This window comes from Cryobacterium arcticum (genome assembly GCF_003185895.1).
GTDB classification, from domain to species: Bacteria; Actinomycetota; Actinomycetes; order Actinomycetales; family Microbacteriaceae; genus Cryobacterium; species Cryobacterium arcticum.
Genome location: NZ_QHLY01000012.1, coordinates 1,133,899 through 1,188,137, shown reverse-complemented (window position 1 = coordinate 1,188,137; position 54,239 = coordinate 1,133,899). Strand labels below are relative to the sequence as shown.

The 54,239-nt window shown below is 64.3% G+C and carries 62 protein-coding genes and 1 tRNA gene (2 of these 63 only partly in view); 42 read left to right on the top strand and 21 right to left on the bottom strand.

The features are described from left to right. Window positions 1–232, bottom strand: partial view of a DUF6458 family protein gene (locus CTB96_RS15275; RefSeq protein ID WP_110127686.1) — the 5' portion only. It extends 20 nt beyond the left edge of the window; only the first 232 of its 252 coding nucleotides appear in the window; the start codon lies at window positions 230–232; the stop codon falls past the left edge of the window. Between the two features lie 162 nt (window positions 233–394). Here CTB96_RS15275 and CTB96_RS15270 point away from each other — a divergent pair, with 162 nt between their 5' ends. From CTB96_RS15270 to CTB96_RS15260, 3 genes are read left to right on the top strand one after another with little or no spacing between them, the layout of a single operon-like run. Beyond that, window positions 395–1,477, top strand: a complete 1,083-nt coding sequence (locus CTB96_RS15270; RefSeq protein ID WP_110127685.1) for a 3-isopropylmalate dehydrogenase — start codon at window positions 395–397, stop codon at window positions 1,475–1,477. A gap of 15 nt (window positions 1,478–1,492) precedes the next feature. Next, the gene (locus tag CTB96_RS15265) at window positions 1,493–2,626 is read left to right on the top strand and encodes a branched-chain amino acid aminotransferase (protein ID WP_110127684.1); all 1,134 of its coding nucleotides are present in this window, start codon (window positions 1,493–1,495) and stop codon (window positions 2,624–2,626) included. Continuing rightward, window positions 2,623–3,402 carry a fumarylacetoacetate hydrolase family protein gene (locus CTB96_RS15260; RefSeq protein WP_110127683.1) on the top strand — a complete coding sequence of 260 codons (780 nt, stop codon included), beginning with the start codon at window positions 2,623–2,625 and terminating at the stop codon, window positions 3,400–3,402. Before CTB96_RS15265 ends, CTB96_RS15260 begins: the two co-directional genes overlap by 4 nt. A 99-nt stretch (window positions 3,403–3,501) precedes the next feature. On the opposite strand, the gene CTB96_RS15255 is transcribed toward CTB96_RS15260, so the two are convergent. Beyond that, complete coding sequence (locus tag CTB96_RS15255) at window positions 3,502–4,083, bottom strand: TetR/AcrR family transcriptional regulator (protein WP_110127682.1); 582 nt, start codon at window positions 4,081–4,083, stop codon at window positions 3,502–3,504. 168 nt (window positions 4,084–4,251) lie between these two features. On the opposite strand from CTB96_RS15255, the gene CTB96_RS15250 reads away from it, so the two are divergent. Beyond that, on the top strand, window positions 4,252–5,265 hold the full coding sequence (locus CTB96_RS15250) for an NADP-dependent oxidoreductase (RefSeq protein ID WP_110127681.1): 1,014 nt from the start codon (window positions 4,252–4,254) through the stop codon (window positions 5,263–5,265). Window positions 5,266–5,317: 52 nt separating this feature from the next. Beyond that, window positions 5,318–6,022, top strand: coding sequence for a type 1 glutamine amidotransferase domain-containing protein (locus CTB96_RS15245; RefSeq protein ID WP_110127680.1), 705 nt, complete (start codon window positions 5,318–5,320; stop codon window positions 6,020–6,022). Between the two features lie 166 nt (window positions 6,023–6,188). On the opposite strand, the gene CTB96_RS15240 is transcribed toward CTB96_RS15245, so the two are convergent. Beyond that, complete coding sequence (locus tag CTB96_RS15240) at window positions 6,189–7,277, bottom strand: aminotransferase class V-fold PLP-dependent enzyme (protein ID WP_219993267.1); 1,089 nt, start codon at window positions 7,275–7,277, stop codon at window positions 6,189–6,191. 81 nt (window positions 7,278–7,358) lie between these two features. On the opposite strand from CTB96_RS15240, the gene CTB96_RS15235 reads away from it, so the two are divergent. The 6 genes from CTB96_RS15235 (at window position 7,359) to CTB96_RS20390 (ending at window position 12,541) form a co-directional block, all read left to right on the top strand. After that, a complete protein-coding gene (locus tag CTB96_RS15235; RefSeq protein ID WP_110127678.1) occupies window positions 7,359–8,375 on the top strand; it encodes a LysR family transcriptional regulator in 1,017 nt (338 codons plus the stop codon). A gap of 12 nt (window positions 8,376–8,387) precedes the next feature. Further along, window positions 8,388–9,908 carry a glutamate--tRNA ligase gene (gene gltX, locus CTB96_RS15230; RefSeq protein ID WP_110127677.1) on the top strand — a complete coding sequence of 507 codons (1,521 nt, stop codon included), beginning with the start codon at window positions 8,388–8,390 and terminating at the stop codon, window positions 9,906–9,908. Then, window positions 9,905–10,930 (top strand): NAD(P)/FAD-dependent oxidoreductase, encoded by a 1,026-nt coding sequence (locus CTB96_RS15225; protein WP_110127676.1) that lies wholly within the window; start codon window positions 9,905–9,907, stop codon window positions 10,928–10,930. The genes gltX and CTB96_RS15225 overlap by 4 nt, the downstream gene beginning before the upstream one ends. Window positions 10,931–10,965: 35 nt before the next feature. Beyond that, a tRNA-Gln gene (locus tag CTB96_RS15220) sits at window positions 10,966–11,037 on the top strand. A 185-nt stretch (window positions 11,038–11,222) separates the two neighbouring features. Further along, on the top strand, window positions 11,223–11,936 hold the full coding sequence (locus CTB96_RS15215; RefSeq protein ID WP_110127675.1) for a GAF and ANTAR domain-containing protein: 714 nt from the start codon (window positions 11,223–11,225) through the stop codon (window positions 11,934–11,936). A 245-nt stretch (window positions 11,937–12,181) separates the two neighbouring features. Beyond that, complete coding sequence (locus tag CTB96_RS20390) at window positions 12,182–12,541, top strand: hypothetical protein (RefSeq protein WP_146215833.1); 360 nt, start codon at window positions 12,182–12,184, stop codon at window positions 12,539–12,541. 417 nt (window positions 12,542–12,958) lie between these two features. Here the strand turns inward: CTB96_RS20390 and CTB96_RS15205 are convergent, their stop codons facing one another. Continuing rightward, on the bottom strand, window positions 12,959–13,366 hold the full coding sequence (locus CTB96_RS15205; protein ID WP_110127673.1) for a RidA family protein: 408 nt from the start codon (window positions 13,364–13,366) through the stop codon (window positions 12,959–12,961). Window positions 13,367–13,713: 347 nt separating this feature from the next. Between CTB96_RS15205 and CTB96_RS20560 the strand changes: the two genes are divergently transcribed. After that, window positions 13,714–13,890 (top strand): hypothetical protein, encoded by a 177-nt coding sequence (locus CTB96_RS20560; protein WP_181397280.1) that lies wholly within the window; start codon window positions 13,714–13,716, stop codon window positions 13,888–13,890. Between the two features lie 148 nt (window positions 13,891–14,038). On the opposite strand, the gene CTB96_RS15200 is transcribed toward CTB96_RS20560, so the two are convergent. From CTB96_RS15200 to CTB96_RS15190, 3 genes are read right to left on the bottom strand one after another with little or no spacing between them, the layout of a single operon-like run. Continuing rightward, entirely contained in the window at window positions 14,039–14,986 is a 948-nt protein-coding gene (locus CTB96_RS15200) for an ABC transporter substrate-binding protein (protein WP_181397279.1), read from the bottom strand. Further along, window positions 14,983–15,813, bottom strand: a complete 831-nt coding sequence (locus CTB96_RS15195) for an ABC transporter ATP-binding protein (protein WP_110127672.1) — start codon at window positions 15,811–15,813, stop codon at window positions 14,983–14,985. The genes CTB96_RS15200 and CTB96_RS15195 overlap by 4 nt, the downstream gene beginning before the upstream one ends. A 20-nt stretch (window positions 15,814–15,833) precedes the next feature. Continuing rightward, window positions 15,834–16,874, bottom strand: a complete 1,041-nt coding sequence (locus CTB96_RS15190) for an ABC transporter substrate-binding protein (protein WP_219993266.1) — start codon at window positions 16,872–16,874, stop codon at window positions 15,834–15,836. A 23-nt stretch (window positions 16,875–16,897) separates the two neighbouring features. Between CTB96_RS15190 and CTB96_RS15185 the strand changes: the two genes are divergently transcribed. Genes CTB96_RS15185 through CTB96_RS15170 form a run of 4 tightly spaced genes read left to right on the top strand, consistent with a single transcriptional unit; the run spans window position 16,898 to window position 20,225 of the window. After that, a complete protein-coding gene (locus tag CTB96_RS15185; RefSeq protein ID WP_248283396.1) occupies window positions 16,898–17,977 on the top strand; it encodes a FecCD family ABC transporter permease in 1,080 nt (359 codons plus the stop codon). Then, a complete protein-coding gene (locus CTB96_RS15180; protein WP_110127671.1) occupies window positions 17,974–19,080 on the top strand; it encodes a FecCD family ABC transporter permease in 1,107 nt (368 codons plus the stop codon). Before CTB96_RS15185 ends, CTB96_RS15180 begins: the two co-directional genes overlap by 4 nt. Continuing rightward, entirely contained in the window at window positions 19,077–19,886 is an 810-nt protein-coding gene (locus CTB96_RS15175; protein ID WP_110127670.1) for a class I SAM-dependent methyltransferase, read from the top strand. Before CTB96_RS15180 ends, CTB96_RS15175 begins: the two co-directional genes overlap by 4 nt. 21 nt (window positions 19,887–19,907) lie before the next feature. After that, complete coding sequence (locus tag CTB96_RS15170; protein WP_110127669.1) at window positions 19,908–20,225, top strand: ABC transporter permease; 318 nt, start codon at window positions 19,908–19,910, stop codon at window positions 20,223–20,225. A 763-nt stretch (window positions 20,226–20,988) separates the two neighbouring features. On the opposite strand, the gene CTB96_RS15165 is transcribed toward CTB96_RS15170, so the two are convergent. Both CTB96_RS15165 and CTB96_RS15160 read right to left on the bottom strand, forming a co-directional pair. Then, the gene (locus CTB96_RS15165; RefSeq protein WP_110127668.1) at window positions 20,989–21,306 is read right to left on the bottom strand and encodes a DUF7882 family protein; all 318 of its coding nucleotides are present in this window, start codon (window positions 21,304–21,306) and stop codon (window positions 20,989–20,991) included. Between the two features lie 31 nt (window positions 21,307–21,337). Beyond that, window positions 21,338–21,907: an RNA polymerase sigma factor gene (locus CTB96_RS15160; protein ID WP_181397277.1), complete on the bottom strand. Its 570-nt coding sequence runs from the start codon at window positions 21,905–21,907 to the stop codon at window positions 21,338–21,340. 128 nt (window positions 21,908–22,035) lie between these two features. Here CTB96_RS15160 and CTB96_RS15155 point away from each other — a divergent pair, with 128 nt between their 5' ends. The 7 genes from CTB96_RS15155 (at window position 22,036) to CTB96_RS15125 (ending at window position 26,453) form a co-directional block, all read left to right on the top strand. Beyond that, window positions 22,036–22,191 (top strand): hypothetical protein, encoded by a 156-nt coding sequence (locus CTB96_RS15155; protein WP_345788784.1) that lies wholly within the window; start codon window positions 22,036–22,038, stop codon window positions 22,189–22,191. Continuing rightward, window positions 22,143–22,367, top strand: coding sequence for a DUF3105 domain-containing protein (locus tag CTB96_RS21035; RefSeq protein ID WP_110127665.1), 225 nt, complete (start codon window positions 22,143–22,145; stop codon window positions 22,365–22,367). The genes CTB96_RS15155 and CTB96_RS21035 overlap by 49 nt, the downstream gene beginning before the upstream one ends. Window positions 22,368–22,524: 157 nt before the next feature. Next, the gene (locus CTB96_RS20385; protein WP_146215831.1) at window positions 22,525–22,953 is read left to right on the top strand and encodes a hypothetical protein; all 429 of its coding nucleotides are present in this window, start codon (window positions 22,525–22,527) and stop codon (window positions 22,951–22,953) included. A 66-nt stretch (window positions 22,954–23,019) separates the two neighbouring features. Next, window positions 23,020–23,967: a cytochrome c biogenesis CcdA family protein gene (locus CTB96_RS15140; protein WP_110127663.1), complete on the top strand. Its 948-nt coding sequence runs from the start codon at window positions 23,020–23,022 to the stop codon at window positions 23,965–23,967. Beyond that, the gene (locus CTB96_RS15135) at window positions 23,967–24,662 is read left to right on the top strand and encodes a peroxiredoxin family protein (protein WP_110127662.1); all 696 of its coding nucleotides are present in this window, start codon (window positions 23,967–23,969) and stop codon (window positions 24,660–24,662) included. Before CTB96_RS15140 ends, CTB96_RS15135 begins: the two co-directional genes overlap by 1 nt. Next, a complete protein-coding gene (locus tag CTB96_RS15130) occupies window positions 24,659–24,940 on the top strand; it encodes a glutaredoxin family protein (RefSeq protein WP_110127661.1) in 282 nt (93 codons plus the stop codon). The genes CTB96_RS15135 and CTB96_RS15130 overlap by 4 nt, the downstream gene beginning before the upstream one ends. A gap of 10 nt (window positions 24,941–24,950) precedes the next feature. After that, complete coding sequence (locus tag CTB96_RS15125) at window positions 24,951–26,453, top strand: multicopper oxidase family protein (RefSeq protein WP_110127660.1); 1,503 nt, start codon at window positions 24,951–24,953, stop codon at window positions 26,451–26,453. A gap of 33 nt (window positions 26,454–26,486) precedes the next feature. On the opposite strand, the gene CTB96_RS15120 is transcribed toward CTB96_RS15125, so the two are convergent. The 4 genes from CTB96_RS15120 to CTB96_RS15105 all read right to left on the bottom strand — a co-directional run bounded on the left by CTB96_RS15120 (window position 26,487) and on the right by CTB96_RS15105 (window position 29,189). Next, window positions 26,487–27,086 carry a recombinase family protein gene (locus CTB96_RS15120; RefSeq protein ID WP_110127659.1) on the bottom strand — a complete coding sequence of 200 codons (600 nt, stop codon included), beginning with the start codon at window positions 27,084–27,086 and terminating at the stop codon, window positions 26,487–26,489. A 13-nt stretch (window positions 27,087–27,099) separates the two neighbouring features. Next, entirely contained in the window at window positions 27,100–27,876 is a 777-nt protein-coding gene (locus tag CTB96_RS15115; RefSeq protein WP_110127658.1) for a M23 family metallopeptidase, read from the bottom strand. 129 nt (window positions 27,877–28,005) lie between these two features. Further along, a complete protein-coding gene (locus CTB96_RS15110; RefSeq protein ID WP_110127657.1) occupies window positions 28,006–28,617 on the bottom strand; it encodes a DUF305 domain-containing protein in 612 nt (203 codons plus the stop codon). Window positions 28,618–28,709: 92 nt separating this feature from the next. Beyond that, the gene (locus CTB96_RS15105; RefSeq protein ID WP_146215830.1) at window positions 28,710–29,189 is read right to left on the bottom strand and encodes a hypothetical protein; all 480 of its coding nucleotides are present in this window, start codon (window positions 29,187–29,189) and stop codon (window positions 28,710–28,712) included. A gap of 339 nt (window positions 29,190–29,528) precedes the next feature. Between CTB96_RS15105 and CTB96_RS15100 the strand changes: the two genes are divergently transcribed. The 7 genes from CTB96_RS15100 (at window position 29,529) to CTB96_RS15065 (ending at window position 34,933) form a co-directional block, all read left to right on the top strand. Beyond that, window positions 29,529–30,209 carry a response regulator gene (locus CTB96_RS15100; RefSeq protein WP_345788783.1) on the top strand — a complete coding sequence of 227 codons (681 nt, stop codon included), beginning with the start codon at window positions 29,529–29,531 and terminating at the stop codon, window positions 30,207–30,209. 140 nt (window positions 30,210–30,349) lie between these two features. After that, a complete protein-coding gene (locus CTB96_RS15095; protein WP_248283395.1) occupies window positions 30,350–31,339 on the top strand; it encodes a HAMP domain-containing sensor histidine kinase in 990 nt (329 codons plus the stop codon). A 54-nt stretch (window positions 31,340–31,393) separates the two neighbouring features. Further along, window positions 31,394–31,849: an ArsR/SmtB family transcription factor gene (locus CTB96_RS15090; RefSeq protein WP_110127653.1), complete on the top strand. Its 456-nt coding sequence runs from the start codon at window positions 31,394–31,396 to the stop codon at window positions 31,847–31,849. Then, the gene (locus tag CTB96_RS15085) at window positions 31,750–32,778 is read left to right on the top strand and encodes a cation diffusion facilitator family transporter (protein WP_110127652.1); all 1,029 of its coding nucleotides are present in this window, start codon (window positions 31,750–31,752) and stop codon (window positions 32,776–32,778) included. Before CTB96_RS15090 ends, CTB96_RS15085 begins: the two co-directional genes overlap by 100 nt. Window positions 32,779–33,116: 338 nt before the next feature. Then, window positions 33,117–33,533 (top strand): arsenate-mycothiol transferase ArsC, encoded by a 417-nt coding sequence (locus CTB96_RS15075; RefSeq protein ID WP_110127650.1) that lies wholly within the window; start codon window positions 33,117–33,119, stop codon window positions 33,531–33,533. Window positions 33,534–33,931: 398 nt separating this feature from the next. Continuing rightward, window positions 33,932–34,339 carry an SRPBCC family protein gene (locus CTB96_RS15070; RefSeq protein ID WP_110127649.1) on the top strand — a complete coding sequence of 136 codons (408 nt, stop codon included), beginning with the start codon at window positions 33,932–33,934 and terminating at the stop codon, window positions 34,337–34,339. A gap of 108 nt (window positions 34,340–34,447) precedes the next feature. Continuing rightward, the gene (locus CTB96_RS15065) at window positions 34,448–34,933 is read left to right on the top strand and encodes a YdeI/OmpD-associated family protein (RefSeq protein WP_248283394.1); all 486 of its coding nucleotides are present in this window, start codon (window positions 34,448–34,450) and stop codon (window positions 34,931–34,933) included. Between the two features lie 74 nt (window positions 34,934–35,007). Here CTB96_RS15065 and CTB96_RS20380 read toward each other — a convergent pair whose 3' ends face one another. Further along, complete coding sequence (locus tag CTB96_RS20380) at window positions 35,008–35,241, bottom strand: hypothetical protein (protein WP_146215829.1); 234 nt, start codon at window positions 35,239–35,241, stop codon at window positions 35,008–35,010. 356 nt (window positions 35,242–35,597) lie between these two features. Between CTB96_RS20380 and CTB96_RS15060 the strand changes: the two genes are divergently transcribed. Then, entirely contained in the window at window positions 35,598–37,412 is a 1,815-nt protein-coding gene (locus CTB96_RS15060) for an APC family permease (RefSeq protein ID WP_248283490.1), read from the top strand. Between the two features lie 94 nt (window positions 37,413–37,506). Next, window positions 37,507–38,091 (top strand): DUF6611 family protein, encoded by a 585-nt coding sequence (locus tag CTB96_RS20375; RefSeq protein ID WP_146215828.1) that lies wholly within the window; start codon window positions 37,507–37,509, stop codon window positions 38,089–38,091. A gap of 39 nt (window positions 38,092–38,130) precedes the next feature. On the opposite strand, the gene CTB96_RS15050 is transcribed toward CTB96_RS20375, so the two are convergent. The 3 genes from CTB96_RS15050 to CTB96_RS15040 form a co-directional block, all read right to left on the bottom strand. Beyond that, a complete protein-coding gene (locus tag CTB96_RS15050) occupies window positions 38,131–38,697 on the bottom strand; it encodes a hypothetical protein (RefSeq protein ID WP_110127645.1) in 567 nt (188 codons plus the stop codon). Beyond that, window positions 38,694–39,176 (bottom strand): hypothetical protein, encoded by a 483-nt coding sequence (locus CTB96_RS15045; protein ID WP_146215827.1) that lies wholly within the window; start codon window positions 39,174–39,176, stop codon window positions 38,694–38,696. The genes CTB96_RS15050 and CTB96_RS15045 overlap by 4 nt, the downstream gene beginning before the upstream one ends. Before the next feature lie 130 nt (window positions 39,177–39,306). Beyond that, the gene (locus CTB96_RS15040; protein ID WP_110127643.1) at window positions 39,307–39,888 is read right to left on the bottom strand and encodes a hypothetical protein; all 582 of its coding nucleotides are present in this window, start codon (window positions 39,886–39,888) and stop codon (window positions 39,307–39,309) included. A 466-nt stretch (window positions 39,889–40,354) separates the two neighbouring features. Between CTB96_RS15040 and CTB96_RS15035 the strand changes: the two genes are divergently transcribed. The 9 genes from CTB96_RS15035 to CTB96_RS15000 all read left to right on the top strand — a co-directional run bounded on the left by CTB96_RS15035 (window position 40,355) and on the right by CTB96_RS15000 (window position 50,285). Next, window positions 40,355–40,444: a potassium-transporting ATPase subunit F gene (locus tag CTB96_RS15035; RefSeq protein ID WP_110127642.1), complete on the top strand. Its 90-nt coding sequence runs from the start codon at window positions 40,355–40,357 to the stop codon at window positions 40,442–40,444. Next, window positions 40,445–42,118, top strand: a complete 1,674-nt coding sequence (gene kdpA / locus CTB96_RS15030) for a potassium-transporting ATPase subunit KdpA (protein WP_110127641.1) — start codon at window positions 40,445–40,447, stop codon at window positions 42,116–42,118. Window positions 42,119–42,120: 2 nt separating this feature from the next. Further along, on the top strand, window positions 42,121–44,280 hold the full coding sequence (gene kdpB / locus CTB96_RS15025; protein WP_110127640.1) for a potassium-transporting ATPase subunit KdpB: 2,160 nt from the start codon (window positions 42,121–42,123) through the stop codon (window positions 44,278–44,280). A 33-nt stretch (window positions 44,281–44,313) separates the two neighbouring features. Further along, on the top strand, window positions 44,314–44,922 hold the full coding sequence (kdpC, locus tag CTB96_RS15020) for a potassium-transporting ATPase subunit KdpC (protein ID WP_110127639.1): 609 nt from the start codon (window positions 44,314–44,316) through the stop codon (window positions 44,920–44,922). Between the two features lie 2 nt (window positions 44,923–44,924). Continuing rightward, entirely contained in the window at window positions 44,925–47,483 is a 2,559-nt protein-coding gene (locus tag CTB96_RS15015) for a sensor histidine kinase (protein WP_110127638.1), read from the top strand. After that, on the top strand, window positions 47,480–48,178 hold the full coding sequence (locus CTB96_RS15010; protein WP_110127637.1) for a response regulator: 699 nt from the start codon (window positions 47,480–47,482) through the stop codon (window positions 48,176–48,178). Before CTB96_RS15015 ends, CTB96_RS15010 begins: the two co-directional genes overlap by 4 nt. A gap of 441 nt (window positions 48,179–48,619) precedes the next feature. Beyond that, window positions 48,620–48,829, top strand: coding sequence for a methyltransferase domain-containing protein (locus CTB96_RS20835; protein ID WP_345788791.1), 210 nt, complete (start codon window positions 48,620–48,622; stop codon window positions 48,827–48,829). A 133-nt stretch (window positions 48,830–48,962) separates the two neighbouring features. Then, window positions 48,963–49,121: a hypothetical protein gene (locus CTB96_RS20555; RefSeq protein ID WP_181397276.1), complete on the top strand. Its 159-nt coding sequence runs from the start codon at window positions 48,963–48,965 to the stop codon at window positions 49,119–49,121. Window positions 49,122–50,000: 879 nt separating this feature from the next. Continuing rightward, entirely contained in the window at window positions 50,001–50,285 is a 285-nt protein-coding gene (locus tag CTB96_RS15000) for a hypothetical protein (protein WP_146215826.1), read from the top strand. A gap of 291 nt (window positions 50,286–50,576) precedes the next feature. On the opposite strand, the gene CTB96_RS14995 is transcribed toward CTB96_RS15000, so the two are convergent. The 4 genes from CTB96_RS14995 to CTB96_RS14980 form a co-directional block, all read right to left on the bottom strand. Beyond that, window positions 50,577–50,951 (bottom strand): hypothetical protein, encoded by a 375-nt coding sequence (locus CTB96_RS14995; protein ID WP_110127635.1) that lies wholly within the window; start codon window positions 50,949–50,951, stop codon window positions 50,577–50,579. 73 nt (window positions 50,952–51,024) lie between these two features. Continuing rightward, a complete protein-coding gene (locus CTB96_RS14990; RefSeq protein WP_110127634.1) occupies window positions 51,025–52,224 on the bottom strand; it encodes an MFS transporter in 1,200 nt (399 codons plus the stop codon). Continuing rightward, window positions 52,221–52,568, bottom strand: a complete 348-nt coding sequence (locus CTB96_RS14985) for a carboxymuconolactone decarboxylase family protein (RefSeq protein ID WP_110127633.1) — start codon at window positions 52,566–52,568, stop codon at window positions 52,221–52,223. Before CTB96_RS14985 ends, CTB96_RS14990 begins: the two co-directional genes overlap by 4 nt. Before the next feature lie 48 nt (window positions 52,569–52,616). Continuing rightward, entirely contained in the window at window positions 52,617–52,973 is a 357-nt protein-coding gene (locus CTB96_RS14980; protein ID WP_110127632.1) for a cyclophilin-like fold protein, read from the bottom strand. Between the two features lie 409 nt (window positions 52,974–53,382). On the opposite strand from CTB96_RS14980, the gene CTB96_RS14975 reads away from it, so the two are divergent. Then, on the top strand, window positions 53,383–54,239 hold the 5' portion of the coding sequence (locus CTB96_RS14975) for a helix-turn-helix transcriptional regulator (RefSeq protein WP_110127631.1). Its footprint extends 46 nt past the window's final position; the window shows 857 of its 903 coding nt (coding positions 1–857); the start codon lies at window positions 53,383–53,385; the stop codon falls past the right edge of the window.

Below are 54,239 nucleotides of genomic sequence, written 5' to 3'. Positions count from 1 at the left end.
GTTCCTGTTGCACGGTGCGCTCTCCGCTGACGGGGTCGACCGCGCTGCGGGTGGTGCTGATGCTGTTGCGGCGACGGGTGAGCAGCACCAGGCCGAGTACGAAGATGAGCGCTCCGGCGCCCATCAGGATGTAGCCGACCAGGTCGAGGTCGATCCAGTCGACCTGGATATTCAGGGCCCACACCAGGATGGCGCCGACGACGAACAGGAAGATTCCCAATCCGATACTCATGATGAACTGCTTTCTTCGGGGAGTGGCATGTGCACGCCGGCGACGCGCACCGTCAAGGGTTACCCAGCATAGACACCTGATGGCGAACGATAGGGTTGATTTGCAGGGTATCTCTACGTCAATTTCGCCAGCCCACCGCTGCCTCACCGTAATCGGAGCCGCATGTCCCGCTCAGTCAAGCTCGCTGTCATCGCCGGAGACGGCATCGGCCCCGAAGTCGTCACCGAAGCGCTCAAGGTGCTGGAGGCTGCTACCCAGACCGAGCCGGTGACCTTCGATCTCACCCACTTCTCGCTCGGCGCCACCCGGTTCCTCGAAACCGGTGACGTTCTCACCGACGACGACCTGGCCGCGATCATCGAGCACGACGCGATCCTGCTCGGCGCCGTCGGCGGCGTACCCGGCGACCCCCGGCTCAAGAACGCCAATATCGAGCGCGGGCTGCTGCTCAAACTGCGCTTCTCGCTCGACCACTACGTGAACCTGCGCCCGAGCGTGCTGTACCCCGGTGTGCCCAGCCCGCTCGCCGAGCCCGGCGAGGTGGACTTCGTGGTCGTGCGCGAGGGCACCGAAGGCCCGTATGTCGGTAACGGCGGCGCCATCCGCCAGGGCAGCCCGCACGAGGTGGCCAACGAGGTGTCGGTCAACACCGCCTACGGGGTGGAACGGGTGGTGCGCTACGCCTTCGACGTCGCCCAGAACCGCGCCCGCAAGCGCCTCACCCTCGTGCACAAGACCAACGTGCTGGTCTTCTCCGGCAGCCTGTGGCAGCGCATCGTGACCGAGGTGGCCGCCGAATACCCCGATGTGGCCGTCGATTACCTGCACGTAGACGCCGCGACGATTTTTCTCGTCACAAATCCGAGTAGATTTGACGTCATCGTCACGGATAACCTCTTCGGCGATATTCTCACTGACCTGGCAGCGGCAATCAGCGGCGGCATCGGCCTCGCGGCATCCGGAAATATAAATCCGGACCGTCGTTTTCCCAGCATGTTCGAACCGGTACACGGTTCGGCACCAGACATCGCGGGCCGGCAGTTGGCCGATCCCACGGCAGCGATCCTCTCCGTTGCGCTCCTGCTCGATCACCTCGGGCTCTCGGATGCGTCGGCTCGAGTGAGCGCCGCCGTCACGGCCGACATCTCGGCCCGCACCACATCCGGCACCGGCGCCGCGGAACCACGATCCACCAGCGCCGTCGGCGATGCCATCGTGACCCGCCTCACCGACTCTCTCTCCTAACCGAACGGGACTCCAATGAGCCAGCAGAGCACCACCTTCCCCCTCGAATTCGAACTGACCCCGTCTGAGACGGCGCGCTCCAACGCCGAGCGAGAGACGATCCTCGCCGACCCGGGCTTCGGCAAGCACTTCACCGACCACATGGTCACCATCGACTGGACCGTCGAGGAGGGCTGGCATGACGCCCGCGTCACCCCGTACGGCCCGTTGCTGCTCGACCCGGCCTCGTCGGTGCTGCACTACGGCCAGGAGATCTTCGAGGGCATGAAGGCGTACCGGCACGCCGACGGCTCCATCTGGACCTTCCGGCCGGAGAAGAACGCCGAACGCCTGCAGAGCTCGGCTCGCCGGCTCGCGCTGCCCGAACTGCCGGTGGCCGACTTCATCGAATCGGTCAAGCAGATCATCGCCGTGGACGGCCAATGGGTGCCGGATGCCCCGGAGACCAGCCTGTACCTGCGCCCGTTCATGATCGCCAACGAGAGCTTCCTCGGCGTGCGCGCCGCGCACAAGGTGGGCTACTACGTGATCGCGAGCCCGGCCGGCGCCTACTTCACCGACGGCGTCGCCCCGGTGAGCATCTGGCTCTCCACCGAGTACTCCCGCGCGGGTCGCGGTGGAACCGGTGCGGCCAAGTGCGGCGGCAACTACGCCGCCTCGCTGCTGCCCCAGCGTGAGGCCTACGACAACGGCTGCGCCCAGGTGCTCTTTCTCGACGGCGAGACCGGAACGCACATCGACGAGCTCGGTGGCATGAACGTGTTCTTCGTGCACGGCACCGACACCCTCGTGACACCGCGCCTCACCGGCACCATCCTCGAGGGTGTCACCCGCGACAGCATCATGCAGCTCGCCCGCGACCGCGGCATGACCGTGGTCGAGCGCGACGTGACCGTGGACGAGTGGCGCGACGGTGTCGCATCCGGTGAGATCACCGAGGTGTTCGCCTGCGGAACTGCCGCCGTGGTCACACCGATCGCCCAGCTCAAGGGTGCCGGCTTCGAGATCGGCTCCGCCGACGCTCCCGCCGGCGAGATCACCATGGCCCTGCGCCAGGAACTCACCGACATCCAGTACGGCCGCCTGCCCGACCGGCACGGCTGGTTGCTGCGCCTGGACGAGCCCGCCCAGGCCGAGGTGACCGCGTGAAGATCGCCCGGTTCAGCCACGCCGGCACGATAGCGTTCGGCATCGTCGACGACGACGAACTCGTCGTGCTCACCGGCGACCCGATGTTCGCCGGCTACAACCCCACCGGGCAGCGCCTGCCGCTGGTCGACGTGGCACTTTTGGCCCCGGTCATCCCGCGCTCCAAGGTGGTCGGCCTCGGCGGTGCCTTCTACCCGGATGCCGCCGCTCAGGAGACTGCCGAGAACGCCGGCACACCGCCCGAGCTGAGCTTCTTCCTCAAGCCCAATACCTCGGTGGTGGGCCCGAACGACCCCATCGTGCTGCCCGCGCAGTCCGCGGACGTGCGGGTGGAGGGCGAGTTGGCCATCGTGATCGGCCGGATCGCCAAGAACGTGAGCCTGGCCGATGCGCCCGGCGCGATCTTCGGCTACACGATCGCCAACGACGTGACCGCCGCCGACCTGCAGGAGCAGGCCGGCCAGGCGGCCCGGTCGAAGAGCTTCGACTCCTTCTGCCCGCTCGGCCCGGTCATCGACACCGAGTTCGACCCGCAGAGCACGCACATTCAGGGCCGGGTCGGCGAAACCGAATTCGTCGACGGCGACCTGTCGTTACTGGCCTTCTCGATGGCCGAGATCGTCTCGTTCGTCTCGCACGCCTTCACTCTGCTGCCCGGCGACGTGATCCTCACCGGGTCACCGAGCGCCGCGGCCCCGGTGACCGACGGCGACATCGCCAGCATCGAGATCGCCGGCCTGGGCGTGCTCACCAACCCGGTGCGTCGCGCCGCCTAGCCACCCACGCACCGCCGGTAACTAACTGTTCCCGATGCGGACGATTGCGCCCCCGGCACACCGGGCGCAATCGTCCGCACGGGCAACAGTTGCCCGCGGTTAGGACGTGGGGAACCAGGCGCGAACCTGCAGGACAGCCGTGGAGAGCAAGGCCAGAGACTCGTCGCGGTTGACCCGGGCGAGCAACATCGCGCTCATCGACAGCGAGGCCAGGGTGCGCACGCGCTCCTGGGCCGCCGCCTCATCCACACCGGCGAAGGCATGGCTGAGCGCAGCGGACAATTCGGCACGGTAGGCATCCACCACGGCCCGGGCCGGTTCGTCGTGGGCTGCGAGCCCGGCGGCCGCGTTCACGAGCAGGCATCCCCGGCGCGGTGAGTCGTCCGGCAGGGTGGCGACGGCGTGACTGAGACCGTCGAAGTAGGCGATCAGGGCATCTCGGCCCGCGCCATCCGCCAGCAGGCCGCGGAGTCGGGGCCGGATGACGGTGTCGAGGTAGTCGGTGACCGCGGCATCGAACAGACCGCGTTTGCTGCCGAACGCGTGGTACAGGCTGGAGCGGTTGACCCCGGTGGCCGACTCGAGGTCGGCCAGCGAGGCGCCGTCGAAGCCGACGTCCCAGAAGACGTCGCGGGCGGATTGCACGACTGCCGTGCTGTCGAACGTCTGGAGCCGTCCCATTCCCTGCCCTACCTCTCCGAAAGCGGGAAGCCGACGCGAACGCGCGTCTGGTTTCTGTACCGCTCGTTTCACTATATCGCGGTCGGTGGCTATAGTGAAACGATCGGTGCAGAAAACGAGGGACGCCACGAGCGGCCCGGCACCACCACGATCAGTAAGGAATTTCGCATGTCGACAGCCATCAGCACCCAGATTCAGCTCGCAGCCCGGCCCATCGGCTGGCCGACCGCGGCGGACTTCAGCACGGCGGTCGTCGAGCTACCCGAGTTGACCGCCGGCCAGGTGCGCGTCGTCAACGACTTCATCTCGGTTGACCCCTACATGCGCGGACGCATGAACGACGTCAGGTCCTACATCCCTCCGTTCGTGCTGGGGGAGACCATGGGCGGCGGCGCTGTGGGCCGCGTGGTCGAGTCCGCTGCGGACTCCGTGCCGGTCGGCAGTCTCGTCGTGCACCAGTACGGCTGGCGCGACGTGGTGCAGGAAGACGCCGCTGGTTTCCGCGTGGTGCCGGCGATCCCCGGTGTTCCCGCCTCCGCCTACCTCGGTGTGCTCGGCATGACCGCTCTGACCGCCTACGTCGGCCTGCTCGAGGTCGCGCAGTTCAAGGCCGGCGACACGGTCTTCGTCTCCGGCGCCGCCGGTGCCGTGGGCAGCATGGTCGGTCAGATCGCTCGCCTCAAGGGTGCCGCGCGGGTGATCGGCTCCGCCGGCACCGACGAGAAGGTGACCCTGCTCACCGAGAAGTACGGCTTCGACGCCGCCTTCAACTACAAGACCGGCGACCTCGCCACCCAGCTGGCCGAGGCCGCACCCGACGGCATCGACGTGTACTTCGACAACGTGGGCGGCGACCACCTCAGTGCCGCACTCGGGGCGTTCAACGACGGCGGTCGGGCCGCCCTGTGCGGCGCGATCTCGCAGATGAACCGCACGGATGGCCCGACCGGCGTGCAGAACATGGTCAACATCGTCACCCGCGGTCTCACCCTCACCGGCTTCACCGTGGGCAACTACCTGCAGCACTTCCCGGCCTTCTCCGCCCAGATGGGCGAGTGGTTCACGGCCGGCGACATCGTGTTTGATGAGACCGTCGTCGAAGGACTCGACAACGCGGTGGATGCGTTCCTCGGGATGCTGCGCGGAGAGAACACCGGCAAGATGGTCGTGAAGACCTCGTAGTCCCGTTGCTCACACAGATTCAGGCATCACCGATTCAGACACTGGAGAACCCATGACCTCCGTACTTTTCGTCGTCAGCGCCGCTGACCACTGGACCCTCAACGACGGCAGCCTGCACCCCACCGGATACTGGGCCGAAGAACTCGCCGAGCCGCACCGGCTGTTCAGTGAGGCCGGCTGGTCGATCACCATTGCCACGCCGAAGGGCATGGCACCCACGGTGGACGAGGGCAGCCTGGCTGCCGGAGCCACCGGCAGCGAAGAGCGCTCCGCGGAACTGCATAGCTACCTTGAGGCGATTCCCACGCTGACGACGCCGGTCTCGCTCGACGAAGTCAGCGTGGCCGACTACGACGTGGTGTTCTACCCGGGCGGGCACGGCCCGATGGAAGACCTGGCCACCGACCCGACCAGCGGGCAGATCATGACCGACGCCCTCACCTCCGGGCGAATTCTCGGTGTGCTCTGCCACGCCCCGGCCGCAATGCTGGCGGCCGAAGCCGCGGACGGCACCTGGCCGTTCCTGGCCTACCGCATGACCGGTTTCACCGACGCCGAGGAGGCGCTCGGCGGACTCGCCCCGAAGGCCAAGTGGCTCGTGCAGGCGCGCCTGACCGAGCTGGGCGCCGCCTTCGTTGAAGGACCCTCCTTCGGTGAGCACATCGAGATCGACCGCAACCTCTACACCGGCCAGAACCCGGCCTCCTCGGTGAAGCTCGCCACGGCGATCATCGACGCGGTAGCCACGCAGAAGTAGCGGCGCGCCTCTCGCGCCGCCACGCAGTCTCGCGAAAGCGGTCCTCCGGTCACCTCACCATCCCGAGGTGACCACAGGGCCGCTTTCGCGCATCTACCCATCCGCGAACCGTGAGGTAAGCACCCAAAAACGCGAGATTCTGGGGCTTAGGTCACAGCTCGCGAGGCTAGGAGCGGGAGAGAGCGGCTAGGACGGCGTCCACGTCGTCGGGGGTGTTCCAGAGATGGAAGGCGACCCGGGCGCGGCCGGCGCGTCCAGAGGCGGTAATGCCCGCGGCGGCGAGACGGGTGAGGTCGGTGCCGGCCGGGTCGGCCCAGGTGACGATGGCCTGGTCCCGTTGCGGGAGACCGAGCCCGGCGCAGAGTGCGTTGCCCAGGCCGGTGTCGTGTGCGTACACCACGGCGGGGTCCAGCCGCGCGAAGAACTCCAGTGCCGTCCGTGTGCCCACCCAGGCCGGCCATGCCGGCGACACATCGAAGCGTCGGGCATCCGTCGCCAGGGTCATGGTGGGGCCGTAGCAGGATGCCCACGGGTTCTCTCCGGCAAACCAGCCCGCCTGCACCGGGCGCAGCTTCTCTGCCAGCTCAGGCGTCACGGTGAGAAAGGCCGTACCCCGCGGCGCGCCCAGCCACTTGTAGGCGTGGCAGATGGTGGCATCGAAGTCGCCGGCGTGCACGGGGAGCCAGCCGGCGGCCTGCGTGGTGTCACACAGGGTGAAGGCTCCCACCGCGGCGGCGGCGGCCCGGATGGCCGGCGCATCCGCGATCTCGCCGGTGGCGGACTGCACGAGGGAGAACGCGACCAGCCAGGTGCGCTCGGTGAGCGAGGTGGCCAGCTCGGGGACCGGCACGTGGCGCACCGTGATACCGCGGTGCTCCTGCTGTAGGAACGGGAAGACCATCGAGGTGAAATCGCCGTCGACACAGACAACCTCGCGGTCGGCCGGCACGGAGGCGGCCAGCACGGCGGCCATGACGGAGGCCTGCGACCCGATCGCGACCCGGTCGGCGTTTACCCCGACCAGCCCGGCGTACAGGGCCCGGGACTGGTCGATCTCCACCTGGTAGTGCGCGGGGGAGGCCTCGCCGCGGCCCCAGGTGTCGGCGTCGTCGTGCAGCGCCCGCATGGTGGCGATCGTGGGGAGCCCTGACGTGCACGCGGCCAGGTAGCGCGTGGTCGTGGGGGAGTACGCGGCCCGCGCCTGCGCCATGGTCAGTGCTGGCGTCGACAGGGAAGGGGCAACGGTGGATCTCATCTATCCAGCCTCCCGCCCGAGAACCCATTCGGCAATGCCCAGTGCGCGATCTATTCGATAACCAGTGGTTATGATTCGTGCATGCCCGAAAATATCCACCGTGCACTCGACGTAGATTCCCATGCGCTGCGCATTGTGCACCGCATTCACGAGCTCGGGTCGATCACCGCGGCGGCGCGCTCACTCGGCTACAGCCAGCCGGCCGTGAGTCAGCACCTCAAGCGGCTCGAGGCCCGGCTCGGCCTGCCCCTGGTGGCCAAGGCCGGCCGTGGGGTACGGCTCACCGAGGCCGGCCGTATCCTCGCCCGGCACGCCGCCACCGTGACCCAGGCACTGGATGCCGCGGCGGGGGAACTCAGCGATCTCGCGGGCCTGCGCAGTGGCCGGGTCAGCCTCGCGGCCTTCCCCTCCGCCTCGGCCACGATCATCCCCACCCTGTTGCGCGAACTCTCCCTGCGGCATCCCGGCGTGCAGCTGAACTACCTCGAAGCGGAGCCGCCGGAGGCAGTGCGCGCGGTGCGGGACCAGACCGCCGACCTGGCGATCACCTTCAGCTACACCGGTGATCGGGCTGATCCGCACCGGCAGAGCGCCCAGGGTCTCACGGCGGTGCCGCTCTGGCGCGACGAGATGCTGGTGGTCGTGCCGCTGGACCACCCGGCGGCGAGCCTGAGGGCCATTGACCTCGCCCTGTTGGCCGACGACCAGTGGATCGGCGGCTGCCCGCGCTGCCGGGCCCATCTGCTCGATCTCACCGCCCGGGGCGGTTTCAGCCCGAACATCTCCTACGAGACCGACAACGTCGTGGCGGTCTTCGGCATGGTCGCGGCCGGACTCGGCGTGGCGCTGGTACCGGCGCTGGCCATCGCGGCATCCCCGCTGCCCGCCGGCATCGTCGCCCGGCCGACGACCGCCGCCGACTTCCGCACCATTCACCTGGTCGGAACCGAGGGGGCCGAGCTGATTCCCGCCGTGGCCGCCACCATCCGTGCCATCCGGGAAATCGACGCACGCCCGTGGTCACTCTTTCCTGTCGCCGGCCCGGATGCCGCACAATCCCGCCACAGTCATGAGCTGGGGGCTGTACACCCTCGGTAGGATGAAGGCAGTATGTCAACTACAACAGCGCACCCGTTCTCGACCGCAACCGGCACTGATGTGCGGGTGCGGTTCTGCCCCTCGCCCACCGGAACGCCGCACGTCGGCCTGATCCGCACGGCCCTGTTCAACTGGGCCTACGCCCGGCACACGGGCGGCCAGTTCATCTTCCGGGTGGAGGACACCGACGCCGCTCGCGACAGCGAAGAAAGCTACACTCAGCTGCTCGAGGCGTTGCGCTGGCTCAACCTGGACTGGGACGAGGGTGTGGAGACCGGCGGGCCGCACGAGCCGTACCGTCAGTCTCAGCGTTATGACATCTACCGGGACGTGATCGCCAAGCTCATCGAGTCCGGCCACATCTACGAGAGCTTCGCCACCGGCGAGGAAATCGCCGAGCGCAACATCAAGCTCGGCCGCGACGCCAAGCTCGGCTACGACAACTACGAGCGCGACCTCACCGAGGAGCAGAAGGCGGCGTTCCGCGCCGAGGGCCGCGAGCCCGCGCTCCGCCTCAAGGTGCCCGACACCGAGCTCTCCTTCGACGACCTGGTACGCGGCGAGATCACCTTCCCGGCCGGTTCGTTCAGCGACTTCGTCGTGGTGCGCCCCAACGGACATCCGCTCTACCCGTTCGTGAACCCCGTCGACGACGCGCTGATGGGCGTCACCCACGTGCTGCGCGGCGAAGACCTGCTCTCGTCCACTCCGCGCCAGATCGCGCTGTACCACGCGCTGATCGACATCGGCATCACCACCTTCGTGCCGCGCTTCGGTCACCTGCCCTACGTGATGGGCGACAAGAACAAGAAGCTCTCCAAGCGCGACCCGGAGTCCAACCTGTTCCTGCACCGCGAACGCGGCTTCATCCCCGAGGGCCTGGTCAACTACCTGTCTCTGCTGGGCTGGTCGCTCACCCACGACCGCGACGTGTTCTCGATCGAGGAGATGGTGGCCGCGTTCGACGTGGTCGACGTGAACCCCAACCCGGCTCGCTTCGACCTCAAGAAGGCCGAATCGCTCAACGGTGACCACATTCGCCTGCTCGAGCCGGCCGACTTCGCCCAGCGCGTCGTGCCGTACCTCGCCGCCGCTGGTGTGCTCAGCGAACCGCTCAGCGACACCGAGAAGACCGTGCTCGCCGCCGCCGCCCCACTCGTGCAGGAGCGCATCGCCCTGCTCGGCGAGACTCCGGCCATGCTCGGCTTCCTGTTCCAGCCCGCCGACAAGCTCGAGCACCAGGCGGATGCGCTGGCCTCCCTGCCGCAGAACGCCAGCGAAATCCTCACGGCCGCGACCATCGCGCTGCGGAACATTCCGGAAGCGGAATGGACCACCGACCGGGTGCACAGCACCCTCACCGAGACGCTGATCGACGGCCTGGCCCTCAAGCCCCGAGTTGCCTTCGGACCTCTTCGGGTTGCCGTGTCGGGTCGCAAGATCTCCCCGCCGCTGTTCGAGTCGATGGAGATCCTCGGCCAGGCCGACACTCTCGCGCGGCTGGAACGGCTCTCGGCCACCCTGGTGTCATGACCTCGGACGGCGCCCTGAACGCAGTCGATACTCCGCCCGCGGAGCAGCTCTACGACGTCGTCATCATCGGTGCCGGCCCGGCCGGGCTCGCGGCGGGGCTCAGCCTCGTGCGGGCCCGCCGCCGCACCCTGATGATCGACAGCAACCGGCCCCGGCACTCCGCCACGCTTCGCTCGCACGGGTTCATCACCCGCGACGGCGTGCCGCCGTTGGAGCTTCGCCGTATCGGCCGCGAGGAGTTCGAGGCCTATCCGGCTGCCGAATTCCACGTGGGCATGGTGCGCTCGGTCGAGCAGATCGACGATGCCCCGGATGCCGACGTGGCGCGGTTCACCGTCTCGACGAAGGGCCTGCGCGGCGAGAAGAACCGGGTCGTCACCGCCCGCACCGTGCTCATCGCCACCGGCCTGGCCGAGACGCTGCCGGCGCTGCCGAGCATTCGTGCCTGGTACGGCACCAACCTGCACAGCTGCATCGCCTGCGACGGCTACGAAGAGGCCGACCGCGCCCTCGCCCTGATCGGCGAGACTGACGACCTCGCGGAGCACGCCCTGCTGATCTCCCAGTGGACCGACGACCTCATCGTCTTCACCAACGGCATCGGCCAGATCAGCGCAGACGACGAGGCCAGCCTCGTGGCGCGTGGCATCGCCGTGGACCGTCGACCCCTCGCTGACGTTGTGGGGGAGCGCGGTGCGATGACAGGCATCCAGGTGGCCGACGGTGATTTCGTGCCGCGAGACGGCGGTTTCGTGCGCCCGCGCTACGCCGCCGCCGCGACCTTCGCCGGGGCTCTCGACCTCGCTACGGATGCCGACGGTCTCATCGTCGTCGACGGCCGGGGACGCACCTCGATGGCCGGTCTCTACGCCGCCGGCGACACCACCCCGCCCGGGCCTGAGCAACTCTTGGTGTCCGCCGGCGAGGGCGCACGTGCCGCGGTAGCCATCAACCGGGAACTTCTCGGCCCGCTCGCGACACACCCTCCGCTCAATTTGGCTGGTCGCACCGAAGTGGGCTAGAGTTACTTTTCGGCGCGGTTCTCGGACTTCGCCATTGGGGTATGGTGTAATTGGCAACACGGATGATTCTGGTTCATTTGTTCTTGGTTCGAGTCCAGGTACCCCAGCAGTAACAGGCTCAGGATTCCGCGGCGAAACTACCCATCGCCCTTCCTCCCGATCAGGCCCGAATCGGCCACTGTGACCAGAAACGGACCAGAAACACCGTCCGTTAGCTAGATCTCCTAGGGCCTTTGGCTGTGGAGCGCAACCCCTTTACGGCGGGCGTGATCGCGCTCTAATCTCCGGGTGCATGGTCTCCTCACAACGCGAAGTTGATCTTGCAGACGTTTTTGTGCTCCTCGCCGACTCGCTAAGTGCGGGCCACGACGTCGTTGACACCATGGACATCCTCGTCCAGTCCAGCACCGAATTCACAGCGGCGACAGATGCCGGAATTCTTCTAGCCGATAGCGGTGGTGTTCTTCACGTTGTGGCGTCTTCCAATGAGCGCACGAGCGTAGTCGAAGAGGCCCAGCTTGGTTACAATCAGGGGCCATGTCTGGACTGCTTCGCTTCCGGGGAACCTGTCGAGGTTTCTGATCTCTCCGAAGAATCCGGACGGTGGCCCGTGTTCGTTGCGATTGCCCTGTCGCGGGGATTCGATGCCGCGCATTCATTCCCATTACGCCTTCGCGGTCACATTTTCGGGAGCCTTAACCTCTTCAGTTCCGTCCGCGAACCGTTCAGTGACCAGGACGCAGCATTGGCGCTGGCCTTGACTCAAGTGGCAACGATCAGCCTCGTCCAGCACCAAACCATCCGCAATCAAGGCGCGGTGAACGGTCAATTACAGCAAGCGCTAAAGAGCAGGATACTCATCGAGCAAGCTAAGGGAGTTTTGGCGCAGCGCCATGGGGTACCCATCGATGCAGCCTTCTCCTTGCTCCGCACCTACGCGCGCACCAGCAGCTCAAAGTTGCACGACATCGCTGATGCTGTCGTGTATCACGGGCTCTCGCTCTAGGCGGAACGATTTAGACAACCGCTTGAGCGCCCTCACCTGAAATGGAAGTCCAGGGCTGTTTGCCTTGCGGCCGGCACGTCGTCCATAGTCCCCGCAGATACATCGATCGCTGGCGTCAGCATGTCGCGCGCGACCAGCGAGCGATTGTGCTGTCCTTTCCCATCCCCAAAGCGACAATCTTCGATACCCCTGGTCGAGGTTGGCAATTTCAGTCAATTCCTACCCGGACAGGTTAAGTTGCAGGTGTGACCAACCCAAAGAACTCTCCTCGCCGAAGCACGAACGCCACCAACCCTGACGCGGCCACGGCTGAGAGAGGGCCGGAAGATCCGCGCACCACCGATCCACATGCCTCGAGTGAAAAGAACGAGAAGATCCTGGCGGACGCAGAATGCCGAGATGATCAAGCCGAGCTTCGCGATGTAGAGTCCGACAAGCGTTCCGAAGCCGCCGACCTGCAGGCCTTTTTGGATACCAACTCGTCCTATGCCGGTCCTGGCGAACGCCGCGCGGCCGCAGTGGATCGCTCCCACGCTAAGAGCGATCGCGAATCTTCCGCTGCCGATCGAGCCCAGCTATCCGAGCACGAAACCGACCAGGACTAGGGCCGAACTCTCCCTAAAGCCTTCGATTTCGTGCAGCGACTGTCGGCCGCTTACCCGCGGTGCCAGAGCTCGTGCGGTGCCAAGGTGTGTTAGGGCTGGAACAGAGACCAGGTGGACTGTTTCAACGTACGAAACTCTCCATCCAGGTCGAGGTGCCACACCCCGGCTGAGCGATCGATTACGATACCCACGATTATCTCCTGCAACCACTCTTCACCCTCGTGAAACCAGCGAAGCAGACCGATCCGCCTCTCAGCGGGCGAGGGCCCGCTCGCCACGCCACGCTGTACGCACCTACCAACACGCCGTAGCGGTGCGGCTCTCATCCGAGGGGGAGTGTCTCGAAACTAAAGCGCCTCAAAACCCATGAGTTGTGCGACGGCGTTGCGCCGTGGTCAGATCCCGCTTGGGACGGCTTCATTCGATTACGGCCGCCACGGCTTCGATTTCGACAAGCTGGTCGGTGTAGCCGAGTACGGTGACTCCCATGAGCGTGCTCGGTCTATCGCGTTGGCCGAACGCCTCTCGAACGACTGCCCACGCGTCGACGAGGTCACTTTGCTTGGAGGATGCCACGAGAACACGGATGTTCACTACGTCATCGAGTTGGGCTCCTGCCGCCGTCAGGGCAACACGGAGGTTCTCCATGCCTTTTTCGGCCTGCGCGACGTAGTCTCCGACTCCAACTAGGCTGCCATCGAGGTCCAACGGGCAGGCGCCGGCCAAGAAGATGAGGCGCGCTTCGGCGGGAGCGGTTGAGGCGTAGGCATACTGTGCAGCGTCGGAAAGGTCAGCTGAGCGAATAAAGGACTCTGCTTGGGACATACACTCAACATATTTGACGGCTTGCCGCCTGGCCAGCCAGAAAGTGCACCACGTAACGGTCGCGTCAGGTCGAACGAGCACGAAGCCGCCTGGCTGAAATGCGCGCGCCACTGGGGAGGTGTCTCGTAACCCAGATGCCTCGAATCCCATGGGATGAGACACGAAGTCTTTTGTTTGGCGCCGGGCGCCGTAGGTTGCCACAGAAGAAGGCGATCATCGTTAGGTACCCGTCCCGCCCGCCGACTGGCATTTTCGCCTACGGACAGCCAAGCCCGGGTCCCGGGTAGGAAAAACCCGATCGAAACGACTTCGAGCGTGTGAGCGGCAGTTGTGCGTAGAGTCGTGGAATGTCGAATCCACAGTCTCAATCCAGAAATTTCTGGTGGTTGATGGCGGTGATTGGAGCACTGGTTGTCGCCGCGTGCATCGCACTGATGAGCGGTGTGCTTTCGATGTGGCTGGATCCGGAGCCTGAAGGTGAACTGGCGACTCTCGTCGGCAAGGTTCTGTATCTCGAGACCTAATGCAGTCGGGCCGGAAACTCGGTTCTGAGGGCGCGGCACTAGACGTCGTCACCAACGGGTGTGTCGCGATACCGGTAGGTCTCGAATTCCCTAGGGTACGAAACCGCAAACGAATTGAAGTCCTCCGGAGTAGGGCGCTCTTCGTCGCTTAGCTAGCAGTCGAGATGGCACGTTCCACCTGGTCGAGAATGCAGAAGGCCGCGAGAATTCCTGCGTGACCGTGCCAGCTGGCAGCATCGGCCTCGAACGCTCTGCCTTCGGCAACAACCGGAAGGCCGTTCCACCCGGCATCTACTGCGCCCGCCCAGGCGGCGACACTCGTGGCGAGGTCAACACGCGTGTAGAACAGGAGGTCAGCGTTGAGGTCGGCGATTGGCTGGGTGACCGGCCGGCGGGTGCCGTTGTCGTGGCGGCTTTGCGCGGCGGGCCGGAGAGCGCCGAAGTCGGAGAGTACCGACCCGCAGAATGACCAGGTGCCGTGGGTCTCCAGCCCGAGCGGCCCGAAGCGCACGGCTGAGATAGTAGGCGATCCGGCCGCGCGGTAGAGCGCCGCGATCTCGGCGGTGCGGGCCGAGTAGCGGCCGAGCAGGTCGAGCGCGCGATCGGTGCGACCCATCGCCGACGCGAGCAGCAGTAAGTCCTGCTTCCAGTTGAAGCCTTTGCCTTCGGGCAGCACGGTGGGCCCGCTCACTGATAGGGCGGCGTATTCGCGCCCACCGAAGCCTCGGAAGCTCGCGATGATCAGGGTGGGCTCGAGCGACGCGATCAGGTCGAGGTCGGGCGCGGTGCGGAAGCCGATGTCGAGCATGTCGTCGAGGGTGCGGATGCCGTCGCCCACGGTCGCGCGGGTTGTGGCGCGCAGGTAGTCGGGGACGAGTCCGCCGCTGTCGTTGTGCGTCGATGCGACCGGCACGACGCCGAGTGCCACGGCGCCGTCGAGGTTTCCGGTCGAGATCGCGACAAACCGCGTCGGCGGCTCCGTTAGGACGGTTTTGCCGCCGAAGTGGCGCACCGTGCGTGGGTAGATCCCGTCGGCTTGAGCGCTGCCGTACCGGGCGTCGAGGTATGCGGGGGCGAGGATGGAGGTGTCGGTCACGGTGTTCCCAAGGTAAGTGCGGCCCGGCGTCGGGCGTGTGCTCCGGCGGCCGGGACGACGAGGGGGGTGGATGTTTCGGGGTCGTCGATAACCCGGCAGGCGATGCCGAATACATTGGTTACGGTCGTGCTGGTGATGACCTCGTGCGGGGTGCCGCTGGCCACGATGGCGCCGTCGCGCATGGCGATGATCCGGTCGGCGTAGCGTGCCGCGTGGTTGAGATCGTGCAGCACGGCAACGACGGTCGTGCCGTGAACGTCGGTGAGTTCGCGGCAGAGCTCGAGCACCTCGAGCTGGTGCGCGAGGTCGAGGAAGGTCGTCGGCTCGTCTAGTAGCAGGACGTCGGTCTGTTGGGCGAGGGCCATGGCTATCCAGACCCGCTGGCGCTGTCCTCCAGAGAGGTCGGAGAGATAACGGTCGGCCAGGGCTACGGTCGATGTGCGTTCGAGGGCGGTGACGACCGCGTCCTCGTCGGCGTCCGACCACTGGCGCAGCGCGCCCTGGTGCGGGAAGCGCCCACGGGCGACGAGGTCGCCGACGGTGATGCCATCCGGTGCCACAGTCGACTGGGGGAGCAGTCCGACCCGGCGGGCGAACTCCTTGCTGCCGTAGCGATGCACGTCTCTGCCGTCCAGGGTGACCTCCCCGTGGTCCGGACGTAAAATACGCCCAAACGCTCGAAGCAATGTCGACTTGCCGCACGCATTGGGCCCGACGATGACCGTCAATGCTCCTGGCTCGAGTGTGGCGCTAACGCCGATCACGATCGGCGTGGTCGAACCAGGGTACGACAGGGTCACATCCGTGGCTGCCAGGGCGCTTGTCATCGAGGGCTCTTTTCTTACGGTCAGTTTCCGAGTGTCGTGTCGAGCACGGAGAGGATGCCGCGAGCTGCGGTGGGACCGACATTGAGGTAGAAGATGTCGTCGTCGACCGAAACGGCTTGGTCGTCATCCACGGCCACAAGTGTCGGCCACAGGGGGAGTGCGGTGAGCTGACTGTCGTCGCCACCCTGCACACCGTAGAAGATCCAGTCGGCGTCGGCCTGGTCGAGCTGCTCGGCGCTGATGTCGACCGAGGTATCGTCGACGAACTGCTGGGTCTCGGGGCGGGCGAGTCCCGAATCCTCGGCGACCGAGCCGCTGAACGACGCGACGCCGAAGACGCGGGTGCGGTCCGCGTTCTTGCGCAGGAACGACACAGCCGGTTCGCCCGTGACGGTCTCGCCGAAGGCTTGAGCGTCAGCGTGGTATTCGTCCAGCCAGTCTTGCGCCTGCTGGGTCTTGCCCACGGCGTCGGCGAGCAGCAGCAGATCCTGCTTCCAGTAGAGGCCGGTTCCCTGCGTGGCGAGGGTCGGCGCGACGGCGCTCAGGCTGGCGTAGAGGGTGGCCGCGTCCTTGCCCGCGTTGTTCATTAGGATCAGGTCAGGGGCGATGTTCGCGATCGACTCAATGTCGGGCTCGAACCGGCTGCCGACGTCGATGACCGAGTCGAGCGCGGCCTCATCGTCGGGGAAGGCCTCGTACAGGTAGGCGGGGATCATGTCGGCCCCGTCGCCCGAGGTGGAGCCGGTCGGCACGATCCCCAGCGTGAGCAGTGCGTCGGCCTGCCCGGTGGAGATCACGACGATCTTCTTCGGTTCGGATTCAAGCGTGGTCTCGCCGCCGAAATGCACGACGGTGCGCGGGAACACACCGTCTTCGGCCCCGCTGCCCTTGCCGTCGGGCATCGTGCGCGGGGTCGTGTAGACGGTCGTGTCCGCGGTGGCGGTGGCGGTGGCGGTGTCGGTGGGAGCGGCAGGCGCCCCGGTCGAGCAAGAGCTGAGGGCGATGGCCGCGATGAGAATGGAGGCTGCGGCGGTGGTGCGCCGGAATTCGTTGGTTTGCACCTTGTGAGCTTAGGCTAACCTAAGTGAAGAATCATATTCAGGGGTTGGCGCCGGACGACGTGGGCGTACCGTCGCCCTTCGCCGGCGTTTTGCGTGGTTCTGTCTCCCGGCGCCGGCGCTTACGCATTGCTAGCGCCCTGGTCGTCGGCGTCGTCGCGGTCATATTTCTGGCCTTGCTCAGCCTCGCGGTCGGATCGAAGGATCTCGGCCTCAATGAGGTGTGGACCGGACTGCTCGCCGCCGACGGCTCACGCGAGTCGATCATCATCTGGCAGCTGCGCATGCCGCGCACCGCACTGGCGATCATCGTCGGCGCTGCCCTCGCGGTCGCCGGCGTGCTCATGCAGGCGTTGACGAGAAACCCGCTCGCCGAGCCCGGCCTGCTGGGCGTCAACGCTGGTGCCGCGTTCAGCGTCGTGCTCGCGCTGTCGGTGTTTGGAGCGACGACGATCGATGAATATCTCTGGTTCGCTTTCCTCGGCGCAGGCGCGGCCGCATGCTTCGTCTACGTCATCAGTGCGCGCCGATCGCTCGCGAGCGATCACGCCCGGCTCGTGCTCGCCGGCGCGGCACTCACTGCCAGCCTCGGCGCCTGCACGGCAATCATCACGATGTTCGACGCCGACACTTTCAACTCCTACCGTTTCTGGGTGATCGGCTCCGTCGCCGACCGCGGCATCGACACCGCACTGTATATCCTGCCGTTCGTCGCGGTGGGGCTGATCGCTGCCTTCGTGTCGGGACCGTCGCTCAACGCCCTCGCCCTCGGCGACGAACAGGCCAAGGCGCTGGGGGTACGGCTCTCGCTGGTGCGTGTGATCGCAATGTCCACCATCACACTGCTCTGTGGGGCGGCCACGGCCGCGGTCGGGCCGATCGCCTTCGTCGGACTTGTTGTGCCGCACCTGCTCCGCCTCATCGTCGGCGTCGACCAGCGCACACTGCTGGTCACTTCGGCCGTGGCCGGCCCCGTACTCGTGCTCGCCGCCGATATTGTCGGCCGCATCATCCAGCGCCCTGGCGAACTCGAGGTCGGCATAGTCACCGCGTTCGTCGGCGCACCCGCACTCATCGTGATCTTGCTACGAGGGCGTACCCGATGAGCCGCATCGGCGAGCGTTTCCTGCCGCACGGCTACGCCCGGTTGACCTTGCCGGCCGGCCGAGCGATTCTGCTGCACCGCCGTTCCGCTATCGTCGCGGTCGTGCTCGTGATCGTCACGTTCGGCGTCGCGGCGCTGACCATATCGACCGGTGCCTACGAGCTCTCCCCGGCCGGCGCCCTGCGTGTGTTCTTCGGCGAGGGATCGACGCTTGACCGGTTCATCGTGATCGACCAGCGACTGCCGCGCGCAACGGCGGCGCTTCTTGTCGGCGCCTCGCTCGGCGCCTCCGGGGCGATCTTCCAGAGTGTCTCGCGCAACCCCCTGGGCAGTCCCGACATCATCGGCTTCACCACCGGTGCGGCCACCGGAGGGCTTGTCGTGATCCTGCTCGTCGGAACGTCGACTGCCGCCACGATCATGGTCGGCACAATCCTCGGCGGGTTCGCGACGGCCGCCGTCGTGCTCGCCATAGCGTTTCGCCGCGGGCTCACCGGCGACCGACTCGTGTTGGCCGGCATCGCTGTCGCAGCCATGCTCGCCGCCAGCAACGACTACCTGATCAGCCGGGCCAGTATCGAGGACGCCGAGGCCGCGAAGGCCTGGCAATACGGCAGCCTGAATGCGATCTCCTGGCCGCCGCTCGTGCCCCTCGCGATCGTGCTCGTCGTCGTACTCCCGGCCGCGCTCCTCGTCACTCGTCAGTTGCGAGTGCTCGAGCTCGGCGACGACGCGGCCGCGGGCGTCGGACTAAATCTCACCCGGGCCAGAACGTTCACGCTCGCGATCGGCGTGTGCCTCGCGGCGATCGCTGTCGCCACCGCTGGCCCGATCGGCTTTCTCGCCCTGGCGGCGCCGCAGCTCGCCCGCAGCCTCGCCCGTTCCCCCGGAGTGACTGTGCTCGCTTCGACGGTAATGGGCTCGCTGATCCTCGTCGTTGCCGACCTCGTAGCCCAGCGTTTGCTCTCGCCCTTCCAGATACCCGTCGGGCTGGTGACATCTGCTCTCGGCGGCGCCTACCTGGTCTGGATGCTCACTTTCGCCCCCTCACCCCAACGGCGCCGGCCCCGGCTGCGCATCCCTCGACCAAAGATAGGCTCATGAACCAACTCCCTCCCAACAACGACGAAATCCGCGAGTTCTGGAATGCGCGCACAGAGCCCGACGGGATTCTGCCGCTTGACCGCGCCAACTCGAGCGTCGGCTTCCAAGAACACCCAATCTGGCTTGGCGTCGTGCTCGGCCTGCTCACCCCGACACCGGCCGGCCGCCCGATCCGACGCGTTGCCGACCTCGGCTGCGGCACCGGCATGGTGGCGGAAATGGCCGCCCGGCTTGGACACGAGGTCATCGCAATCGACTTCGCGCCCGCCCGCGCCGAACAGGCGCGCAACCGGCTCGCCCGATTCTCCAATGTTGAGGTGCGCGTCGGCGACGCCACGCGCCCGCCGCTCGAGGAAGGCGAAGTCGACGCGATCATCTCGCGCAACATGATCTGGCTGCTCACCGAACCCGCCGAGGCCCTGCAGGCCTGGCTACGCATCGTCGGACCCGGCGGCCGCATCACGGCCATCGACTCCACACACCGCACCTCGCGGCACCGCTTCGCAACCGTGCAGAAGGCGCTGCGCCTGCAAGAATTCCCCGACGGAGTCGCACCGGGATCGCCCGTCTCTGGCACCAAACCCACGCCATTCTCCGACCTGCGGAGCGCCGAGGAGGGCAGCCGGTTCTGGGATGCCGCCGGCGCCCACGGCACCAACGCGATCGACCTCTCCTGGGTCTCTGCGGCCCGCATGGCCAACTGGAGCCCGCGCGAACGCGCGCTGCGCCGCGACCGCTACTTCGCCCTCTCCGTGGACAGCGTCGCGAAGACCCCGGAGCGCGAGCACATAAACTCGGGGGAGTGAATCCCACAGCCGTGGCAGTGAGTGTCGGGATGTTTGCTCACTTGTACCGTGCTGACGCTGTGGATCGGGCGCATCCCGCTGTGGGTCAGCGCGATCATCGCGGTAGGGCGCGGGGCGGGCCAGCTCGCTCTGGTCAGCCTCCTGCTCGGCGTCGCGCTCACCCAGAGTTGGGCCGGTATCGTGCTGCTCGCAGTAATGCTCACGACCGCGATCATCACCGCCACCGGACGGCTGCGTGAGTTCCCGGGCGCGCTCCTCTCGATCGCGATCCTCAGCGGCATGACGGTCACGCTGGGGATCGTGTTCGGCACGGGGGCGTTCGACTTCTCGATCCGCTAAATCCTCGCCTTCTCCGGCATTGTGATCGGCGGCTCGGTGACAGCCGCATCATCGACTGGACGCCAGCTGTGGCCCGGTATTTTGCGGCTAAAGCGGTGCATTAGCAGACGGGCACGTTGCGTACTGACACAGTCAATCTCGAGACTATGACCGATCAAAGCGGATGTCTTAGAAGCTGTAGGTTGTGCGCGTTGTGGCTTGTGAGTCGAGCAGCGCTATTCGTTACGGTTCCGGGTGGAGTCGCCATTGTCCTGGTGTGGAGGCCTAGACGTGAGCTGTGTGGAGCTGGCGAGCGATTCGCGCCGGCGCAATCGCCAGCTCGATGAGCGACGGTCCATGCTCTCGGGTGCAGGTATCTATGGTGATCGCAAGCTCGTTGCGTGGCCACAGGGCGTTGGGGGCTGAGCGGGTTTCGGTCGACGATGCACGGTGCGCCGGACCGGTTGGAGAATTCGCCGACGAGCCTGGCCTCCTCATTCATTTTGAGGAAGAAGTTCACGCGTGGGCCGGTTGCGGGGCTGGATGTCCATGTGCCCAGACGTCCGACGCGAGGTGGCGCCAACGAGAAACTCGCGCTGTTTGCTCTCTCCCGCGCTCGGCAAACAGCACTTCGCAGTCGTGTCGCTGTAAGAAGGCCACGGCTTCTGTTTCGAGAACAGGCCAGGTGCCGGTCACGAGCGAGTCAATGAATGCGAAGACCTGACCGGCTGACGCTGCTGTGAGCATCAGCGGTTTCGGTGCGCGCAGGTGCTGCAAAGCAGCGTCATGACTTGCCCCTCTGATCGGGTGAGTTTGGTTCAGTTGTTAAGAGCAAGCCTTGGCCGCTGTTGGCTGACACGGTGAGAGTGTCAATCCAAGCGCGGTTCAGGCTGGGTATTGTGCCTCCGTAGTACTTGAAGTACAGGGGCATGCTGGCTTGTAGCCAAACGCTCGATCTCCCGCCGCCGAGGGCGGGGGAATCGTTCCATGAGAGAAAGAAGCTCTCCGCTCGGCGGAGCTTAAGCCCGATAACGACCTGCAGGTGGACGAGGGTGCGGTCATCAAATTCGATATTGATGCCGTCATAGATCAGCTTGCCCATGCTGCGACTCCCGTTGCACGATGTGTAGCGGTCAGCGCCATGCTTCTAACTCGCTCGCCAGAGTTCGACGTGCGCGTGCCAACAGGCCGCGAACGGTCGAGATTGGGACATCGAGTTCCTGGGCGATGGCGGCATAGCTGCAGCCAGAGAATTCGCGCATGACCCACGCCCGACGCTGGCGTGCCGGCAGAGCCTCGGTCGCGAGCGTGAGCGCTTCGTTTTGCAACAACGCCTCCACCAAATTGAAAGGACTAGTGCTGAGGGCTGCTGGCAGGTCGTCGGCAAACTCCATGGGCAGGGGCCTATTTTTGCGTATCCGGTCGATGCTTTTGTTGTACACCACCCGCATCAACCAACCCTTCACATGCGCGCCATCACTGATCGTCGATAGCTTCTCCCAAGCGGTTATACACGCTTCCTGTACAACATCGTCGGCATCCACGGTCGAGCGCATTGTCTTGACAGCAAAGGCACGCATCAAGTTTCGATAGCGCAGAATCAGAACATCGAAAGCGGCACGGTTGCCTGCGGAAGCGAAGTCGACCAAGACGCTGTCCGATTCGTTCACTAAGAGCGGACAACTGACATCCTCGAGCAGCATCAGCTCTTCCGATTCAGGACAGAGGAATGCGCGACTAAACCACATTTAGCTAACTCGGTTAGGTACATGGATCGAGTATAAAGAGCTTGAGAGCGCTTTCATTCGCAGTTTGAGTAAAGCATTCGGGGGTGATGGCTGAAGCTGACGAACTAACGGAAATCAACGAGGCTTCCGCGGCGGTCGCGGTTGCACTCAGCCGCGAGTTGGGCGTCGAACCCGAGATCGTGAACGCACACTGCGGCGCGATCACCCTCGGCCACCACATCGGAGCGTCCGGAACCTGAATCGTCGGGTACCTCGCCCCTCGGCTGGCGACCGCCACTCGTATGAGATCTTGAGCCCGTATCCGGACCTGCCAGCACCGATCATCGCGACCGCGTGGGATAAGCGACTTCAAGTCCAAAGCGCCGCCGACCCGCGGCTGAGCGAATTCCTCTCCACCTATCTGCAGGGTGCATAAACCCCCGAACCCGGTGCTCCATTTTCTGGCGGAGTCCACGGCTGAGAGCTCCCTCGGAGATGAGGAGCATTCTTTATCGTTTCTTCGTCAAACCTGCACAGAGAGGCCCCGGTAGAGGGAACACAGTCATGACAAGACATTCCGGCAGGAGGAAGTAATGGTCGTGAATGCGTGGCCGATTCTCGCCGGAATTTGTGTGGTGTTCGTCATTCTCGGGGTGTGGGCGATCGCTCAGATCTTCCCCGTGAATAGCCGGGGGACTGACACACCACCGGAGGACGCAGTCCACCCAACCAAACCCCCAGAAAAGAGAAGGTCCATGAACGGGCACAACCACGGCGGCAAGTCTCATCTCATCGGCATGATCGTGATCGGTGTCGTCATCCTCGGCGGGCTGCTTGTGGCCGGCAGGTCGATCGGTGAGGCGCTGCCCATCGCAGCGGTCCTCGCGTGCCCCGTGATGATGATCGGAATGATGTTCCTGATGATGCGCGGCAAGACCAAGAACCCAGATGCCCCGCAGGAATCCCACATGCACGGCGACACAGCCTCTGACGAAACCGCAAAAACCACGACCCAGGCGTGACCCCCGGGCGTTCGCCACGTCCCCACGGCACGGCGGTGAGCCCGTGCATTCTTGAAGGAGCACTACATGGAGCAGGTCCTGCTCTCCACAACGATTCTCGCCTCGTTCTTAGGCGGTATCGTCGCCCTATTGGCCCCGTGTTGCGTGTCGGTGATGTTGCCGGCGTTCTTCGCATCCAGCTTCCGCCGTCGCGGCCAGGTCCTGGGAATGACACTGGTCTTCGCAGCCGGTGTCGGCACGATCATCCTGCCCATAGCGTTGGGCGCCGCGATCGTGAGCCGAGCCCTGGCGCAGTACCACTTCTGGATATTCAGCGTGGTGGGAATTGCCATGGTCGTTGTGGGTGTCGCCACGTTGATGGGGTGGAAGTTAATGCTCCCTATGCCGTCGGGGAAGAGTTCCGGCTCCGGCATCGGCTCCGTGTACGGCTTGGGCGTCTTCTCTGGGGCGGCGAGTGCGTGTTGTGCACCGGTGCTGGCCGGAGTCGCGGCGATGTCGGGGGCAGCGTCGTCCATCTCTACCGCTGCGCTGGTGGGAATTGCTTACGTCTTCGGCATGGTAGCTCCGCTATGCGTCCTTGCGCTGGTGTGGGATCGGAAGGACTGGAGCAATAGCCGTCTGCTTACGGCGCGCACTGTCGCCCTGTGGCCCGGCGGGCGACGGCTGCCGCTGTCGAGCCTGCTGTCCGGCGGACTGATGCTCGGAATGGGCATCGTCACCATGATCATCGCGGTTCGCGGCATCGGCATGGCTCCCGACGGCTGGCAGGTGCGGGTCACCGCCTGGCTGAACCACGCAGCGGTGGTTATTCAGCAGTCCATCGGCTTCATCCCCGGCTGGCTCTCTGCGGTCGTGGTCTTCGCCGCCCTCACCACCCTGGTGTTGAAGGCGCTGCGCGCCCGACGCCCACAGGCCGGCTACACAGTTTCGGCGACAGAGCCAGATACGTCAGAACAGGTCGCGGCCGGTGCAACCACTCCGGCATGTCACGACAATGCAAAGGAAACGAAGTAATGGCACCACACAACAAGAAGTCGGCTGCAGCGATGCGGCCGCTGAGGAAGAACACCAACCGCCTCGCCGTGCTGATCGGTGCCGGCGTGGTCGTGGCCATTTTCGGCGCCTTCTTCCTCGTTCTCGCCCAGCAGCCCTCCGCGCCCGCCCAGACGGCCCAGTCTGCTCCTCTGGGCAGGAGCGCCGATGCTGCTGACTACGCGGTGGGATCTCCGGGAGTGGGCGAGATGGCCCCGGGGTTCGCGATGGAGTCCACAACGGGGGACACCGTGGATCTGAGCGACTACTCGGGCAAATCGGTGCTCCTGTACTTCCATGAGGGACTGGGCTGCCAGCCATGCTGGGACCAAATGCGTGACCTGGATGCCTCATCCGACCAGCTCACCGCCGCCGGAGTCGACGATGTGCTCACGATCACCAGCGGACCGGTAGACCTGATCGCGCAAAAAATGGACGACGACAGACTCGCCTCCGTCGCCCTGGCGGACACGAAGATGGACGTCATCAAGGAGTACGGTGCGAACGACTACGGCATGATGGGCGACTCCCGCGCCGGACACAGCTTCATCCTCGTCGGGCCTGACGGCACGATCCAGTGGCGCGCCGACTACGGCGGCGCGCCGGACTACACAATGTACGTTTCCATGACCGACCTGCTGGCCGACATGGAGGCTGCCGGGGTGAGCGGATCATGAGGATCACCGTCCTGACCCAGGAATCATGCCCATCCTGCGTGAACGCCAAGAAAACCTTGGCGCAGCTCAGCGACGAGTACCCCCTGGACATCGTGGAAATTCCATTGGCTTCAGCCGAAGGGCGTGAGCTTGCCAACCGGGTCGGCATCGTTTTCGCCCCGGGCATCTTGATCGACGGCGAGCTGTTCAGCTACGGCCGCCTGTCCGAAAAGAAACTACGCCGCCATCTCTCCAAGCTGGAGTGGCCCGCCACAGCGATGCCCGCGGGAAAGAACTGACGGAGCGACCATGGCCACCTATTTCACTCGGCGCACTCTTCTTGGCGCGACCCTGGCTGCGACGGCGACAGCGGTCCTTGCCTCCTGCACGACGGGGACCAGCGCTCGAAGTGGGGTCGACCGGATACTGTCAAGCGATCCTTTGGTCGCCCAGTACGAGTCGCGCCGTGCAGCCAACGGCGCCACCGTCACCCAGAACCTCACCGCCGGCACCTTCGACACCGTGGTCGCCGGGACCGCTCTGACCACGTGGGGATACAACGGGACGCTCAACGGGCCTCTCATCCGCGCCAAAACGGGAGACCTTCTGAACGTGCCGGTGACGAACACCCTGGCCGAGCCGACGAGCATCCACTGGCACGGCCTCGCCTTGCGAAACGACGCGGATGGTGTCCCAGATGTCACCCAAGAGGCCATAACTCCGGGCAGCGACTACGGATACCAATTCCTACTCAACCAACCCGGCACCTACTGGTACCACTCCCACGTGGACATGCAGCGAGAACGCGCCTTGTCGGGCGCGCTCATCATCGACGACCCCAATGAACCGATGGCCTACGACCAGGAATGGGTCATCCTCCTCGACGACTGGCTCGACGGACTCCCGGGCACCCCCGACGATGCGCTGAACGCTTTGGCCGACGGGTCGGGTATGAGTGGGATGGATTCGGGCATGAGCGGAATGGGCTCGCGCTTCACCAGCTCATACTTGGGCGGTGACGCGGGCGACGTGCCATTCCCCGTCCATCTGTTCAACGGCCAGGCTTCGGAAAAGGCCGACGTGTTCGACAGCCGACCGGGTAATCGGATTCGTTTGCGTATCATCAACGCGGCTGGCGACACCGCCTACAGGGTAGGTATCCCCGGGCAGAAGCTCACCCTCACCCACACCGACGGCTTTCCCGTCCAGCACCAGCAGGTGGATGCAGTGGTCCTTGGAATGGGCGAACGCATCGATGCGCTCGTCACCGTCGTCGATGGCTACACCCCGGTTCTGGCTCTCCCCGAAGGCAAGGACGGAAGCGCCTACGGGCTCATCCGGACAGGCTCTGGTACCCCACCCTCGCCGGATCAAATATCGTCCATTCTGACGGGTGACGTCACCGACGGCGGTCAGTTGCGAGCCGATGAATCCGTCCGCCTCCCGTCCCGCACGCCGACGCGGCGACACGAGATGCGACTCACGGGAGGGATGCACTCCTACGACTGGAGTATCAACGGGCGCACGTTCAAAATGGACGACCCCTACGCTGATGCCTTCGATGTCAGCCTCAATGAGCGGGTGCAGATCACGATGATCAACGACACGATGATGTGGCATCCGATGCACGTTCACGGGCACAGCTTTCAGATCGCGAGCAACGGAGCGCGCAAGGACACCGTCATTGTCCGGCCCGGGAAAACGGTCACCGTCGAATTCGACGCGGACAATCCCGGCCAATGGTTGGTTCACTGCCACAACGCGTATCACGCTGCTCGCGGCATGATCGGCCTGGTCTCCTACGTGAGGTGACGTGAGACGGGCAACGGGCTCGCCTGCGAGACATCATTCCTCATCGCGCGCCAACTTGGGCTGTCCGTCCGGGTTGCTCAGGAGCGCGCGTTGCACGGTCACGGTGTCGACGCCGAGCGTGGTGGCGATCGTGTCAATCGTGGCGCCCCGTTCGCGCATATCGATGGCTACAGAGATCCTCTCGTTTGCCATATCTGTGGGGCGTGCGCCGTTGCGCCCATGCGCTCGAGCCGGTGCGGGGCCATCGCGCCGGTGCACCTGGATCGACTCAGTACGAAGCTGAGCGAAGACGGCGACTATGCCGAAGAGGGCCCGGCCTGAGGGGACGGTCGTATCGATCGCCGGTTCCGCCAGCGAACGAAGTCCGATGCCGCGTTCGCCGAGCTCATGAAGGAGCGCAATCAAACGATCGTCACGACCCAACCGATCCAACTGGCTCAGCTGGCAAACCAACAAAAGGTCACCTGCCCGCAGGTAATCCAGGCAGGCGGAGAACTGCGGCAGCGACGCCTTATTCCTCGACTCGCCGTGGTCCACAAACACGCGCTCGGCGCCGGCCGAGGTCAACGCGATTTCTCGCTCATCAACTCTCTTCTTGCGCGTTTCAACACGCGCGTATCCGATGACGGTCATCGCAGCCTGCCTGTCATGATGTGCTCACCTTTTCTGTCAGCCAGGCGTACGGGTCCGTGGGGGTGATGCCGTTCAGGAGGATCTCGAAGTGAAGGTGTGGGCCGGTGCTTTGGCCAGTGTTGCCAACGTTTCCCACTAGCTGGCCGACGAGGACGGGGTCACCGACGGCAAGTGCCAGAGTGCCTTCCGTCATGTGGGCGTACAGGCTGCTGACGAGACGCCCGTCGATCATGTGGTCGATGATCGCGTAGACACCCAGTCCGCTTTTGTCAGTTCTCGAGACTTCTCTAACGACGCCATTCGCGACCGCTTGGATGGGAGTATTCACGCCCGGGTTCATATCGATGCCCTTATGAAAGCTGGAGCATCCATCGCACGGGGGAATCCGAGGGCCAAAGTCAGTGGTGATGGGTACTCCGACAAGAAAGGGCCACTGAATTGCAGAGCCGAGACGGTTCACGTAGGTATTTGCGGTCTGGGAGTAGACGCCCGGGAGCGAGTCCTCAGTCCGCAGCGTCTCCTGGATGGCTTGGGACGTGTACGTGTCCTGGGCGACGGCGATGGTTCCGTTTCCCGACGCCGTCAAGCTTTGTACTTCCACATCCGATCGCTCAGTGGGCAAGGCGAGGGTCTGGGCGTTGGGGTTCACGGCAAGGGCTGGGACCGAAACGCTGACGGCGAGGAGGGTAGCGAACGCTAAGGCGGCAGCGGAAGAAAGCCGGCGGCTGAGGTGCGGGTGTTTTTCGGCCAGGCGCAGTTGTCTGCGGGAAAGTTCGGGTGATGCGGTCATGAGGAGGTGGTCCTTGCGATCACGTTGGCGCGCCCCATCGGCGCCTCAGGGAGGCGAGGAGATGATGTCCGAGTTGGGCACGCCGCGGAGCGGGGCCGCGATGCGCGGCCCCGATCCTGGTGGGGAGTTCTAGAGTGTGGCGAGGATGTCGTTCATGACATCAATCTCAGCGGTCTGGCTCTCCACGATGTTCGTGGCCATGTCCACCGCGCCCAGGAATTGTCCCTGATCGATCTCGGTCTGCGCCATCGCGATGGCACCCTGGTGATGAACGATCATCTGTTCGAGGAAGAGCTTCCCAGCGTCCTCTGAGGAAGCGGACTTGAGGGCGTTCATGTCGTCATCGGACATCATGCCATCCGTGCCGTGATCCATCTCGGACATATCCATCTCGCTGGAGCTGGTGTCATCCATGCCCCATGCTGTCAGCCACGATTCGAGCTGCGTGATTTCGGGCTCCTGGGCGGCCTTGATCTCGGTGGCCAGATCCACGATGCGCGGGTCGATGCCGTCCTTCGCAAGGAGGTCGTCGCTCATTTCAACGGCCTGTTCGTGGTGGGGGATCATCATCTGGGCGAACTCAACGTCCGCGTCGGCGAAATCAACCGAGGAGGCGGAGGAATCGGGGGAGCTGGGGGCGGCGGATGAACCGGTATCGGTGGTTCCGCCGGCGCAGGCGCTGAGGGTGAGTGCTGTGGCGATGGCCGCGGCAGTGAGGAGATAGGTACGTGGCTTGGGCATTGTTATTCCATTCAGAGTCAGGCGTAAGAAACCGGTTCGCCGTACGGCGTCGTAAAGGCAGGCGTCAAGTGACGCGAAAGCCAATGCCGGTTCTAGGTGCGACTGATGGAAAGAACGACCAAGCTAGGCCGGAAAAGATGAAGCGCAGGGCCATGGAAGACAGAGACGACGCGCCCGCCAGCCTCGAGCAAGCGCCGAAACGTGGCCGGGGAACGGGCGAGAATGATGAGAGCCGCCAGGACCAGCAGGATGGCGCAGGTCATCGCCCACATGGCGCATTCGAGCATGCAGTCGGCGCAACCCAACAACCCGACCTCGGCGTGCGCCACTAGTGGGATCATCGCCGCTGTCGCCGCGACCGCAACGTCAGCTCCGAAGTCAGCGCCACTCGGGATGGTGTCGGAATGTGCGTTGGACTCGGCTGCGCCCGACGCTACGCCGTGCTCGCCGGTCATGGAGTGCATGGCCAGGATGCCCAGCAGCATGGTTGCCAGGACCAGAACGGCCGTAAACACGTGTGCGACAGAGGGCCTGTGGCGACGGTTAGCTGCGGAATTGCCGTGCGGGTTCATGTCACCTCCGGGGTCGATCAGGCCATGTTGCGAACGTGGATACCCGAAAACCGTATCGGCACTTGACAAAGTTCAGCTGAGAATGGCGCGGATGAAGGTCAGCAGATCACGACCGAGTCAGCGTTTGCTGGATGTGCATAGATGGATTCTCCTGGCATTGGCGACAAGCCCCGCGGTGGACGAAATCCACTGAATGAGCTTTTTGACAAAGATTGACTGGGGATATGGGCTGCAGCCGGTCATGAGAGCGCTCCGGGATGAACCCGGAGGGACAATGAGACCATGATGTCAACGACCTTCAGGCCACAGACCACTGCGGAGCCCCGTCCGCGAGTCTTGGTGGTCGACGACGAGGTACCGCTGCTCGAGTTGGTGGCCGGCTACTTGGAGCGAGATGGGTTCGACGTTGAAACGGCGGCCGACGGCCAGTCCGCAGTGGCGAAGGCACGAGATTGGACCCCCGCCATCATCATTCTCGACCTGGGCCTGCCGGGGATGGATGGCATTGAGGTTTGTCGTACCGTGCGCACCTTCACGGATTGCTACATCATCATGCTGACCGCGCGGGTCGAGGAGATCGACAAACTCGTCGGCCTTTCAGTCGGAGCAGATGACTATCTGACCAAACCATTCAGCCCGCGAGAACTTGTGGCTCGAGTGCGCGCTATGCTCCGCCGACCGCGTCCCAGCGAACAAGCCGCCGCGCTCGGCACACCGCCTCTTGTCTTTGGCTCCCTTCACATCAACGTCGCCGGCCGCGAAGTTCACCGAAGCGGTGAGACCGTGGACCTGACCCGCACCGAGTTCGAGGTGCTGGTGGCGCTGGCCGGCCAACCTCGAATTGTCTTCTCGCGGCAGCAACTGATTGATGCCGTATGGGGAGACGGCTGGATGAGCGATCCGCATTTGGTGGACGTGCATATCGGGCATGTGCGGCGCAAGATCGGTGATGATCCGTCGTCACCGGTCTTCATCCGGACAGTGCGCGGGGTCGGCTACCAAATGGGCGTCGGAGCGTGAGCAAATCACGCACTCGGGTCCCTGGCCCGAGGGACCTGAGCGCTCGCCTGCTCGGCGCCATCCTCGTCGTTGTACTTGTCGGAGTCGCAACTGCTTGGGTCGTCGTCGCAGGGATCGGCCCGGCCATATTCCACGTTCACATGATGGGCATGGGTGGTTCGGGGGCTGACTCAACGGTGCATGCCGAGGAGGCATTCCGAACGGCATCCATGCTTTCCCTTGCCGTGGCCCTCTTCGCTGCTCTGGCGGCGTCAGTCGGGGTGAGCCTGTTCCTCTCCCGCCGGATCACACGATCCCTGGCACCCGTCACTGAAGCGGCTGGCCGGGTGGCTGACGGCGACTACACCGCGCGCATCCCCGCTGTAGGCCTGGGCAGTGAGTTCGACGACCTCACGTCGGCCTTCAACTCGATGGCCACCGATCTGGGCCGGATCGAAGCGACCAGAACGAGGATGCTGGGCGACCTGGCACACGAAATGCGTACCCCAATCACCACCATCGGCGCCTACCTTGAGGCCATCGCCGATGGCGTCCAAGAAGCGGATCCGGCAACCCTCACGATGCTGGGGGACCAGGTCACCCGTCTGGCGCGGCTTAGCGAGGACGTCGCCATCGTGACGACGGCAGAGGAAGGCCGACTCACTATGCACCGACGACGCCTGCCCGTTGCCCAGGTAGTCGCGGATGCTGTAGCCCAGGCGACGGCGCAATACGCTGCCCAGAACGTCACGCTGACGGTCACCATGTCCGCAGACGCCCGGGCCGCTGCTGTCAGCGGGGACAGCGATCGCATCGGTCAGGTCCTGACAAATCTCCTCGACAACGCAGTTCGACACACCCCGCCCGGGCGCGAGGTGGAGATATCCGCCGCGGTAGTCGGCGGCAGGGCGGCGATAGCCGTGTCCGACGAGGGGGATGGAATTCCGCACGACCACATTTCGCATGTCTTCGAGCGTTTCTACCGAGTGGACGCCAGCCGTGATCGCGCTCACGGCGGGTCGGGAGTAGGCCTGGCGATTGCCAAGTCCATCACCGAGGCCCACGGTGGAAGCATCCGAGCAGAGAGTGCCGGTGTCGGCCGAGGCGCGACCTTCACCGTTGAGTTTCCGTTGCTCAGCGATTCGCACTGATGGCGCGGGTCACTGCGACTACGCGATGTCGCGGTTTAATGTAAGAATCTGCGTATGGATGCAGATAAGCCAGTATGCGGACGTGAGCCCGACAGCCAGTACGTCGAATTGGCAGTCGAGGTCTTCGCGATGCTCGCGGATGCCACCCGGATCCGCATTATTCTCGCTCTGCGCGACGGTGAACTCTCGGTCAACAGCCTGGCCGAGCTACTGGAGAAGTCGCCGTCGTCCGTGTCGCAGCATCTGGCCAAGCTTCGCCTGTCACGATTCGTGACCAGCCGGCAGGAGGGGACGAAGGTGTTCTACAGCCTGGCCAATGAGCATGCGCGGCAGCTGGTGTCCGACGCGATCTTCCAAGCCGAGCACTCGCTGAGCTCGAACCCACGCCATCATCACGCGGAGGCCGGGGCATGCGTTCAGCCAGCAGACACCATCTGCACGAGCACGAGCACGAGCACGAGCACGAGCACGGTGGCGAAGGGCACACTCACTCCCACCCCACTGGGTTGACGGGGTTTTTCTACGGACTGTTCGTGCCACACAGTCATGACGCCGCCGAGTCGATCGACGATGCTCTCGAGGCGAGCAAGGAGGGTGTGCGGGCGCTGAAGATTAGCCTCGTCGTGCTGCTCGGCACCACCGTGTTGCAGCTGGGGGTTGTGCTCATCAGCGGGTCCGTCGCCCTCCTGGCGGACACCATCCATAACTTCTCTGACGCCCTCACCGCCGTACCGCTCTGGGTCGCCTTTATCCTCGGCCGCCGCGCCGCATCCCGCCGGTACACCTTCGGGTTAGGCCGGGCCGAGGATCTCGCCGGCCTCTTCATCGTCATTATCGTTGCTCTCTCGGCGGTCGTCGCGGCGTGGCAGTCGATCGCGCGACTCCTGGATCCACATCCGCTTGAAAACCCCTGGTGGGTCGTGGCTGCAGGCGTCATCGGCTTCGCTGGGAACGAGGCCGTCGCGGTGTACCGCATCAGTGTGGGTCAGCGCATCGGGTCGGCTGCAATGGTTGCCGACGGAGTCCACGCCCGCACCGACGGCTTCACGTCCCTCGCGGTGGTCGCGGGCGCAATTGGCGCCATGCTTGGATTCCCGTTGGCCGACCCGATCGTCGGCATTCTCATCTCCGGCGCAATCATCGTGCTCCTGTGGGGCACGGTGAAAAGCATCGGACGACGGCTGATGGACGGCATCGAGCCCGATCTCGTCGACCGCGCGAATGCCGCTCTGCTCACGGTGCCCGGCATCACAACAGTCGACCGTCTGCAGCTGCGCTGGGTCGGCCACCGCCTCCAGGGAACCGCGGTCGTCTCAATCGTCGCGGCCACGACGGCGGAGGCGGCCACGGTAGTGAACGAAGCACACCGCGTCGTGAACCAAGCGTTGCCAAACCTCGACGACTTCCTGATCGCTCAACATTCCCAAACTGGGCGGTGACGGCGAAAGATCTTGCCGTGATCCGGGGCGCCGCAGGAGAAGGGCTAAATGACGGCGTTCAGCCTATCTATTGCCGGTACTGACACATAAAATGAGATTCCTTTCGAGAGAGAAGCTCATGAAGATTAACAACGAGTCATATGGGGAATACACCGATTCCGAGTCTGCGGCCGGCTCGTCGGACGCAATTGTCAGCGAGACTCAGACCGAGGGCGAGTACACGGACAGTGATACTCCACACGATAATCCCGCGGACTCCGGCCGGGACTCGTCTTGACCCTGGTTGCCAGCGACCTCGCCGGCAGTCTCGAGATCAGTCAAGTGGAACGCGTTGCGTCATGACTGAGACTCGTATCCCCAGCGTTCTCTTCGTCTGCCAGAAGAACGGGGGGAAGTCACAGATGGCGGCGGCTCTTTTGCGTGCGGCAGCGGGGGACACCGTCACCGTGCACTCCGCGGGAACGAAGCCCGGGGCGGCGCTGAACGCACAGTCGGTGGAGTCTCTTGCCCAGCTGGGCGTCGATGTCGGCGATGAGCACCCGAAGCTCATCACGGCGGAGATGCTCGCCGCTGCAGACGTGGTCGTCGTCCTCGGTACCGAGGCCAAGGTCGATGAAGTACCGGGCACGACATTCGAGACGTGGATCACGGACGAACCGTATGAGCGTGGAATCCAGGGCATGGAGCGCATGCGCCTGGTCCGCGACGACATCCGTGCTCGGGTCGACGAGCTCCTCGCCCGCCTTCAGGGCTGAGCCTGCTCATACACCTCAGTTCGGACGAAGATGTCTTGGGGACATCATGCGTTGCGCTTGTCTCGCTAGCGAGCGATCTGCTCGATGCCCTCTCGGAACCCTGGATTTTTTGGAGCGTTCAGGCAGGCGTGAGTGGAATCGATGACGCCATGCGCGACCTCCACACCGGCAGCAATTTCTCTTGGCAGATATCGGGGACACTTTTGGAGCCGGTCCACGACATGCCGAATGCTTTCCTCGCTCGGTACCACCCGTCAACTATCCGTCGAACCGGCGGGCGCCGACCATAGTGAACGCAGGGACAATCTGGCTATTATTCGGTGACGATCTGTGGCTGGCCGATCTCTATTGGCTCAGCCTGCAAACAGGTATCGACCACCTCGTGAGAAGGACTGCACATGACCACCTACACCGCGACAACCAGCCTTCCTCAATCGCTTGATGACTCATTTGCCTTCATGGCTGACCCGCGCAACCTCCCCTATTACTTTCCCCGAATCACCTCCGCCGAGCTCGTCGGCCCCGAGCTGGTGCGCACGACCGCAGTCATCGACACGGACGGGGCTGATGACGACAACAGTGAACCGGTCACGGCTGACGCGTGGTTCCGATCGGACTCCGCCACTCACGAAATCTCCTGGGGATCGCCCGACAACGACCAGTACCACGGAAGACTCACTGCCGAAGCAGGCGACAATTCCACGCGCCTCAACCTCAGTATCACGTGCCCGGCCAGCTACCCGGGCATCCAAGACAGCCTCGACCAGGCGTTAATATCGATCGCAGCCAAGCTCGCCGAGGGTTAGGTCGGGGTGGTTTCTCCGACGACAGCACCGCGGGTACACCCGGAGACCCGCGCTGAGTGGCGCCGTTGGCTGCTCGCGCACCACGAAAGCGAACAGTCAGTGTGGTTGGTGTCTTGGAAGAAGGCCACGGGCAAACCCGCTGTCAGCTACGACGATGCCGTGTCGGAGGCCCTCTGCGTGGGCTGGGTAGACAGCAAACCCCAGAAGCTCGACGGTGAGCGAACAATGCTTTACTTTTCCGCCCGGAAACCGACGAGTGCGTGGTCACGGCCAAACAAGATCCGGGTGGAAGCTCTCCGTGCAGCAGGACTCATGCTGCCCGCCGGCGAAGCGGTAATCGCGCAGGCGATCAGCAACGGCTCCTGGGCATTACTGGATGATGTCGAAGACCTCATCGTTCCGCCCGACCTTGCCGAAGCCCTCGGCGAAAACCCTCCAGCCCGGGCGAACTGGGACCAGTTCCCACCGTCTGCTCGCCGAGGCATCCTTGAATGGATCATCCAAGCCAAACGACCCCAAACTCGAGCCACGAGAATCCTCGAGACCGCACAGCTCGCCTCCCAGAACCAACGCGCAGCCCAATGGAAAAGGTAACCGACAGTAGAGAGGGACATGATTGTTGGGGACATATCAGAGATATGTCGCAAACACTCTTTTTGAGTCCTGTCCTATGGTTCTGGTCTTTCACCGTTCGCGGTGGCTTCAATCCAGTCGGTCGCTTCGTCGGAAAGGTAGAAGCCGTTCACATCGCTCTCGCCAATCCATTTTGCGTCTAAGGCTATGACTTCACCTGTGGGGGTGCTTTGGCGAAGAATATCTGCCGAAACGACATCTCCGTTGTGTGCGATCAGTAGTTCATGTGTTAAGGAGTCCAGTGTGGACCACCACTCGCCGATGTCCATATCCTGACCATGCCATGGACTCAGCCTTCTTGCCAGCACAGAAGCCCAGCGGTGCAACAACTCACTGTGTGCGGCCGGTGCAGGGTTCCCGCCTCGGGGTTCTTGAGCGCGAGGCCTAACGGTTTGTGCGTATCGTCGCGTGCCCCTTGCCGGCGCCGGCCGATAGCCGCTTGGTCACTCGGTCACTTGGTCGCTCGGTCGTGTGTCGCGTGGCGTAATGTGTGCACGTGAACAAACCACATGCTTCTGCCACGAAACTGAAAACATGGCTTTTGCAGGACAGCGGTGACCGGCAGGGCAATCGTGTGGGTCCCCACGCCGCCACAGTGGAGAAAACACATTCCTGGTGGCGGGTGATGTGCCTGACGGGCGTCGACTATTTCTCGACCCTGGGATATCAGCCGGCGATCGCCGCCCTCGCCGCAGGTCTGCTGTCACCTATCGCGACGATCGTGTTGGTTGCCCTGACACTGCTGGGTGCCTTGCCCGTGTATCGGCGGGTCGCCGAAGAGAGCTTCCGGGGCTCCGGTTCGATCCAGATGCTGGAAAAGCTTCTGCCGTGGTGGTCGGGCAAAATCTTCGTGCTAGTGCTGCTCGGATTCGCCGCCACCGACTTCATGATCACCATCACCCTGTCGGCAGCGGATGCCACGGCGCACGCGATCGAGAATCCGTTCGCGCCGTCTTGGCTGCACGGACAGGAGGTGCTGGTCACTCTGTTTTTGGTCACGCTGCTGGGAATCGTGTTCCTCCGGGGCTTCAAGGAAGCCATCGGCATTGCTGTAGTGCTGGTCGCGGTCTACCTCCTCCTCAACCTGATCGTAATCGTGGTATCGATCGGGCACGTCACGTCGAACGCTGTGTTGATCACCGACTGGTGGGCAGCACTGACGGTGCAACACGGCAACCCACTTGTGATGGTGGGCATCGCTCTTCTCGTGTTCCCGAAACTGGCGTTGGGATTGTCTGGGTTTGAGACAGGCGTGGCGGTGATGCCTCAGGTGAAAGGCGGTGCCGCTGATACCGAAGACAACCCCGCGGGGCGGATCCGCGGGACGAAGAAGCTGCTCACCACCGCCGCGCTGATCATGAGCGGGTTCCTGATCACCTCGAGCATCGTCACAACCCTGTTGATTCCGCAGGAGGCGTTCCAGCCCGGCGGGCCGGCCAATGGGCGCGCGTTGGCGTACCTCGCCCACGAATACCTGGGCAACGTCTTCGGTTCCGTCTATGACATCAGCACTATCTGCATCCTGTGGTTCGCGGGCGCATCGGCGATGGCCGGGCTGCTCAACCTCGTGCCGCGGTATCTGCCGCGGTATGGCATGGCCCCGCAGTGGGCCCGTGCGGTGCGACCGCTTGTGCTGGTTTTCGTGGGGATCGCCTTCGTGATCACGATCGCGTTCCAGGCCAGCGTCGACGCCCAGGGCGGCGCCTACGCGACCGGGGTCCTGGTGCTGATGACGTCCGCATCCGTTGCGGTGACGCTCTCCGCACGCCGGAAGCAGCAGCGCTGGCAAACTCTCGGCTTCGCAGCCATCGCGGTGATCCTGGTCTACACCACTGTTGTCAACATTGTCGAACGCCCAGACGGTGTGCGCATCGCCGCCCTGTTCATCGTGGGCATCATGGTGGTCTCCCTCGTGTCCAGGGTGCGGCGTTCCTTCGAGCTCCGGGCAACATCGGTCATCTTGGACCCGACCGCACTCGACTTCGTCACCGGGGACGCCGAAGACTACGACGTAATCCGAATCATCTCCCACGAGCCAGACGACGACACCGAGGTCGAATACCGCAACAAGAGCCGGGACGAACGCCGGTTCGGCAACATCCCACCGGGCTCACCCATCATCTTCCTCGAAGTGCTCCCGTCTGACTCATCTGATTTCGAGGAGGACCTTGTCGTGCACGGCGTTGCGAAGCACGGGTATCGCGTTCTCCAGGTCACCAGTGGCAACGTTCCGAACACGATCGCCGCGGTGCTGCTGGAGATCCGCGATCAGACCGGCCTGATCCCAGAGATCTATTTCGAATGGACCCAGGGCAATCCACTCGCCAATATGTTCAAGTTCCTCTTCACCGGCCTCGGCGAAATTGCCCCCGTGACCAGAGAGGTGCTTCGCGAATCCGAGCCCAACGCCAAACGACGACCACACGTTCACGTCAGCTGAAGCCGTCACACCCCATCGGCGCGAACTCGCGGCGTAGGAAAAGCGTATAAATCACCGGATCCTGCGCATGCGTTCCGTATAGATCTTCCAAGCGGTGAGGCGCTGGGAGGACGCTGATGAGGTGAATAATGCGCGAACGATCAGTTCGGGAATCTTGCTCAACCGGTGGCTCTCCCCGGTCGTTGATGGGCGGTGCCGGTGGGGAAGTTACACCGTCGCGGTCGGCCGATACGGCAGCGTCGGTTACCGGCTTGTCGTGTACCCGCCGGGAATATCGGCGCAGCAACGACGCCGAGTTCGGCTCTGTCGCGGCTGGACGATCCTGGGGCTCGTGGGCGTGCTGGGCGTGTTCGTAGCGATGGCGGAGGGTGGCGCCTCGAGACTGGTCATCGTGATCGGCTGCGTCGCGTTTTATGCTCTCGGGGCTGTCGTCGTGGCCCGTGCTGCAGGTCCGGTGCGGAAACAGGTCCTTGAGCTGACGGCGGCCAGATCCACCCTTGTGCCCGACACCTGGCGCGGCGGCGAGTGCAGATACCTGGCCTCGCTGGCCGCGACTTTGGCGGCCGCGGACCAGGCGCTGCAGCTAGGCCGGTCCACGCCGGCGGAACACGAGATGGTCTGGTCGGCTGTCTACTCAGACGCCGAGGAACACATGGACGCGGCCCGGACCACCCCGTAGCCGCCAGCTCCGGGAGGCCCGGAGCTGGCGGCTACGGAATCAGCAGTATGCGGCGGCCGCCGAGAGCTGAATTGGTTGTTCAGCCACGTCCCGCCACGGTAGTGCCAGATAGGGGTCGAGCGGGCCGAGCGAAGCGCGCTGATCGATGCGTTCCGCGAGCAGCCCGGGTTGGGCGCAGTCGGCGACCAGCAGCACCGTCACGGTCACATAGGCCCCGCAGACCCGTTCCAGATGAGCGTGAGCGTATTCCGCGAACCGGTCAGCAATGCCGAGCACCGCTGTTTCACGCAGGTGTGTGGGCTCCGCGACAACGAAGATGACGTGTTTGAGGTGGGGTAGCCACTCGCACAGTCGCTGGCTCGGCAGCAGTTCTCGTCGAAGCCGTGACTTCAGCCCGCGGCAGGTGAGTGCGGCATCCGCGCTGGCATCGACCCCCGTCGCCACTGCCCTGATGGCCCGGCGCCGAAAGGGCCGCCCCGGTTGAGCCGGGGTCGCGAGCACGTTCGGCAGCTGTGACAAAGGGCGAAGAGCAGTCATCGGGTCGCCCCGGAGGACGATCGTCGGCGCGGAGCGCGGCGGAATCTCCAGCTCGGCGCTGAGGTTCATTTCAAGCACGCGCGGGAGAACGGAAGATCGTCCGGTTCGTCTGGCCACTCCTCTACGCGATGGCCCGGGTAACGGCTGTGTCGACGGACGTCTCTGAGAGGGATGGCTCCTTCGCACGGTATGGCGATCAGATCACCGACCACCACATCGGCCGGCAGCCAAACCCACTGCATGTCCTCCACAGGCCGGGGCCGGAGCTGCACGCGCTTGAGGTGAGCGACGCCGCGGCGTCCGACAACGCGGGCTGCCGACAGAATGGGGCGGCAATGGTCCAGCTCGGCGTCGACCCACACGACCAGGCGCCGGTGTGAATCGGTGAAGCCGGTCTCCTCCACCCGGGTCAACAGAACGGTGATGAATCGTTCCGGCGTGCCGGCGTGCCGCTCCCCGGCGTCGGGAGCCGCGCCGATTCGTACCGCGGGAGTGCGGTCGTGGCTGGCGCGCACCAGGGAGACCCCGTTGATGATGAGGTCATCCATGGTGTGGACTGTGCCCGCCGGCCAGGAGCCGATGTCGGCAGGTCGATGCGTCAGGGGTGTCCTGGCCAGGATGCTGGACATGAGAGTCATGAGTGCTCCTCCGTGGAATTGCGTTTGTTTGTGGGATGGGTCATGCGAGTTGCGCCAGCCAGGTGAATTCGGCCGCGATGTCGTCGGTGCTGTCCGACGTGTCAGGCACCGATGGCCGGGCACGGATGTCCCGCAGTGCGACGACACCGGTGCAGGGGATGGCGAGTAGGTCGCCTTCTCGGAGATCGTCGGGCAGTTCCATCACGCCGCGGCCGATGCTCGGTGTTTCGTGGGATTCGCCGGAGAGCAGGATCGCAGCGGTGCTCTTCACCGTGGAGGCTCGGCCGATAAGGCGGGTCTCTCGCCAGGTGGCGTTGACGGTGTCCAGGCACGCGTCGATGAGGACAACCCGTGCCGCATCGAAGTTCTTCAAGACCGCGGTGACGCGGACAACGACCACGGCGGCTTCCTGGTAGGGCGACTTGCGCCCGTGCGTACCGGGGATGACAGCGGCTGCGGTGTGCACACACGGTGTCTGGCACACCTCGACGAGGCGGGTCATCGAGACACCGCACACGAAGACGTCGGTCGTAGTGACCTGAGAGGACTCCGGCCACGCATCGATGCGGAGGGGGTCGGCAATTGAGCGCCGGAGGGAGGGCATGATCGCGGTGAGAGTCATGAACGCGAGCCCGTGCCACGGTCACTGGGTTTGAGGGGCTCCGATGTGGGGCTGTCAGGTGTTGTCATGGTTCAGTCCTACTGGCCCGGCGACGGGAAACCCCGCTCCCTAACGGAACGCATGCGGGTACAGCCCTGAATCGAACGGAACCGATACGGGGGCGGCCCGGCATACCGATGACGCGCGAATCAGGGTGCTGGGCGAGGCCAATCAGCCTGGGATGAGGAGGGGTGTAGGGATCCCGTTAGGTTCGGGCGATTCACCGTTTGGATTCCGTTAGGGCTGGGATTTCGCCGTGACCGGGGGTGTCTAATCGGATGTCGTGCCGCTGCGGCATCCATGTCCCGCTTTCGGGTCGTGTGGTCCTTCTCCAGATGGAGTTACTTGTGCTTGACATTGTTTACGTGCTCGGCATCATCGCCGTGTTCGCGCTTGTCGGCGTCATTGGCTGGGGGGTCGAGAAGCTGTGATCTTCTTTGACCTGCTTGCCGCGGCGTTGGCTATTGCCGCTGTGGTGTACCTCGTGGTCGCCCTCGTGAAACCGGAGCGATTCTAAATGGACGTTTTCTTCGCGATCCTCCAGGTAGCGACCCTGGTACTCATCCTCGCCTTGCTCTATCGTCCCCTGGGCGACTACATGGCCCACGTCTACACCTCTAAAAAAGACCTGAAGGCCGAGCGAGGCTTTTACCGGATCATCGGGGTAGATCCCAGCGTCGAGCAAACCTGGAAGTCTTACCTGCGGGGCGTTCTTGCGTTCTCGGTCGTCGGGCTGTTGTTCGTCTACCTCTTGCAACGCTTCCAAGCGGTACTCCCGTACTCTCTGGGACTGCCCGCCGTCCCGGAAGGGCTCTCGTTCAATACGGCGGCGTCGTTCGTGGCGAACACGAACTGGCAGTCGTACTCGCCCGACATCACCATGGGTTACACCGTCCAGATCGCCGGCCTGGCCGTACAGAACTTCGTTTCCGCCGCCGTGGGAATCGCGATCGCTATCGCGCTCGTGCGCGGTTTCACCCGGCGCGAGTCGGCCACCATCGGTAACTTCTGGGTCGATCTGACCCGGGGAATCTTGCGGTTGCTTCTTCCCCTCTCGGTGGTTGGTGCAGTGGTGCTGATCGCGAGCGGAGTGATCCAGAACTTCAACGGCTTCACCGAGATCACGACCCTCAGCGGCGGCGTGCAGAACCTGCCCGGTGGCCCGGTTGCCTCCCAGGAAGTGATCAAGAACCTCGGGACCAACGGTGGTGGATTCTTCAACGCCAACGCGGCCCACCCGTTTGAGAACCCGAACGCCTGGACGAGCCTGTTCCAGAACGTGCTGATGCTGATGATTCCCTTCTCTCTCCCACGCACCTTCGGGCGCATGGTCGGCAACCACAAACAGGGTTACGCCATCCTCGCTGTCATGGGCAGCATCTTCGTCGCCTCGCTCACCTTCCTCACCCTGTTCGAGCTCAACGGTGCCGGTACGGCGCCGCAGCTCGCGGGAGGGGCTATGGAGGGCAAGGAGCAACGCTTCGGGATCTTCGCCTCGACACTGTTCGGTTCAACGAGCACCTTGACGTCCACCGGCGCGGTCAACTCCATGCACGACTCGTACACCGCCCTGGGTGGCATGATGCCCATGATCAACATGATGCTCGGCGAGGTCGCCCCCGGCGGCGTCGGGTCGGGCCTGTACGGAATGTTGGTCTTGGCGATCATCGCGGTCTTTGTCGGCGGTTTGCTCGTCGGACGGACACCCGAGTACCTCGGCAAGAAGATCGGCCCGAAGGAAATCAAACTCGCCAGCCTCTACATTCTGGTCACTCCCACGATCGTCCTGCTGGGTACCGCGCTGAGCTTCGCGATCCCCGCGATCCGCGCTGACGTGGAATCCACATCGATCTGGAACCCCGGTGTTCACGGCCTCTCTGAAGTGTTGTACGCGTTCACGTCGGCAGCAAACAACAACGGTTCGGCTTTCGCCGGACTCACCGCGAACACTCCCTGGTTCAATACCGCGTTGGGTGTTGCCATGTTGCTCGGCAGGTTTATTCCGATTGTGTTGGTCCTTGCTTTGGCAGGTTCCCTTGCCGCTCAAGACAAAGTGCCGGCCACGGCTGGAACACTGCCCACCCACCGTCCGCAGTTCGTCGGTCTCCTCGTCGGCGTGACTGTCGTCATCACTGCTCTCACATATTTCCCCGTACTCGCGCTGGGTCCCCTAGCGGAAGGGCTGCAGTAACCATGTCCACCACCACAACACCCACGATGGCGCCGGAAACACCCGGCGCCCCCACCGCCCCTCGATCACAGAGCGCATTCAGCGCCGAGCAACTGATCGCCGCCATACCCGGAGCCTTCAGAAAGCTCGATCCTCGCCAGATGTGGCGCAACCCCGTCATGTTCATCGTCGAGGTCGGCGCAGCGTTCACCACGGTCCTCGCTATCGCCGAACCATTCCTGGGCGGCCCGGAATCCTCGGGCGGCTCCTCCGTACCGGCATCCTTCACCTGGGGCATCGCCGTCTGGCTGTGGCTGACCGTGCTTTTCGCCAACCTGGCCGAGTCCGTCGCCGAGGGCCGTGGAAAGGCGCAGGCAGACAGCCTGCGCAAGACCCGCACCAGCACCACCGCCCACGCGGTCACCGGGTACAGCCCCGACGGTGATCCCGCCGCGACGACCACACCGACCCGGGAAGTGTCCTCCGCTGACCTGCAGCTCGGTGACGTCGTAGCCGTCACGGCCGGCGATCTGATTCCGGGTGATGGCGACATCATCTGGGGAATCGCCTCGGTGGACGAGTCGGCCATCACCGGTGAATCGGCGCCGGTGGTCCGTGAATCCGGTGGTGACCGCAGCGCGGTGACCGGCGGAACCCGGGTGCTGTCCGACCGCATCGTCGTGAAGATCACCAGCAAGCCCGGCGAAACGTTCGTGGACAGAATGATCGGCCTCGTCGAGGGTGCGTCACGCCAGAAGACCCCCAACGAGATCGCGTTGAACATTCTCCTGGCCAGCCTCACGATCATCTTCGTCATCGTCACGCTGACCCTGAACCCGATCGCGTCATACTCTGCGGCGACAGTCAGCCTGCCGGTCCTGGTGGCGCTCTTGGTCTGCCTGATCCCCACCACCATCGGGGCGCTGCTCTCCGCAATCGGCATCGCCGGCATGGACCGGCTTGTACAGCACAACGTGCTGGCCATGTCCGGGCGCGCGGTTGAAGCCGCAGGCGACGTCACGACGCTGCTGCTGGACAAGACGGGAACCATCACCTACGGCAACCGTCGCGCGTCCGAATTTGTCACCCTTGAGGGTGTTCCCGCCGCCGAGCTCATCCGCACGGCTGCTCTCTCCTCGCTGGCCGACCCGACACCGGAAGGCAAGTCGGTGGTCGACCTGGCTGGGGTAGAGGGAATTCACGTCGGAGAATTCGCCCCCGGCGACATCGTGCCCTTCACCGCCCAGACCCGGATGAGCGGACTCGATCAGCCCGACGGCACCCAGATCCGCAAGGGCGCCGGCTCCGCGGTTATCGCTTGGATCGAACAGGACGGCCGGGTGGCTAGCTCTGTTCTGGCTGATTTGGACGAGCAGGTGGAGCGCATCGCCAACAGCGGTGGCACTCCGCTCGTCGTCGCCGTCAAGACCGCGACTGGTGAAGGTCGTCTCCTCGGTGTTGTGCACCTCAAGGACATCGTCAAGGAGGGTCTGAAGGAGCGCTTCGCCGAGATGCGTGCCATGGGCATCCGTACAGTTATGATCACCGGCGACAACCCGCTAACAGCCAAGGCGATCGCTGCCGAGGCCGGGGTGGACGACTTCCTGGCCGAGGCCACCCCGGAGGACAAGCTCGCTCTGATCCGCCGCGAGCAGCAGGGCGGCAACCTTGTCGCCATGACCGGCGACGGCACGAACGACGCGCCAGCGCTCGCGCAGGCGGATGTCGGCGTGGCCATGAACACGGGCACCTCGGCCGCGAAAGAGGCCGGCAACATGGTCGACCTGGACTCGGACCCGAGCAAGCTAATCGACATCGTGCGGATCGGCAAGCAGCTGTTGATCACTCGCGGCGCGCTCACCACCTTCTCCATCGCCAACGACATCGCGAAGTACTTCGCGATCATCCCGGCGATGTTCATGGGAGTGTTCCCCGGCCTGGCCGTGCTGAACATCATGGGGCTGCATTCCCCGTCGTCGGCTGTCCTGTCGGCGATCATCTTCAACGCCATCGTCATCGTCGTCCTCATCCCGTTGGCTCTGCGTGGGGTGAAGTACCGTCCGCTGAGCGCGTCGAAGATCCTCGGCCGCAACCTGCTCGTTTACGGCGTCGGCGGCGTGATCGCGCCGTTCATCGGAATCAAGCTGATCGACCTCATCGTCGGTCTGCTCCCCGGCTTCTAACCCCGTGCTCCACATCAGAAAGAAGATCTCATCATGAGCGCACCACGCTCGGGCATCGCGCACTACTGGGTCGCCCTCCGCGCCATGCTCGTCCTCACTGTCGGCCTCGGCGTGGCCTACCCACTCGTAATCACCGGTATCGGCCAGCTTGCCCTGCCCGCTCAGGCGAACGGCTCAACCGAAACCGTGGACGGCGAAGTCGTCGGATCTGCCCTCATCGGGCAGTCCTTCTCCGACGCCGACGGCAACCCGCTGCCGGAGTGGTTCCAACCGCGCCCCTCAGCTGCTGGCGACGGATACGACGCCGGCGCGTCCAGCGGATCCAACTACGGCCCGGAGAACACGGACCTAATCGCTGCGATCGAGGAGCGGAAAGCGCAGATCGCAGAGTTCAACGGCGTCGACCCGGACGAAATCCCCGCGGACGCCCTCACTGCATCGGCGTCCGGATTGGACCCACACATCAGCCCGGAGTACGCACTGCTCCAGGTTGACCGCATCGCGGCCACCCGGGATCTCCCCGTGGACGATGTGCGGGCGCTGGTCGAGGCTCACGTCCAGTCCCGAGACCTGGGCTATCTCGGCGAGCCGACGGTGAACGTACTCCAGCTGAACATCGCACTCGAAGCCCTGCAGGCCTAACGATGAAACGAGGGCGTCTACGAGTGCTGCTCGGCGCCGCCCCCGGCGTCGGCAAAACCTACACCATGCTCGAGGAAGGCAAGCGACTCCTCGGTGAAGGCCAGGACGTGGTGGTCGCGGTCGTGGAAACCCACGGGCGCGCCGCCACGGCCGCAATGGCCGACGGACTCGAGATCATCCCACGCTCCACGATCCTGCACCGCGGCGTCGAACTGACCGAGATGGACCTTGCCGCGGTCATCCTGAGGAAACCCACCATCGCCTTAGTCGACGAGCTCGCGCACACGAATGCACCTGGCTCCACGCACGACAAACGGTGGCAGGACGTGGAATCCCTGTTGGCTGCGGGAATCGATGTGATGTCGACGGTCAACATCCAGCACATCGAATCACTCAACGACGTCGTGCAGCAAATCACCGGTGCGCCGCAACGTGAAACCGTTCCAGACGAAGTGCTCCGCGCTGCCGACCAGATTGAAGTCGTTGACCTCGCCCCCCAAGCGTTGCGTGCACGCTTGGCCGACGGCCGGGTCTACCCAGCCGAACGCATCGACGCGGCCCTGTCCAATTACTTCCGATTGGGCAACCTCACCGCCCTGCGGGAACTTGCCCTGCTCTGGCTCGCGGACGAGGTCGATACAGCGTTGAAGTCATACCGTGCCGAACACGGAATCGACAGCAAATGGGAGGCCCGAGAGCGAGTCGTCATCGCCCTCACCGGTGGTCCGGAAGGAGAAACCCTCATCCGGCGCGGCGCCCGAATTGCCGCCCGCTCCGCCGGCGGGGAACTCCTCGCCGTGCACGTCACCAGCCAGGACGGGCTCAGATCGGCGCACCCGGGGGCGCTGGGCCAGCAGCGAACCCTCGTCGAGACCCTCGGCGGAACCTACCACCAGGTCATCGGCGACGACATCCCCCTCTCCCTGGTCGAATTCGCCAAGGGCGCCAACGCTACCCAACTCGTGATCGGCGTCAGTCGGAGAAGCCGCCTCGTCGCCGCGCTCACCGGTCCTGGAATCGGTTCCACGGTGATTCGCGAATCGGGCGACATCGATGTACACATCGTCACGCACGCCGCAGCCGGAGGCCGGTTCGCGCTGCCTCGACTTGCCGGCGCTGTCACGATGAAGCGACGCATTTTGGGTTTCGTCCTAGCCCTGCTCGGCGGTCCACTGGTGACCTGGCTACTCGCGTCGTTCCGAAGCCCGGAATCCATCACCAGCGATGTTCTCACCTACCAGCTCCTGGTCGTACTCGTCGCTCTGATCGGCGGGATCTGGCCGGCCCTCTTCGCGGCTTTCCTCTCGGGCCTCACTCTTGATTTCTTCTTCGTCGAACCCATCCACACCATCACTGTCGATGAGCCACTGCACCTCTTAGCGCTCGTACTGTATGTGCTCAACGCAGCCCTGGTCAGTTACGTTGTCGATCAAGCCGCCCGCCGCACCCGAGCCGCGAAACGCTCGGCAGCGGAGTCCGAACTGCTCGCTACCATCTCCGGAAGCGTCCTTCGGGGTCAAAGCGCCCTGCAGGCGTTGATCAGTCGCACGCGGGAAGCGTTCAACCTCACGGAAGTCCGCCTGATCGCACAGGGTCAAATTCTCGTCAGAGACGGAGAACCCTCCCAAACCGCACACGTCACCACGGTGCCGGTGGGGGTCCGTGCCAGCCTCGAACTCCACGGGGCAGACTTACAGGCATCGGAACGACGGCTGCTTGCGGTGATCGCCGCCCAAATCGACGCCGCCATGGAGCATTCCGCTCTCACCGCGACAGCAAACGAGATCGGGCCCCTGGCCGAAACCGACCGTGTGCGAAGCGCACTCCTCACAGCCGTCAGCCACGACCTCCGCCGGCCACTCGCCGCGGCCACCGCCGCGATCAGCGGACTACGCTCGACCGAAGTCACCTGGTCCGCCAGCGATCGTGACGAACTCATCGCCACTGCAGATGAGAGCCTGCAAACCCTGGCCGCACTCGTAACCAACCTCCTCGACGTGAGCAGAGTCCAAGCCGGCGTTCTCGGCGTCTCTCTCGACGCCATAGACGCAGGGGACGTGATCCTCCCGTCGCTGGACGAACTGAAGCTCGGCCCCCAAGCTGTCGAGCTTGACCTCGACCCGGACCTTCCCACTCTTGTCGCCGATCACGGGCTGCTTCAACGAGTAGTGGTGAATCTCCTGGCGAATGCCTCCCGCTTCGCCCCGCCCGGCACCCGAGTGCGTATCTCGACGAGCAGCTTCGGTGGCACCGTCGAAATCCGCGTCATCGACCATGGCCCCGGCATCTCTCCCGAACGGCGCGACGACATCTTCGTCCCTTTCCAACGACTCGGCGACACGGATAACCTCACGGGCCTGGGCCTGGGGCTCGCCCTGTCCAAGGGGTTCACCGAAGGGATGGGAGGCACCCTCGAAGCCGAGACCACCCCCGGCGGCGGACTGACGATGGTCATATCCCTGCCCGCGGCTCATCCACAACGCGATGAGCAAATAGCAGGCGAGAACTGCGCTGACACCCAGACTGAACGCGCTGGGACTGTAGACCAGGAGACCGCATGAAGATCCTCATCGCCGACGATGACCCACAGATACTCCGCGCATTACGAATTACCCTCGGGGCGCGCGGTTACGAAATCATTACAGCGGTCAACGGCACGGAAGCACTCAACGAAGCCATCGCGCATCGTCCCGACATCTTCATGCTCGACCTCGGCATGCCTGAACTCGACGGGATCCAAGTCATCCAAGCACTCCGCGGCTGGACTCTCGCCCCCATCCTGGTTGTTTCCGGACGAACCGGCGCCGCAGAGAAAGTCGAAGCCCTCGACGCCGGTGCAGATGACTACGTCACCAAACCGTTTTCGATCGACGAACTCCTCGCTCGCATTCGCGCCTTGACCAGACGGGTCCCGAACGAGGAAACTGCGCCGACAGTCCGATTCGCCAATATCGCCATCGACCTTGCCGCCAAAAGCGTCACAAGGAACGCCCCAACGGGGAATGAACTCGTCCGACTGACACCGACAGAATGGCAGGTCCTCGAAGTGCTCGTCAGAAACGCTGGCAAACTCGTCACCCGCCAGAGTCTCCTCACCGATATCTGGGGATCAGAGCACATCAGCGACACGGGCTATCTCCGGCTCTATATCGCTCAACTACGCAAAAAGATCGAACCCGACCCGAGCCGGCCGCGCTATCTGCTCACAGAATCGGGAATGGGCTATCGATTTCTGCCCGACCGTGACTCAAGTTAGAGGAAGGTAGGGCGACCGGCGCGCGACAGCAATGAAGACGACTTGCTATCAAGAAGGTCCTTTTCCCGCGGAATGTACTGACACCACTCCATCAGTCCGAAAGGGCCTGTCGTTCTTCCCAATCGGGCGAACGTGCGATTGGTCGACCATCGACGGGCAGCAACTTGGGCGCCGGTATCTTGATCGGCTAGGCGGTGACAAGCGGCATCAGGGCGACCCGGGACGTGCACTCCGTGGCCATAGCGCGTTGCGCGCCGGCGTAATCGTGCTCGATCGAGGATCCGGCGGCGGCATCGATGTGCACCCCTCGGCCCGACGGCCGGCCCCACCGGATTCGCCTACGGCCTCGAGAGGACTCATGCAGTGCTGACCCGCGCCTGCGCCAACGTGGCCAAGGCCGGTGCCACAAACGACGAATTCTTTAAGGGACAAATCCAATAAATCCCTCAGGCCGACGAGACGATCAGCGTCGTCATCTCGAACTGCATAATCAACCTCACCGCAGACAAGACCGCCGTCATCACCGAGATGTACCGCATTCTGAAGCCGGGCGGACGCCTCGGGATCTCCGACGTGGTCGCCGAGGACCACCTCAGTGAACAGGACAGCGTCCAGCGCGGTAGCTACGAGGGCTGCATCGCCGCGTGGTGACCGCGGAGCATGACATTCAGCGGACTGGCTCCGCGGATCAGTTCCGGGCGGACGAAGGACACTGCACATCAAGTCCGCCCGTCCTTACCCAGACCAACGACATAGACTGATCGTCCGTTCGAGAGGGAGAACCATGAAAATCAACGACGACGCTGATGGTGAATACACCGATTCCGAGCCAGCGGCGGGCACGCCGGAAATTGGCGACGACGCCACACAGGCAGAGGGCGAGTACACCGACAGCGACACTCCTAATGGAAACCCTCCGGCAATGAACTCCACCTCACTCTGACCCCAGGTCGCGCTTTGCCGAGGGTAGCGCGAGCGCTTAGTGGTCACCGGCTCAACCTTTGGTGGACATAGCCATAGGCATTAGCGTTCAATGTGGTGGGTGACGAGAGCGCCCGAGGAGAAGAGCGCAGGTCCACACACCGGTGATCATCGCATCGTCGATATTTTACGTCGAGGGTAAACCCGGAGCCGATGTACGTCAGCTCCCCGTCAGTCCCGGAATTAGTCGGCGGCGTGACCAGAAACGAACCAGATACCTCGCTGCGTGACCAGAATGAGCCCGTATCAGTCCGTGCCAGCGCGTACACTAGAGCCATGAAAACTGCGGAAATCCGCGGGATTTCGCCCCAGTTGCGGGGGAGTGGCACAGCCGAGACAGCTATCATTTGTTCTTGGTTCGAGTCCAGGTACCCCAGCCATACGTATGCCCCCGGTCATCCGGGGGGGGGGGGTTTGCAAGTGAGCTCCACGTGAATCTTGGGGAATCCGATCGCGGAGCAATCGTCTCAGACGCTGCTGCTCAAGGCTAGGTCTGCCTCGATCTGCTGTGCCGCCGGTCTCAATGTCGGGAGAGGCGCCCGCATGGTGTTGGGGATGTGCGCATCCGCGCTGCAGGTCGGTCTTCATGTACGACGTCAGCGCCCACAGCGAGCTGGCGCCGAGCGCCGCGAGGGCATCCGGGGCTGGCTAGGAGGTCAGCAGGACGGGCCCGTCCAGATGGCTTAAGCGGGCAAACTGGTGCCCACAGTGATCTTGACCTGCATGATCTGCCGGCGGAGCGCGCGCTTCAATGAGCGTCGCCAGGTGCGATTCGGTCGGGTCAGTTCATGCGGTGTTCGTTCGGAGCCGCTAGTCTCTCCGCAACTGACAAAGGAAGACAATGAGCGACAGGATGCCGGAACGTGATGTTGAGCCGCGAACCCCTGCGCGCGGCGGGTCTCGCTCGAATCCATTTGCCGCAACGTTGCTCGGCATCTGGATTGTTGCCGGCTTGTCCGCAGCATTCTTCTTCTGGGCCGGGCGGGAGTCAGATCCAAATGGCGGTTACGATCCCGAAGGCGACCTGTTCACGGCACTGGGATACGTCGGGGCGGTGCTGGCAGTGGTCGCGGCCTTCGTGCACCTCGGTGTCAAGGCTGTGCTCTGGAAGCCGCCCGTCGGCTGAACGCCGTAGCCCCGCGGCCAAGAGCACGGGACTGGTGCCCGGTTATGAAGGGAGCCAGCGTGAATGTCGCCCAGAGGTAGCCGGCGCTGTGGCGCCGAAAAAAACAGGCAGGCCAGGGCCAGCGCACGGGAGGTCCGCAGCCACAACGCACCGAGCACGATGAATGAGCCGGTCCTTGTGCGACCAGGGAATGGAGAACCGTCGACTAGCGACGAGGCGACACTTAGCGAAACCGTCATCGCCTGGTTCGGCGAGACGAGCTACGACGTGAGCACTGTCGTGGCATTCGGTCTAACACTTGTGCTTCGGCTCGATGGAGATGCCGTGCGTATGGATGAGCTCGTGAGTTATTGGTGCTTCCTGTTCGGCGAACTCCGGGTCCACGTCGCGCCAGATTCTGCAGAGTTCGAACAGTTCGGCGAGCTGCAGTGCGTCGCTACGGCTGGTTTTGTCGGCGAGGACTCGGTGGAGTACGGCCCGGGCAGCCTCCAGCTCGCGGGCCAGCCGGTGCTGTATCCAGGTGCTCTGGGCAGAGTCGGAACCAGCTTCCCGCAGTGATGTGGCGTGGGCTCGGGCGATGGCGTCGCCGACCGTGGGAGCGGCGAGGGCTCTCAGGTCCGCGCGGGCGCGGCGGTCGTTGTCCTCAGCGGGTGTGCTGATCGCCATGGTTCTGCTTCTTCCGGCTGCGGGGAGGTAAATCAGGGTGTGACGCGCACGCAGATGTCCGCGCGTTTCGTGATTAGTGGCGTGCGGCGAACGCGGTGCGCCGCCCGATTCCGGTGAGGGCCAGCGCGAGCAGGCCGAGGACCGTCATGGCGGCGGGCAGGATGAGGCCGTCGGCCGCGGTCAACAACAGCGCTCCGAGGATGCCGGCGCCGAAGATGGCGAGGTTGAACGCGACGGGGAGGAACGAGTTCGCGATGTCGGCGTTGTCGCCTCCGGCGTGCGTGAGCGCATTTTGCAGTTGAGGTGCCGCGCCACCGAAGCTCACTCCCCAAAGCACTGCCGCGATGAGTATCGCGGGCGTCGACGCGTGCCCGACCAGCAACACCACCCCTGCGGCAGTGAAGGTCGCTGCGGACAGGTGCAGCAGCGGCCGCGGATGGCGGTCGAGGAAGACGCCGACGAGGGCGACTCCGCCGAGGGACGCGACACCGTAGACGAGCAGCATCAGGTCGGGGGTGATGCCTGTTCCGGTTGTCCGAAGGTAAGGGGCGATGTAGGTGTAGATAGTGCTGTGGGCGAGCATCCACACCACGATCACGATCAGGACGATGGGCACCCCGCTAAGGCGGAACACGTTGCGGAGCGGCAGACGGGTTGCTGCCGGCAGTCCTGGCGCGTCGGGCACGCAGACCAGGATGATCAGGCCCACCAGTAAACCAAGGATGCTGAGCCCGGCGAAGGACCAGCGCCAGTCGGTGAGCCCGCCGATGAACGCGCCAAGGGGGGTGCCGAACGCGAATCCCAGGGGAGCGCCGATCGACATGATCGACAGGGCGAGTCCCGAGCGGGCGGGCGGGCTGATCCGGATGGCGTAGGCCGCGAGCATCCCCCAGATGACGCCGGAGAACGAGCCGGCGATGAACCGGGACACCAGTGATACGGCGACATCGGGCGAGATCGCGGTGAGGGTGTTGGCCAGGATCAGGCCGACGATACTGATCAGCAGGAGCGGTTTGCGGCGGAACCGTCGGGTGAGCGAGATCGCAGGAATCGTAACGACCACGGTGCCGAGCGCGTAGGCGCTGACGAGCAGGCCCACGTTTCCCTCGCTCGTCGCCATGCCGGCGGCGATATCGGGCAGCAGGCCCGCAGGCATGGTCTCCATCGCCAAGAGAATGAATCCGATCAACGCGAGTGAAACGAGCGCCAGCACGGGCAGGCGGCGCTCGTCCGATTCGTCGATCACCGGAGTGCTGGCGGTGCTGGCGCTCATTCGGTTCCGTTCGTCGATGGTTCGCTGAGCACATCCTTGAGAACTGCGATCGCCGTCATGGCCTTGGGCCAGCCGGCGTAGAAGGCGAGGTGGGTGGCGGTCTCAATCAGCTCGGCATCTCTCACACCGTTGGCGAGGGCGTGGCGGGCGTGGAAACGGAGCTGCTCGGCGTCGCCGCCCCGGATGAGGGCGGCAACGGTGATGAGGCTGCGGTCGCGGGGGCTCAGTTCGGGGCGGTTCCAGACGTCGCCGAAAAGCACGTCGTCGGTGAGGGCGGCGAGCTTCGGCGCGATGTCGCCGATGGCGCGTCGGCCGCCGCCGATCTGCCGAGGGAAGTCGGTCATAGGGATTCTCGATTCAGTGGATGCGGAATTCAGTGGATGCGGAGTGGTTCAGTTCACGGTGATGGTGCCCACAAAGGCGGGTGCGTCCCGCACAGTGGCGACATCGGTGAATGTCCCGATCGGGATGATGCCGGTGAAATAGCCAACGGGTTCGTAATAGAGGACGATCGCCTGATCCGGGGCGTAGTAGCCGATGGCGCCGGGTTCGGCGCTGCCGCCCGGCGGCATCCCGTCCAGTGACAGGGGCGCCGGGATGCCGGCGATCTTCTCCTGCGCGCCGAAGTCCACGAATGAGAGTTCCAGCGGCAATTGTGCCAGGAGCGCTGCGGATGCGGCGTTGTTCTGCAGGACTCCGGAGACGGCCGCGCCGTTCACTGTGATCGTGATGCTCGTTTCAGTTGGCACTGGGGACTCCGTGGTTTCAGGAGGCGTAGGCGTGGGGGTGGTCAGCGGTTGTGGAGGTGGGGTTTCGGACTCGGGCGAGAACGCGGCGGTGGGAGCCGGCGCAGTGGCAATCGGCCCCGAATCGGGGGCGCATCCGGCCACGCCGATCAGAGCCGCAGAGACCACGCCGACGAAGGCGGTGACGCGGGGGAGAAGCGAGTCAGCCAACCGTCTGTGCTCCGTCGACCGTGATGCACGGCCAGCCGTGATGGTGAGTGGAGTCATGAGGGTGGATTTCTCCAGTTGGCGGGTGAAGTCGTACGTTCGACTGCCAGTCAAGACGCCCCACGGCGACGTAGCCAGGGCACTGGCTAAACGGGTTCCCACAGAACCTCCCTTCCGATCGGTAAAGCGACCTACCGTGGGAACCATGGATAATCTCAACGAGGTTCGCGAATTCTTGATCTCGCGCCGGGCTCGGATCAGCCCGGAACAGGCCGGCATCGAACCATCGGGCGGTCGCCGACGGGTCCCGGGACTCCGCCGCGATGAAGTCGCCCGGCTCGCCGGATTGAGCGTTGAGTACTACACCCGTATCGAGCGGGGCAACCTTACTGGTGTCTCCGACGGCGTGCTCGACGCCATCTCGCGTGCGCTCAACCTGGACCGCGCCGAGCATGACCATCTGCACGACCTGGCCCGCACCGCCAATCTCGGCGCACGCCCTCGCTCCCCGAAGCCGCCGGCACATAGCCTTCGGCCCGCGACGCAGCATCTGCTGGACTCGATCACCGGCGCCGCGGCTTTCGTGGGCAACAACCGGATGGACATCGTCGCCGCGAACGAGCTCGGCTTCGCCCTGTATTCGGAGATGTATCGCACGAACGCCCGCCCGGCCAACCACTCGCGGTTCATCTTTCTCGACCCCCGCGCCCGCGATCTCTACCCCGATTGGGATCGGGCAGCGAACGTCAACGTGCAGATTCTCCGTCGTGACGCTGGTCGCAGCCCTTTCGATAAGGAGCTCAGCGATCTCGTCGGCGAACTGTCGGTTCGGAGCGAGGAATTCAGAACGTTATGGGGATCTCACGACGTGCGCCGTCACTATTCGGGCGCCAAACAGTTCCATCACCCGGCCGTCGGCTTACTCGAACTCACCTATCACGTCATGGAACTCGAAGACGACCCCGGGCATACCCTGACCGTCTATACCCCCGCACCCGGCAGTCCCTCCGCACAGGGTATGCACCTGCTCGCTACCTGGGCCGCGACGGAGCATATCGCCGA

What these genes read in the sequence shown, in the direction of transcription:
- CTB96_RS15270 (WP_110127685.1), top strand. Translation starts at nt 395, where the DNA reads ATGTCCCGCTCAGTCAAGCTCGCTGTCATCGCCGGAGACGGCATCGGC.
- CTB96_RS15265 (WP_110127684.1), top strand. Translation starts at nt 1,493, where the DNA reads ATGAGCCAGCAGAGCACCACCTTCCCCCTCGAATTCGAACTGACCCCG.
- CTB96_RS15255 (WP_110127682.1), bottom strand. Translation starts at nt 4,083, where the DNA reads ATGGGACGGCTCCAGACGTTCGACAGCACGGCAGTCGTGCAATCCGCC.
- CTB96_RS15250 (WP_110127681.1), top strand. Translation starts at nt 4,252, where the DNA reads ATGTCGACAGCCATCAGCACCCAGATTCAGCTCGCAGCCCGGCCCATC.
- CTB96_RS15245 (WP_110127680.1), top strand. Translation starts at nt 5,318, where the DNA reads ATGACCTCCGTACTTTTCGTCGTCAGCGCCGCTGACCACTGGACCCTC.
- CTB96_RS15240 (WP_219993267.1), bottom strand. Translation starts at nt 7,277, where the DNA reads ATGAGATCCACCGTTGCCCCTTCCCTGTCGACGCCAGCACTGACCATG.
- CTB96_RS15235 (WP_110127678.1), top strand. Translation starts at nt 7,359, where the DNA reads ATGCCCGAAAATATCCACCGTGCACTCGACGTAGATTCCCATGCGCTG.
- gltX (WP_110127677.1), top strand. Translation starts at nt 8,388, where the DNA reads ATGTCAACTACAACAGCGCACCCGTTCTCGACCGCAACCGGCACTGAT.
- CTB96_RS15225 (WP_110127676.1), top strand. Translation starts at nt 9,905, where the DNA reads ATGACCTCGGACGGCGCCCTGAACGCAGTCGATACTCCGCCCGCGGAG.
- CTB96_RS15215 (WP_110127675.1), top strand. Translation starts at nt 11,223, where the DNA reads ATGGTCTCCTCACAACGCGAAGTTGATCTTGCAGACGTTTTTGTGCTC.
- CTB96_RS15205 (WP_110127673.1), bottom strand. Translation starts at nt 13,366, where the DNA reads ATGTCCCAAGCAGAGTCCTTTATTCGCTCAGCTGACCTTTCCGACGCT.
- CTB96_RS20560 (WP_181397280.1), top strand. Translation starts at nt 13,714, where the DNA reads ATGTCGAATCCACAGTCTCAATCCAGAAATTTCTGGTGGTTGATGGCG.
- CTB96_RS15195 (WP_110127672.1), bottom strand. Translation starts at nt 15,813, where the DNA reads ATGACAAGCGCCCTGGCAGCCACGGATGTGACCCTGTCGTACCCTGGT.
- CTB96_RS15180 (WP_110127671.1), top strand. Translation starts at nt 17,974, where the DNA reads ATGAGCCGCATCGGCGAGCGTTTCCTGCCGCACGGCTACGCCCGGTTG.
- CTB96_RS15175 (WP_110127670.1), top strand. Translation starts at nt 19,077, where the DNA reads ATGAACCAACTCCCTCCCAACAACGACGAAATCCGCGAGTTCTGGAAT.
- CTB96_RS15165 (WP_110127668.1), bottom strand. Translation starts at nt 21,306, where the DNA reads ATGGGCAAGCTGATCTATGACGGCATCAATATCGAATTTGATGACCGC.
- CTB96_RS15160 (WP_181397277.1), bottom strand. Translation starts at nt 21,907, where the DNA reads ATGCTGCTCGAGGATGTCAGTTGTCCGCTCTTAGTGAACGAATCGGAC.
- CTB96_RS20385 (WP_146215831.1), top strand. Translation starts at nt 22,525, where the DNA reads ATGGTCGTGAATGCGTGGCCGATTCTCGCCGGAATTTGTGTGGTGTTC.
- CTB96_RS15140 (WP_110127663.1), top strand. Translation starts at nt 23,020, where the DNA reads ATGGAGCAGGTCCTGCTCTCCACAACGATTCTCGCCTCGTTCTTAGGC.
- CTB96_RS15135 (WP_110127662.1), top strand. Translation starts at nt 23,967, where the DNA reads ATGGCACCACACAACAAGAAGTCGGCTGCAGCGATGCGGCCGCTGAGG.
- CTB96_RS15130 (WP_110127661.1), top strand. Translation starts at nt 24,659, where the DNA reads ATGAGGATCACCGTCCTGACCCAGGAATCATGCCCATCCTGCGTGAAC.
- CTB96_RS15125 (WP_110127660.1), top strand. Translation starts at nt 24,951, where the DNA reads ATGGCCACCTATTTCACTCGGCGCACTCTTCTTGGCGCGACCCTGGCT.
- CTB96_RS15120 (WP_110127659.1), bottom strand. Translation starts at nt 27,086, where the DNA reads ATGACCGTCATCGGATACGCGCGTGTTGAAACGCGCAAGAAGAGAGTT.
- CTB96_RS15115 (WP_110127658.1), bottom strand. Translation starts at nt 27,876, where the DNA reads ATGACCGCATCACCCGAACTTTCCCGCAGACAACTGCGCCTGGCCGAA.
- CTB96_RS15110 (WP_110127657.1), bottom strand. Translation starts at nt 28,617, where the DNA reads ATGCCCAAGCCACGTACCTATCTCCTCACTGCCGCGGCCATCGCCACA.
- CTB96_RS15105 (WP_146215830.1), bottom strand. Translation starts at nt 29,189, where the DNA reads ATGAACCCGCACGGCAATTCCGCAGCTAACCGTCGCCACAGGCCCTCT.
- CTB96_RS15095 (WP_248283395.1), top strand. Translation starts at nt 30,350, where the DNA reads ATGATGGGCATGGGTGGTTCGGGGGCTGACTCAACGGTGCATGCCGAG.
- CTB96_RS15090 (WP_110127653.1), top strand. Translation starts at nt 31,394, where the DNA reads ATGGATGCAGATAAGCCAGTATGCGGACGTGAGCCCGACAGCCAGTAC.
- CTB96_RS15085 (WP_110127652.1), top strand. Translation starts at nt 31,750, where the DNA reads ATGCGTTCAGCCAGCAGACACCATCTGCACGAGCACGAGCACGAGCAC.
- CTB96_RS15075 (WP_110127650.1), top strand. Translation starts at nt 33,117, where the DNA reads ATGACTGAGACTCGTATCCCCAGCGTTCTCTTCGTCTGCCAGAAGAAC.
- CTB96_RS15070 (WP_110127649.1), top strand. Translation starts at nt 33,932, where the DNA reads ATGACCACCTACACCGCGACAACCAGCCTTCCTCAATCGCTTGATGAC.
- CTB96_RS20380 (WP_146215829.1), bottom strand. Translation starts at nt 35,241, where the DNA reads ATGGACATCGGCGAGTGGTGGTCCACACTGGACTCCTTAACACATGAA.
- CTB96_RS15060 (WP_248283490.1), top strand. Translation starts at nt 35,598, where the DNA reads ATGTGCCTGACGGGCGTCGACTATTTCTCGACCCTGGGATATCAGCCG.
- CTB96_RS15050 (WP_110127645.1), bottom strand. Translation starts at nt 38,697, where the DNA reads ATGAACCTCAGCGCCGAGCTGGAGATTCCGCCGCGCTCCGCGCCGACG.
- CTB96_RS15045 (WP_146215827.1), bottom strand. Translation starts at nt 39,176, where the DNA reads ATGGATGACCTCATCATCAACGGGGTCTCCCTGGTGCGCGCCAGCCAC.
- CTB96_RS15040 (WP_110127643.1), bottom strand. Translation starts at nt 39,888, where the DNA reads ATGACTCTCACCGCGATCATGCCCTCCCTCCGGCGCTCAATTGCCGAC.
- kdpA (WP_110127641.1), top strand. Translation starts at nt 40,445, where the DNA reads ATGGACGTTTTCTTCGCGATCCTCCAGGTAGCGACCCTGGTACTCATC.
- kdpB (WP_110127640.1), top strand. Translation starts at nt 42,121, where the DNA reads ATGTCCACCACCACAACACCCACGATGGCGCCGGAAACACCCGGCGCC.
- kdpC (WP_110127639.1), top strand. Translation starts at nt 44,314, where the DNA reads ATGAGCGCACCACGCTCGGGCATCGCGCACTACTGGGTCGCCCTCCGC.
- CTB96_RS15015 (WP_110127638.1), top strand. Translation starts at nt 44,925, where the DNA reads ATGAAACGAGGGCGTCTACGAGTGCTGCTCGGCGCCGCCCCCGGCGTC.
- CTB96_RS15010 (WP_110127637.1), top strand. Translation starts at nt 47,480, where the DNA reads ATGAAGATCCTCATCGCCGACGATGACCCACAGATACTCCGCGCATTA.
- CTB96_RS20555 (WP_181397276.1), top strand. Translation starts at nt 48,963, where the DNA reads ATGAAAATCAACGACGACGCTGATGGTGAATACACCGATTCCGAGCCA.
- CTB96_RS15000 (WP_146215826.1), top strand. Translation starts at nt 50,001, where the DNA reads ATGAGCGACAGGATGCCGGAACGTGATGTTGAGCCGCGAACCCCTGCG.
- CTB96_RS14995 (WP_110127635.1), bottom strand. Translation starts at nt 50,951, where the DNA reads ATGGCGATCAGCACACCCGCTGAGGACAACGACCGCCGCGCCCGCGCG.
- CTB96_RS14990 (WP_110127634.1), bottom strand. Translation starts at nt 52,224, where the DNA reads ATGAGCGCCAGCACCGCCAGCACTCCGGTGATCGACGAATCGGACGAG.
- CTB96_RS14985 (WP_110127633.1), bottom strand. Translation starts at nt 52,568, where the DNA reads ATGACCGACTTCCCTCGGCAGATCGGCGGCGGCCGACGCGCCATCGGC.